This is a genomic window from Tenacibaculum gallaicum (assembly GCF_003387615.1).
In the GTDB taxonomy this organism is placed as follows: Bacteria; Bacteroidota; Bacteroidia; order Flavobacteriales; family Flavobacteriaceae; genus Polaribacter; species Polaribacter gallaicus.
The window spans coordinates 1-45820 of record NZ_QUNS01000014.1; the positions used below are offsets into that span (position 1 = coordinate 1).

Sequence of the window (45820 nt, forward strand, 5' to 3'; positions counted from 1 at the left end):
CATTAGCGCCGATGGTACTGCCAATGGTGGGAGAGTAGGTCGTTGCCTTTCTTTATAAAACCTCAATCTTTTAGTAGATTGAGGTTTTTTTTATGCACCTATTTTAGGTTGAATACTTTCTTAAGAGTAGAAATCTCTTAAAGAAAGACTTTCTTAGTTAGAATATCAAGAGCGAAAATTGATCAAGAACTATTTAGGAGGCTATGTTGACGTATAGGAGAGGAGTATAAAGAGATGTTTTCGAAGATGCGTAAAAGAAGTATAAACGTAAGAAAAAGTAATGTAAACATTACAGTATTTGGATTTGTGGATCTAAATACAATCAGGTACTAAAAAGCCTATGAGTTTTAAAATTCATAGGCTTTTTAGTTTATAATAAAGTATAATTTAATTTTTGTAACGTAATTTTCCTGTTTCAATACCAATGGCTGTTCTTGCTAAAATAGTGAATATAAGAGCTCCTAAGGCCCAAATACCTAAAGTAACACCTATTTCTATTCCAGTAGGAGTGTATTCAGCTATTTTTCCGTAAGGTCCAGGAATGAAACCTGGTACAATTAAACCAAACCCTTTTTCAATCCAAATAGCTATAAATAATATAAAACAAGCAAAATATAATACTTTCAAATTGTTTCTAAGTTTATGAAAAGTTAGGATAATTGTAGCTAAGACATTTAATGAAATGGCAGTCCAAATCCATGGTAATAATGCTGTTTTTCCATCTAAACCAAAGAATAAATAATAAGCACTTTCACTATGATGTGTTGGTGCATAAAACTCTTTGAATAACTCGGAAACAAGCATGATAATGTTTATTTGCGCAGCTACAGTGACTACCATAGCTATTTTTTTTATGGTTTTATCTTCTATTTTAAAGACCGTAAAGGTTCTAATAACTGCTAGGACTAAAATAATTAATGCTGGACCAGCAGCAAAAGCAGAGGCTAAAAAGCGAGGACCTAACAGCGCATTATTCCAAAAAGGACGAGCTTGCAATCCTTGATATAAAAAGGCAGTTACTAAATGAATACCTACTGCCCAAAAAACGGATAAGATAGCTCCTGGTACATAAACGCTAGCTTTTGCTTCTTTACCTTGATAGTGTCTAAATAAAATATATAATGGAATTGTGATGTTTAGAAACAAATATCCGTTTAATACAATTACATCCCAAGTAAGCATTGAATTAGGAAAGTTAAAAACCCCAAAACCAGGAATCATATGCCATAAAACAGAAGGTCCTCCCATGTCAGCAATAACAAATGCTAAACACATAATTAAAGCAGCAACAGCAAGTCCTTCTCCTATTAAAACAGCTTGTTTAAAATCAATATCTTTTAAAACATATGTCGGCATAACTAACATAACGGCGGCGGCGGCTACTCCTACTAAAAAGGTGAAGTTTGAAATATACAATCCCCAGCTAACTCTATCTGTCATTCCTGTAACACTCAATCCGTGTTCTAATTGAATGGAGTAACAATACATACCTATAAGCATTATTAAAGTTAAAAACCCCATCCATAAATGATATTTGATAGTTCCTTTAGTAATGATATCAAAACTATCTCTAACTAAATTTCCAAAAACTTTAAGTTGTTTCATTGTATATTTTTTAGTCCATGAAATACCAGAACTTTGGTTCGGTACCTAAATCTTCTTTTAATCTGAATACTTTTTTGTTTTCTAAAACCCATCTAATAGTACTATTAGGGTCTAATAAGTTACCAAAGATTCTAGCTCCTGTTGGACATGCTTCAACACAAGCTGGGTTTTTTCCTGCTCTGGAGCGTTGCACACAAAAAGTACACTTTTCCATCACTCCTTTTTTACGCATTCGATTTCCTAAATAATGTTGATTGTGATTGATTTCTTCTTCTGGTACTTCTGGTTTACTCCAGTTAAACCTACGGCCATCATACGGACATGCAGCCATACAGTATCGACAACCCACACACCAATCATAATCTACAACTACTAACCCGTCTTCTTCTCTCCATGTTGCTTGCACTGGACATACTTCTACACATGGTGGGTTATCACAATGAAAGCATTGAGTTCCCATATAAAAATGACCTTCCGCAGGAACTTCATGATAATAATTGTCATCAGCTTCATTGAAATTAAAGCCTTTACCATCCTTCATTTCATGGATTCGGATATATTGCATTTGTGAATTTCTGTCTTGGTTATTTTCTTCAACACAAGCACTCACACAGTCCATATATCCTTGACATTTAGAAATGTTAAAAGCGTATCCAAACAATACATCTTCTTCAGCATTTTTAGAAGACATATTTATTGTTTTTCCGGTACGTAATTGGTACGAACGCATTAAACGATTTACAGTTGCTTCTTTTTCTTCATCTGTCATTAGTTTATAGTTACCTTTAAACTGTTCCTCCCAATCTATCTGAGCTTTTTCTTTAGATTCATCGCTAGAAGTCACACTTGTACATGAAGAAACTGCTCCAGCTCCAATTAATAAACTTGCAGTTAATTTTTTAAAAGCAGAACGTCTATCCATCTTCACATCAAATACTTGATCAAAACCATCTTTGTGCTTCTCTTCTCCTATAGAAGCATTTACCGCTGCTTTATAAAACTCTTGTTCATTCAGTTCTTCTTTCTGGGTATGTGAATTGCAACCTCCAGATGTTTTTCCACAACCACAAGAACTATTTTTTTGTTTATGTTTACTATTTAGGTTTAGAGTAAACCATTTTTTTTTGTTATTGCTCATGCCTAAAAATTATTTACGTTCTTTTACTTTTTGAGTATTAAATCTTGCAGGCCACTTAGTGTCAAAGCTAGGTGAATGTGGGTTATGACAATTAACACAGGTCATAGAAGCTCTTGGTGAAGCCCAACTTTCAATTCGTTTTCCGTGAGCACCTCCTGTCCAATCTTTGTATTGTTTTTGATGGCATTGGCTACACAGTTTATAGCTTTTATTCAAATCAATAGAATGCCCCGTTATACTCTTTAGTTTATCCATATTATTACTATCATGACAGGTAATACAATTCATTGTATTTAATGCTGCATGATTTAATTTAATGTTCCAATGTGCCTTTTTAATATCTTTAGTTTGCATTTTTATCAAAGGTTGTGTATGACACTCAGTACATTTATAGGATTTAATTTTATCTTTTCTTGTTGGAATTAAAAAAGTGATATCATTTTCTGTAACCTCCATCATTTTCATTCCTTCTAAATATTTTTCGGAAGAAATAGAAACTCCGTTATAGTTTTTACTTTCGGCTTCTATTTTATCTGTAATACTATGGTATTCATGTTCTTTATGCTTGCATGAAATTGATAAATATGTGAATAGAAAAGCGAAATAAACGAACTTTATATATTTGTGTTTTTTCATTAATTTTCAATTTTTCTGATGAAATTACCAATGTTTTCGGTAACCTTGTTATTAGGTACATGACATTGTCTACAATTAACCCTTTCCGGATGTGTTACTCTGATTTCCTTAGGAGCACTTGGTCCTGCATGACACGCTAAACAGTTTTCTCTTAATTGTAATTGATGCGGAATTATAGGTGGGCTACCTGCTAGTGCATTATTGTTCCCTACAACAGGAATAGTTCCTCTTTTAAAGTTTGTTTCTTTAAATAATGATTGCGTTTTTTGTGGTACATGACATTGACGACAGTTAATTTTTTCTGGATGAGGAGTAACAGGCGTGTATGCTTTGAACTTCTCTACATACCCACCATTTTCATGACATTTTAAACAATTATTTTCACCCATACTGCGTTCACCGCTACTTACTTCATGAGGTATGCTTGGAGGTGCTCCATGAAAAGCTCTATTATCATAATAGCTTTTCATGGTTCGCTGATGCGTTTCGTCTACTGGCATTTTAGTATAATCTAACGCATACTTTGATCGTTCAAAAACACCTGCTTCTGAAGGGATTATAGGAGTTGGTTGGTTATTCTCAATAGGGATGTAAGCTTCTTCTTGTCCTTGATAGTAACTATAGTTCCATACAGTAATAAAGGCAATAAAGAGAATAATAAAAAGCGATATGATGCCTAAACGTTTTTTCATAATATTAAGCTTTTTCTACTTTAACCGCACATTTCTTATAATCTGGTTCTTTTGATATTGGACAAAAAGAGTCGAGTGTGATATCATTAATTAACATATTTTCATCAAAAAACGGAACAAACACTTGCATAGGCGCTGGTACTCCGCGTTCATTTATAGAGGCAGGTAATGTTATTGTTCCTCTACGAGTGGTAAGCTTTACCATATTTCCTGTTTTAATTTGCATACGTTTTGCATCATCAGGATTTAATTCTACATAACCATGAGGCATTGCTTTATGTAATACAGGAATACGTCTTGTCATAGATCCTGTATGCCAATGTTCAACGACACGTCCAGTATTTAACCAATATGGATATTCAGCATCTGGCTCTTCTGCAGCGGGTTCATATGGGCGTTGCCAAATGACAGCTTTTCCATCAGGTTTTCCATAGAAATGGAATTTTTCTCCATTGCTACAGGCAGGATCATATTTAGCATTGAAACGCCATTGAGTAGATTTTCCATCAACATAAGGCCATTGCATTCCAGGGTTTTCCTTTAAAACCTCTAAAGGTGCCATATTGTGCTTTTTATTATCGTGATGCTTACGATATTCAGCATAAATTTCTTCAATATGTGATTCTTCGTTATAATAGAATTGTTTTTCATAACCTAAACGCTTAGCAACTTCTACCAATTGCCAAGTATCGCTCATAGCTTCCCCTGGTGGTTGCACCATTTGTTCAAAATATTGAGTTCTTCTTTCAGAGTTACCATACATTCCTTCACGTTCTACCCACATTGCTGAAGGTAAAATAACATCTGCTATATCAGTTGTTGGTGTTGGGTAAATGTCAGAAACGACGATAAATCGCCCTTCTTTTTTAGCAGCATCTCTATAGCGTTTTAATTTAGGCATGGTTACCATAGGATTGGTCACTTGAATCCACATAAAACGAATATCGCCTCTATCTAAAGCTCGAAACATTTCAACAGTATGGTATGTAGGTTTTGGATCGATATTTTCAACTGGTACATCCCAAATTTTTGCAGCAAATTCACGGTGTTTTTTATTCATTACCACACCATGAGGAAGCTTATGAGTTAAAGTTCCAACTTCTCTTACAGTACCACAAGCAGAAGGTTGTCCTGTTAATGAGAAAGGACTATTACCTGGAGTAGATATTTTTCCTGTTAATAAATGGATGTTGTAAATTAAGTTGTTCATCCAAGTACCTCTACTGTGTTGGTTAGGTCCCATACACCAAAGTGACATTATTTTTTTATTTGGGTCACCATAGTAAGCAGCCATGTACTTAATATCTTTAGCAGAAACTCCAGATATCTTTTCTACCTTTTCTGGGGTATAATCTTCTAAAAAAGTTTTGAACTCTTCAAAATTGATACCTTCAGGTTTATCTTTAAATTTATATTTATCTTCTAAACCATAGCCCATATTGGTTAACCCTTTTTGGAAATTACAGTGCTTTTCTACAAAAGAATTGTTTACCCAACCGTTTTTGATAATTTCATAACAAATTGCATTGGCAACAGCCAAATCTGTTTGAGGTAAAAATAAAATAGACTTATCCGCAGCCATACTAGTACGAGTTGTACGTGTAGCAAAATCGATGATTTTTACACCTCTTTTTAAGCGTTGATCTAATAACCTAGAAAATAATACAGGATGCATTTCTGCCATATTATTTCCCCATAGCATAAAAACATCGGCATGATCAATGTCTTCATAGGAACCCATTGGTTCATCAATTCCGAAAGAAGTTAAAAAACCAGTAACAGCACTCGCCATACATAAACGTGCATTGGCCTCAACATTATTAGTTCCTATACATCCTTTGAAAAGTTTTGAAGCTACATATCCATCAGGAATGGTCCACTGACCTGAACCATAAATAGATACTGAATCTTTACCATAATCTTTAATGGTTTCTTTCATTTTTGAAGCAATTAAATCTAAAGCTTCTTTCATTGAGGTTTCTACATATCTACCATTCTTTTTAACTAGAGGTTTTGTCAAACGGTCTTTACCGTACATTGCCATTACTGAATGGTATCCCTTTACACAGCATAATCCTTTATTAACTGGAGATTTAGGATCTCCTTTTACTGCGACTGCTTTACCGTTTTCAACACCAACCATCACGCCACATCCTACACCACAAAATCGGCAAGGTGCTTTTTTCCAATCTAAATTCCCTCCTTTAGGTAATTGTTCTTCTTGTTCGCCAGCAAACATAATTCCTGGAAACATAGTAGCTGCTGCTGTCATGGCAGATAATACTGCCATCTTTTTTATAAAACTTCGTCTGTTTGTTGCTGAAGTGTACATGGGCTAATTCTTTAAGGGTGTATTAAATCCTGAAACCATAGATAATAGTTTTAAACTACTAATGGTTTCTAATTTTTGTTTTAAATTTTCTTCTTCTATTTTGGTTTCTGTTTCAGTAACTACTACCAAAACATCTTTATTCTCAGCAGGAATTACTTCACATTCATTTAAGGTTGATAAAGCTTTGATAAGCTCATCTTTTTTACCATCATGAGGATGTGCTAAATAACTTTTTATAGGCATAAAATAGTTGTTAATTTCTTTAACAAATTAATAAATATATGGTTACGAAAAAAATGATATTTGTCATAACTTATAGTTTATCAGTTCGTTATGTTTTTTTAGAAACAACGAATAGTTCTAAAAATAAGGTGATTAAAGACTTCCTATTTTCTTTTTTTAAATTTTAAACACGAGTAATTTATAATTAGTTTAAATAATTTGTTGTTTATGATTAGCCTCATAAATAAAAAAAAGGTGAGTTTTTAATTTTGAACTTTAGTTCAATTATAACTTATGACATATAAAATTAAAAGTAGAATATGGATAGAAGTAGATAATGTTACTTTTCTTGGTGAAGGAAGAGTTCGACTATTGAAGTCTATCAAAGCAACTAAATCACTATCAAAATCGGCAAAAGAACTGGGTATGTCGTATAAAAAAGCTTGGAATTTAATTGACTCTGTTAATAAGAAGGCAGAAAAACCAGTTGTAGTTAAAGTATCGGGTGGATTAGGAGGTGGTGGAACTACATTAACTGAACATGGTTTGGAACTTATAGAAATGTATGAGAGTATTAATACCAACTGTTGGAAGTATTTAGACAAACAACTCGAAAAATATTCACAGGACTGATTTTAAGACAGAATAAGAGACCTAGAGGTTGTAAAGTAGTCATGTTTTAAATTTTACTGTCCAACTACTTTCGCATTAAGAGTTCTTTAAAAGAACTACAAATTTTAATGAGAGATTATGTAGGAATTGTACGAAGTAATACGCGCTTAAAAATAGCAAAAAAAAGCTTGATATCATTTACAATAAGGTAGAGAAACTGTATAAAACATCTAAAATAACCACTGCTCTTTGTGAGTTAAGAAATATGGTTACTATAGCATATTTAATTATTAACCAATCATTAGAAAGAAAAGAAAATAAGGGAGGATATTTTAATATTGATAATAGTACAAAACAAGTTTATAAATTAAATTAGTTAGCATGACTTTTATCATTAATTAAATCGTACTTTCTTATGATATTTGTACCTATAAAATTTTGAATAAAATGTCAGAAAATTTAAAGATTGTTACTGCCGAAGAAGCCGTAGCTATTGTAAAATCAAATAATAAAATATTTTTTCAAGGAGCAGCAATGACTCCTAATTTACTCATAGATACTTTGTGTGAACGTTATCAAGAGGTAACCAATGTAGAAATTATTCAAATTCATACACATGGTAAAGCGAAGTATTTAGAAGAACCTTATAGTAAATCATTCAGATTGATAAGTTGCTTTGTGGGTGATAATGTAAGAAAAGGGGTGAATATGAATAATGGAGATTATATTCCTATTTTTTTAAGTGAAATACATTGGTTATTTCGTCGTAATATTTATCCATTAGATGTGGCATTTATCCAAGTTTCTCCACCTGATAAACACGGGTATTGTTCTTTAGGAACATCAGTAGATATTACACTACCAGCTATACAAACCGCTAAAACTGTAATAGCCCAAGTAAATCCTAATGTTCCAAGAACACATGGAGATGGTATAATTCATATAAGTAATATCGATTATGCAGTGAAAGTAAACTCACCAATTCATGAATCTATTACAGGAACACCTTCAGAAATAGAAACTAAGATAGGAAAAAATGTAGCAGGATTAATTGAGGATGGAGCTACTTTACAAATGGGAATTGGAAACATTCCCAATGCTGTATTACATAATTTAACGAATCATCAACGTTTAGGAATTCATACAGAGATGTTTTCTGATGGTGTATTACCTCTAATAGAAAAAGGAGTAATTACAGGGGAAGAAAAAGAAATAAAAACAGGAAAAATAGTTACTTGTTTTGCTGTAGGGTCTCAAAAATTGTATGATTTTATAGATGATAATCCGTTGGTGCATTTTAAAGAAGCAGGGTATACAAACGATACTTCTATTATTAAATTAAACCCAAAAGTAACTGCGATTAATAGTGCTATTGAAATTGATTTAACAGGACAAGTTTGTGCTGATACTATAGGGAAATATCAATACTCAGGAGTAGGAGGACAGATGGACTTTATTAGAGGAGCATCTTTATCAAAAGGAGGAAAAGCAATTATCGCGATGCCTTCAATAACAGCGAAAGGAGTTTCTAAAATTACTCCGTTTTTAAAAGAAGGAGCAGGAGTTACAACTACAAGAGCTCATGTACATTATGTAGCAACAGAATATGGAGTAGTGAATTTATTTGGAAAAAGTTTAAAAGAACGAGCAAAAGCATTAATTTCTATAGCTCATCCTAATTTTAGAGAAGAATTAGAACGAGAAGCTTTTAATAGATTCACTAAGTTATAAACGAAATAAAAAGGAGTAGTTAACTTAACTACTCCTTTTTATTGATTAAGATATTTTCTCTTCTAGAAGAATTGCTTTAGGGTGTAAAATATTGTTTTCAAGATGTATGTGCTTATGTAAATCTTGTTCAAACTCATCTAGTTTAGCATACAAAGCTCTAAATGTATTACAGGCTCCTTCAGGAGGTGTATAATTATTAGACAGTCTAGCTATTTCTTTAAAAACATTACCTGCACTCTCATGTTCATGCTCCATCATTTGTATAGGATTGTTTACAGTTCCGAAAGGAGGAGTTGTATTTTTTGTTCCTTCTTTTTCAGCTTGTATTAATTGTTTTATGAAGGGAAATAGTACTTGTTCTTCTTTTTGCATATGTGATAGTAGCTCATTTGCTACTTCATGAAATAATTGATTTATTTCTACTACTTCAATATAATGATGCCCGTGTACTTTAGCTACTTTGTTAGCATATTGAGAAATCATAGGCATACTTTCTCTAACGTATGTATGATGCACGTTTTCAATATAAATCATTAAAAAATCTAGTTCCCACTTATCATAATCTTCAATAACATCTTTCACCACATCTACTTCAGCCAGTTCTTTTTCAAGAGCTGCTTGATCTACGTTGTTTTTAGCACAAGCTTTTTCAATTGTTATACCACCTCCACAGCAAAAGTCAATTCCGTATTTTTTAAATATATGCGCTGTTTTTATGTTTTCAGTTACATAATCAGCTACTGTTTTGTTACTTGATACTACCATAATTTCTAGTTTTTAGATGTAAATAATGTTGGCTTAATAGTTACCATAACCCACGCCCAATTATTCATGTTATCGTCTGAGTTTCCTTTTAAAACTTCCATTCCTTCTGAAGGAAATAAATGAGAATATCCAGCCTTAAAATCGATGTCTTTCGTAAACTTATATCCGTATACAAGATCCACTTCAGTTCCTAGTTGATTAGAAACAGTATCATTAATATCTGCCGCAGCTGAAAAATTATGAACAAAAGCTGTTAAACCAGATTTAGAGTTCAATTTAAAATTAGCTTTTGCATATAAATCTAGTAAACCAACACTGTTTATATGGTTTCCTACGTAGAAATAATCCATAAAACCATTAAACTTATGATTCGTTCCATAAAAAGGAGTAAAAGCTTTATTCTTTCCATTTGCAGGTGCTCCGTTATTATTACCACTTTGTAATTCAACACCTAAACCAACTTTAAAATTATTAGAAACTTTATACATACCTTCCAAACCTAAAAGATATGCACTTAAATCTCTATTTACAGCATCAGTACCAAACTGATAGTATAGATTTGCAGTTAGATTAAGAGCATTTTTTTTAGCTTTTAAATGCGTACCAACCGTCTGGCTATATTCCAATCCATTTGGCGTTTGTATTCCATTATTTAAAAATAAAAAGCTTCCAGAAAAATTGTCCCAATCTTTATGTAACCAAGCATATTGTATTGCTTTATAGGTTTTAGGCGTGATTAAATTTGTGCCTGTTAAATTTTCACCTGATTGATTAAAAGCTAAACCTACATCTGCTCTAAAAGTGTTTTTTTTATATTTTAATAGTGCCATATCGTGGCTACGAGCTTGTTGAGCCCAACCAACGTTACCAAAAATTCTACTATCATCATAAATCACCTCTTGACGACCTAACTTTACAGAGAAATTAGTATCTAAAAATATTTCTCCCCAAGCTTGGTGTACACTTAAACCATTATTATCAGCACTATTAAGTTGCGGAACATCTCCCCAAACCCTTACATCTTGAAAACTAACATAAAAGTTTAATTTCTCTGTTTTATAAGTGGTGTTAAGGCGAGTTCTTTGCGAAACAAAAAGTGCAGGATTAGTATTATCAGGAAATAAAGTCTTAAATCCATGCCTATATTCAGTACGTGGGCGTAGTTCTGCATCAATTTTTAATTGAGCGAAAATTGTAGTTGTAGCAAAAAAGAGTAATGCTATTATAATTTTTGATGTTTTCATGATTTTTTTAATTAATAGTACCTCAAATTTCTAGATAATTGTTAGGATAAAACATGATAAAAATCAGTTAGATAATAAAAAGATAAAAATATCTTTTTTGTAAATAATAAAAATTAAAAAGACTATAGTTGATAATGAATCGTAGTTTTGTAAGTAAGATAAAAAAGGAACTACTAATAAGTTAAATATAAAGAATGAGTGAGATGAATGACAAAATTTTAACTTGGAAAGATGTAATTAATTTTGCGGTAAATGGTAATCCAACACCAAATAAAAGAGTAGAGAAAACAGCAGACGAATGGAAAGAGCTTTTAACATCAGAACAGTTTAGAGTTACCAGACAAAAAGGAACAGAAAGACCAAATTCAGGAGCACTGTGTAGTGTTTACGATGAAGGAAAATATAAATGTGTATGCTGTGGCACACCTTTGTTCGATTCAACGATTAAATTTAGTTCAGGTACTGGTTGGCCTAGTTTTACACAACCTATACAAGAAAACTCTATTCAGTATGAGAAAGATACTACCTTCGGTATGGTACGCGTAGAGGTAATGTGCAATACTTGCGATGCTCATTTAGGGCATGTTTTTCCTGATGGACCAGAACCTAGTGGGTTACGATATTGTATTAACTCAGCATCAATGATTTTAGATACTGAATAAAAAAAGGAATACAAATGACAAATGATAAATTAGAAGTATTAACCGTTGGTGGCGGTTGTTTTTGGTGTATAGAAGCTGTTTTAAATCAGATAAAAGGAGTAGAAGAGGTAGTATCTGGGTATATGGGGGGAGCAGTACCAGGAACGCCAACTTATAGAGAAATTTGTTCAGGTTTAACAGGACATGCAGAAGTAGTACAAGCAATCTTTAACCCTGAAATAATAAGTTATGAAGAGTTATTGGTGATGTTCATGACAAGTCATGACCCAACAACGCTAAACAGACAAGGAGCTGATGTAGGAACACAATACCGTTCTGTAATTTTTTATCATACAGAAGAACAACAAATAATCGCTGAAAAAGTAATAAAAAAGCTAGCTTCTTACTATGAAGATGAAATTGTAACAGAAATAAGTCCAGCATCCAAATTTCATATGGCTGATGCTAGTCATCAAGACTTTTATGAAAAGAATAAAGATCAAATGTATTGTGTAGTAGTTATTTCACCTAAATTGGCAAAATTGAAAAAGCTATACGCAGACAAATTAAAAGAACAATAGAACGTGTTGAAATTCAATATACAAAATACCTTTACAGAAGAGTTACCAGCAGATCCAATTCAAGAAAATACACGAAGACAGGTTACTGAAGCTTGTTTTTCGTACGTAACTCCTAAAAAAACGTCCAATCCTAAAATTATACATGTATCGGATGAAATGGTGAATGAATTAGGATTAGTAGAAGCAGAAATAACTTCCGAAGAGTTTAAAAATGTGTTCACAGGGAATAAAGTATATGCTAGTACACAACCCTATGCAATGTGTTATGGAGGCCATCAGTTTGGGCATTGGGCAGGTCAATTAGGAGACGGTAGAGCAATTAATTTGTTTGAAGCAATCCATAATAACAAAAAATGGGTTTTACAATTAAAAGGAGCTGGAGAAACACCATATTCACGTACTGCAGACGGATTAGCAGTGTTACGTTCTTCTGTTCGTGAATATTTGTGTAGCGAAGCTATGCATCATTTGGGCGTACCTACTACAAGAGCTTTATCGTTAGCACTGTCAGGAGATCAGGTACTAAGAGACGTGATGTATGATGGAAATGCTGCATATGAAAAAGGAGCGATTGTGTGCAGAACAGCAGCCTCTTTTTTACGTTTCGGTAGTTATCAAATATTTCCTGCAAGAGGAGATATAAAAACATTAAAAACACTGGTTGATTATACAATTAAAAATCATTTTTCTCATTTAGGTGAACCATCAAAAGAAACCTATGTATCGTTTTTTAAAGAAGTAGCTGAACGTAGTTTAGGTATGGTTATTCATTGGCAGCGTGTTGGATTTGTACATGGGGTAATGAATACAGATAATATGTCAATTCTAGGTTTAACGATTGATTATGGACCTTACGGATGGTTAGAAGGTTATGACCACGGATGGACGCCAAATACAACAGATAATACACACAAACGTTATCGATATGGTTCACAGCCAGAAGTGGTTTTATGGAATTTATACCAGTTAGCAAATGCTTTATATCCGCTAATAGAAGAAGCAGAACCTTTAGAAGCTGTTTTAGAAAATTATCAAGAAAAATTTCCTGAAAAGTACATGCAAATGATGCGAGAAAAATTAGGACTTTTTTCTTCAAAACAATCAGACGGAACGTTAGTTTCAAATCTTGAAGAAGTACTTCAAAAAACAGAAACAGACATGACCATTTTTTTCCGATTGTTGTCAAACATTTCAAAAAATGACACCAAAGAGGAGGCAATCAAAAAAATAGAAAAAGCATTTTATACACCTTCAGAAGTTGTAGACGAAATAAAAAAATATTGGGAAAACTGGTTTCAAAATTATATAGATAGATTACAAAATCAAACTGTTTCGGATGAGGACAGAAAAGTAAAAATGAATACCGTAAACCCAAAATACGTGCTCAGAAATTATATGGCGCAATTAGCCATTGATGATGCAAATAAAAATGATTTTGTATTGTTAAATGAGTTATATTTACTGCTCAAAAATCCTTACGATGAGCAGCCAGAATACGAAAAATGGTTCGAAAAACGTCCTGAATGGGCACGAAATAAAGTAGGTTGTTCTATGTTGTCTTGTAGTTCTTAAGATAAAAAACATGTTAAACCTTTTGTTTAAGTTAATTGTGCTTAGTTGCTGATAGTTAGGTTTCTGTTTTGTTTCATTGAAAATAATTCAAAACTCTTTTTTAAATAAAAATCAAAATAAATTTGGAAAATCCATTTTTATAATTGAATATTTGTACTCGTAAAAGTTCAAACACTTATTGACGATGTTATCAAGAAAGGTGGAGGGATTAGACCCTATGAAACCTTAGCAACCCTTTGTGCAAACAAAGAAGGTGCTAAATTCTACCAGAGCATAAAAACTCACGGATAGATAACCCAAAGAAATTTCTTCTTTCTACAAGAACTTTCTTATAATTTCTTAATAACATTTTTCTAGTAAGCAACATCTAACAAAGATGTGTTTTGGCTTTTGGTTTAATCTCAAAACGATTCACAATGCGCAGTATTGGGTTTCCTTTGAAAATGTCATTCTCGCGGAAACGAGAATCAAGTATTAACTCAAAAAACAAGAAAAATGAGTACACAAAAATTCGCAACAAATGCGTTGCACGCAGGTCACGATGTAACACAAAATGGAGGAACAAGAGCAGTTCCTATTTATCAAACAACATCGTATGTTTTTAACAATTCAGAACACGCAGCAAACCTATTTTCTTTAAAAGAACTAGGATTCATTTACACGCGACTAAACAACCCAACCAATCAAATTTTACAAGAACGCTTAGCCGCTTTAGAAGGCGGTATTGGTGCCGTAGTTTTTGCTTCAGGTACGGCAGCAATTTCAACAGGATTATTAACCTTACTAAAAGCAGGAGATCACATTGTAGCTTCAAGCAGCTTATATGGAGGAACATATAACTTGCTAAACGTTACCCTACCAAGATTAGGAATAACCACAACATTTGTAGACGCATCAAACCCAGATAACTTTGCAGAAGCTGTACAAGAAAACACCAAAGCATTTTTTGTAGAATCGTTAGGAAATCCAAAATTAGATGTGTTAGACTTACAAGCGATATCAGCACATGCAAAAAAAGCAGAAGTTCCGTTTATTGTAGATAATACCGTAGCAACACCTGCCTTATTAAACCCAATAGAATACGGAGCAAACATCGTAATTCACTCCCTAACAAAATACATTGGCGGACAAGGAAACTCGTTAGGAGGAGCAATTATTGATGCAGGAACATTCAATTGGGCAAATGGCAAGTTCCCAGAATTTACAGAACCATCAGCAGGATACCACGGACTAGTATATAACGAAGCATTAGGAGCCGCATCGTACACGTTTAAATTAATTTTAGAAGGATTGCGTGATTTTGGAGGAGCCTTGAGTCCTACAAACGCATTCAACATCATTCAAGGATTAGAAACCTTAGAAGTAAGAATTCAAAAACACAGTGAAAATGCGTTGTCTATTGCAAAATGGTTACAAGAACAAGAACAAGTAGCTTGGGTAAACTATCCAGGGTTGGAAGGCAACAAGTACAAAACTTTAGCAGATAAATACCTACCAAAAGGACAAAGCGGATTAGTAACTTTTGGTGTAAAAGGAGGCTATGAGGCAGCCAAAACCATTGCAGATAACACCAAACTATTTTCACTACTAGCCAATATTGGAGATACAAAATCATTAATAATACACCCAGCAAGCACAACACACCAACAATTAAGTGACGAAGCTCAAAACAATGCAGGAGTAACCAAAGACTTAATCCGTTTATCAGTTGGTTTAGAAAATAGTGAAGATTTAAAAAACGATTTACAAGAAGCATTTGCTAAAATCTCTAAAGAAGTAGTAGCTTAAAATTACATTAAAAAGTAAAGCAAGACCCTTTTGTTGTCAATTCGAGTTTGCCAAGCAAGAGTATCGAGAACCAACAAAATATTTAGCGTAAAGCCCAACATAAAGACATCAATAATGAAAAGTGATTTACAGCACATACACATTCTTAGTTATACCACAATAAGCGGTGTACAATTCAAAAAAATTCCGTTAAGCTACCAAACCTTCGGAAAAGAATTGGGCACTGCACCTGTGGTGCTCATCAACCATGCACTAACAGGAAACAGCAATGTAACAGGAATTGATGGATGGTGGCAAGACTTAGTTGGTAAAAACAAAACTATAAATACGAATAAATATACAGTTCTATGCTTTAATATCCCAGGAAATGGATACGACGACTTTTTAATAGATAATTATAAAAGCTTTATAGCACGCGATGTAGCAAACATTTTTTTACAAGGGCTAAAACAACTAAAAATTGAAAAACTATATGCATTAATAGGAGGCTCTTTAGGAGGAGGAATAGCTTGGGAAATGGCAGTATTAAACCCAAAAATAACAAAACATTTAATCCCTATAGCAACCGATTGGAAATCGACTGATTGGTTAATAGCAAACTGTCAAATACAAGAACAATTCCTAACAAACTCTAGCAACCCTGTACACGATGCACGTATGCACGCAATGCTATGTTACAGAACCCCAGAATCATTTAAAAAACGATTTCAACGCACCAAAAACGAAGAGCTACAAATATTTAATGTAGAAAGCTGGCTGTTACACCATGGAAAAAAACTGCAAGAACGCTATCAATTAGCCTCTTACAAATTAATGAATCAATTATTAAAAACCATTGATGTAACCAAAGGAAGAGAAGAACTAAATGTGTTAGAAACCATTGAAGCAGACATCCATATAGTTGGTGTAGATTCCGATTTATTTTTTACTGCCGAAGAAAACAGAGAAACACATAAACAACTAGCATCTGCCCATGCAAATGTAACCTATAATGAAATTAATTCAGACCATGGACACGACGCTTTCTTAATAGAATACAAACAACTAGAAAAAATTATTGAACCGATATTCAATCAAAAATCAACCAATAAAAGAATGAAAATTTTAAAATTTGGCGGCAAATCATTATCCAACGAAGGCATATCAAACGTAGTAACAATCATAGAACAAAAAATAAATGAAGGAGAAAATATAGCCGTAGTTGTTTCTGCAAGAGGAAAAGCAACCGATGAATTAGAAGAAATTTTAAAAAAAGCAGCCAAAAACGAAGCTTTTAAAGAACAATTAGAAACATTTAAATACGAGCAAACAAAGTTAACCCCGTTAGTAAATTTCACTACCGAATTTGATAGACTAGAAAAACTATTTGAAGGAGTTAGTTTATTAGGAGACTATAGCCAAAAGATAAAAAACGAAGTATTGGCACAAGGCGAGTTATTATCTATAAAAACAGTAACCGATCTACTACAACAAAAAGGCATTAACGCAAACGCTACAGACGCCAGAAACTTATTAAAAACAGACGAAAGCTTAGGTAACGGACAATCAATAATACCAATATCAAAAGAAAACGTATTAAATCACTTTAAACAACATAACGGAACAACAGTAAACGTAGTAGCAGGGTTTATTGCATCAAACTTAAAGAATGAGACTACGACTTTAGGAAGAAACGGAAGTAATTATACAGCTTCATTATTAGCCAATTATTTAGATGCAGAAGAGTTACAAAACTATACTCATGTAGATGGAATTTTCACTGCTAATCCTGATTTGGTAGCAGATGCTAAAAAGATAGAAGAGTTATCATTTTCAGAAGCTAATGAGTTGGCCAACTTCGGAGCAACTATTTTGCATGCAAAAACCATCATTCCGTTGTTAGAGAAGAATATCAACCTTAGAATATTAAATACGTTTAATCCAAATGATAAAGGAACGTTGATTACAGCAAAGTCAACTTCAAAAGGAATCAAATCCTTATCAGTATTAGACAAGGTTGCTTTAATCAATTTTGAAGGAAGAGGATTACTAGGAAAAGTAGGAGTGGATGCACGTATTTTTAAAGCATTGAGCAATCACGGAATTAGCGTGAGCATTATTTCGCAAGGTTCTTCAGAAAGAGGTATTGGTTTAGTGGTTGATAAAAGTAATGCTACAGCAGCTGTAAAAGCTTTGGAACAAGAGTTTGAAAATGATTTACAAACAAAAGATGTCAATCAGATTTCAATACAAGAAGAAGTATCAGTAATATCAATTATAGGTCAAGATTTAAGCGAGTTTCATCACCCATATAATGCCTTAATCAAAAATCAAATAGTTCCCTTACTATTCAACAATACAATTACAGGTAAAAATGTGAGTTTGGTGGTAAAAAAAGAACAACTACACAAAGCACTAAATGTAATTCATGGTCAAGTATTTGGAGTTGCTAAAAAGATAAACATTGCTGTTTTTGGTAAAGGTTTAGTAGGAGGAACATTGATAGAACAGATATTGGAAAGTTCGAAATCAATTTTAGAAAGACGTAAAATTCAATTGAACATTTTTGCGATTGCCAATTCTAAAAAAGTATTGTTAACTAAAAATGGAGTTGGAACTAATTGGTCGAATGAGCTTGAAAAAGCAGTAGAAGATAAGCATACAGTTGATACAGTAATTGATTATGCTAAAGAACACCACTTAGAAAACTTAATTGCGGTAGATAATACAGCAAGCGTAGACTTTATAGAAAATTACATTCCGTTAGTCGATGCTGGGTTTGACTTAGTCTCTTCTAACAAAATAGCGAATACAGTTTCGTACGACTTTTACAAAGAGTTACGTAAAAGGTTAGATAAAAATAATAAGAGTTACTTGTACGAAACAAATGTAGGAGCAGGCTTACCATTAATAGATACAATTAAACTATTACACGATTCAGGAGAAAACATTACAAGAATAAGAGGAGTATTCTCAGGCTCATTAAGTTACTTATTTAATAAATTTTCAGCAGAAGACGTACCATTTTCAAAGGTGTTACAAGAAGCCATTAACAGTGGATTTACCGAACCAGACCCACGAGAAGACCTATGCGGAAACGACGTAGCCAGAAAACTATTAATCTTAGCACGTGAATTAGATTTAGAAAACGAGTTTGAAGACATTCAAATAGAAAACCTAATACCAGAAGAATTTAGAGAAATACCTTCAAAAGAATTTCTAACAAACTTAGAAAAACTAAACCCAACATTTCAACAACAAAAAGAAGCACAAGAAGAAAAACACGTACTACGATATATAGGAGACTTACATGGAGACCTACAACAATCAAAAGGAAAACTAAACGTAAAACTAGTATCAGTACCAGAAAGCTCACCCTTAGGAAGCCTAAAAGGTTCCGACGCCATATTTGAAATATATACAGAATCGTACGGAGAACAACCCATCGTAATACAAGGAGCAGGAGCAGGATCAAAAGTTACAGCCAGAGGAGTATTCGGAGACATCTTACGATTAGTAAAAACAAACAATTAACAATAAGGAGTAAAACAAAACCCGTAAGGAATAGAAAAAGAACGCTAAGGAATAGATAAACAACCATAAGGAATAGAAAAATAACGTTAAGGAATAGACAAACAACTGTAAGGAATAGAAAAACAACAAAAAGGAAACAACAAACAAATAAGTTACACCCTTTAAAAAACAAACATGAGTAAACATTTTGAAACACAAGCCATACGAACACAAACAGAACGCACACAATTTTCAGAGCATTCTACACCCATATACCTAACCTCAAGTTTTGTATTTGACGATGCAGAAGATATGAGAGCCTCATTTGCAGAAGAAAAGCAACGAAACCTATACAGTCGATTTTCAAACCCTAATACCACAGAATTTGTCGATAAAATAGTGGCTATGGAAGGTGCCGAAGCAGGCTATGCATTCGCAACAGGTATGGCAGCCGTGTTTTCAACCTTTGGAGCCCTGTTAAATGCAGGAGATCATATCGTATCATGTCGTTCAGTATTTGGTTCAACACACAGTTTGTTTACAAAGTATTTACCAAAGTGGAATATAGAAACAAGCTACTTTAAAATAACAGAAGCAGAAAAAATAGAAAGTCTAATACAACCAAATACCAAAATATTATATGCAGAAACACCAACAAACCCAGCAGTAGATATTTTAGATTTAGAACTATTAGGAAGCATTGCAAAGAAACACAACATATTATTAGTAATAGATAACTGCTTCGCAACTCCATACCTACAAAACCCAATAAAATTTGGAGCAGACTTAGTAATTCACTCAGCAACAAAACTAATAGACGGACAAGGACGTGTCTTAGGAGGAGTTACAGTAGGAAAAGCAGAACTAGTAAAAGAAATCTATTTATTCTCAAGAAATACAGGTCCAGCAATGTCACCATTCAACGCTTGGGTATTATCAAAAAGTCTAGAAACACTATCAATAAGAGTAGAAAAACACTGTGAAAACGCCTTGAAAGTAGCACAATTTTTAGAAGAACATCCAAAAGTAAACCTAGTAAAATATCCATTTTTAAAATCGCATCCACAACATGAGATAGCAAAAAAACAAATGCGATTAGGAGGAAACATTGTAGCCTTTGAAGTAAAAGGAGGAATTGAAGCAGGACGTAAGTTTTTGAATAGTATTCAACTATGCTCCTTATCAGCAAACTTAGGAGACACAAGAACCATTGTAACACACCCAGCATCAACAACCCATAGTAAATTAAAAGAAGAAGACCGATTAGAAGTAGGAATTACAGACGGTTTAGTACGATGTTCGGTAGGATTAGAAAACGTAGAAGACGTAATTCACGATTTAAATCAAGCATTAAATAATTAAGAAGTAAAGCATATATTTGTAATATGCTTTCTAAGAAAACAAAATACGGAATTAAAGCGCTTACCTTTATTGCTAGGCAAGAAAAGGGCACTATGGTACAAATAGCAACCATTTCAGAAAAGGAAAATATTTCGCACAAGTTTTTAGAAAGCATATTACTTACCTTACGAAAATCAGGATTTTTAGGAGCAAAAAAAGGAAAAGGTGGAGGCTATTACCTGCTAAAACCATCGAGCGATATTAAAATGACTGATGTAATTAGAACACTAGAAGGTCCCATTGCTATGGTACCATGTGTTAGTTTGAATTATTATGAAAAATGTGATGACTGCCCAGATGAAGAAGCATGCTCAGTACACAAATTAATGATTCAAGTAAGAGATAATACGCTACAAGTACTTCGAAATAACACACTTGCAGATTTAGTGTAGTATTAACAAATAATTGTAAAATTCAAATATTTTTTTGATTTCTCCTTGGAGAATTAAAAAGCATCTGTATATTTGTCGACTTAAAACCTAGTATTCCGATAGGGTAATAGTATTTTAAAAATGATTGTAGAGCAAGTAATAGAAAATAGAGCAAATTATAAAGAAGATAAACGTTCTGAAAAACCAATAAGAAGCATTGTAAAATCAATAAGTTGGAGAGTTGTTGGAACCATAGATACAATACTAATATCATGGGTAATTACAGGACAAGTAAAAACAGCCTTTTCAATTGGAGCTGTAGAATTAGTAACAAAAATGTTATTGTACTTTTTTCACGAAAGAGTTTGGAACAGTATTAAATGGGGTAAAAAATGAGTATAGAAACAATGAATTTAGAAGCAGTAAACGCAGAGTTAAAAAACAAATCTCCAAAAGAGATTATTGTTTGGGCATTATTACAAGCAAACAAAGCAGTAGTAACCACAAACTTTCGTCCCTATGAAGGAGCCATCTTACACGCAGTAGCATCAGTAAAAAATAGCATAGATGTAATTTGGTGCGATACAGGTTATAATACTCCACAAACCTATAAACATGCTGAAGAGTTAATTGAAAAACTACAGTTAAACATTCAGTTGTATGTACCTAAACAAACGGTAGCACACAGAAATATCACTTTAGGATTACCAACAGTTGATGATCCAAAACATACTGTTTTTACAGAACAAGTAAAGTTAGAGCCTTTCAAAAGAGCAATGAATGAACACAAACCAGATGTTTGGTTTACAAACTTAAGAAAAGGACAAACTGCTTTTAGAGATAGTATTGACATTGTTTCAAAAAGTAAAGACGGAGTATTAAAAGTAAGTCCATTTTACCATTGGTCAGACGAGAAGTTAGATGCTTACTTAGAAGAACACCAAATACCAAACGAGTTTAAATACTTTGATCCCACAAAAGTAGAAAGTAACAGAGAATGTGGTTTACATATTTAAAGAACATGATTATGAATACACAAACTATACAAGTAGGAGCTTTAGAAAGTGAAGCCATTTATATATTAAGAGAAGTAGTCGCGCAATTTGAAAAACCGGTGTTATTGTTTTCGGGGGGCAAAGATAGCATAACACTGGTGCGACTTGCTGAAAAAGCATTTTATCCAGCAAAAATTCCTTTTTCATTATTGCACATAGATACTGGACATAATTTCCCTGAAACGATTGAATTTAGAGACCGTTTGGTATCAGAATTAGGAGTTGATTTAATTGTTCGTCAGGTACAAGACAATATTGATGCTGGTAAAGTAAAAGAAGAAACAGGAAAATACGCAAGCCGAAACATGTTACAAACCGAAACGTTATTAGATGCCATAGAAGAATTCGGTTTCGATGCATGTATCGGCGGAGCGCGTAGAGATGAAGAAAAGGCAAGAGCTAAAGAACGAATTTTTTCGGTACGAGATGATTTTGGACAATGGGATGAAAAGAATCAACGTCCAGAATTGTTCGATATGTTAAATGGAAGAATTGATTTAGGTCAGAATGTACGAGTTTTTCCAATTTCTAACTGGACAGAGTTAGACGTATGGTCGTATATACAACAAGAACAAATTGAAATTCCATCCATCTATTTCGCTCACCAAAGAGCCACTTTTATTAGAGACGGGTTAATCTGGTCTGCAAACGATGAAGTTGTGTTTAGAGAAGAAGAGGAAGAAGTACGTGAACGCATGGTACGCTTTAGAACTGTGGGAGATATGAGTTGTACAGCAGCAGTATTATCAGATGCGATAGATATTGACACTGTGGTAGATGAAATCAGAGAGTCAACCATATCAGAAAGAGGCGCACGAATCGATGACAAACGCTCAGAAGCAGCAATGGAAAAGCGTAAACAACAAGGATATTTTTAAAATATAGGTTTTAGCTATTGGCCTTTGGCTGTTAGCAAGATTAAGATCTAAATAATAATAATAAAAAGGCGAACAGCTAAAAGCGAATAGCCAACAGCATAAAGATGAACGTAGTAAAAATAGCAACAGCAGGAAGTGTAGATGACGGGAAAAGCACGCTAATAGGGCGAATTTTATACGATACAAAGTCATTAACTCAAGATAAATTAGAGGCAATAGAAGAAAAAAGTAAACAACGTGGGTTTGATTACTTAGACTTTTCTTTAGCAACTGATGGACTGGTAGCAGAACGTGAACAAGGAATCACAATTGACGTCGCTCACATATATTTTTCAACACCAAAAACGAGTTTTATCATAGCCGATACTCCTGGGCATATTGAGTATACCAGAAATATGGTAACAGGAGCATCTAACTCTCAAGCTTCTATCATTTTGGTAGATGCAAGAAACGGAGTGGTAGAACAAACCTATCGTCACTTTTTTATTAATAATTTATTGAGAGTAAAAGATGTGATAGTAGCTGTTAACAAAATGGATTTGGTAGATTTTTCAGAAGAAAAATTTAACCAGATAAAAGGAGAAATAAAATATTTGGCGGAGAAGAGTGATTATCAAAACCAAAACATCACATTTATTCCACTTTCTGCCTTAAAAGGAGACAATGTTGTGAATTCTTCAGAAAACACCCCTTGGTATAAAGGAGAAACTTTATTGAATCACCTTGAAAACTTGGGAACTGAAGATACAGAAGAAGTATCGAAAGCACGGTTTCCTGTACAAACAGTTATCCGTCCAAAAACAGACGAATATCACGATTTCAGAGGGTATGCAGGAAAGTTATATGGAGGAGATTTAGCAATAGGAGATCCTGTAAAGGTTTTACCATCAGCAACAACATCAACCATAAAGAGTATTCAATTTTTTGATAAAGAGTATGCTAGAGCAAAAAGAGGAAGTTCAGTTAATATCACTCTAGAAGATGATGTAAACGTAAGTAGAGGAGATATGTTGGTAAAAGTAGGAGAAGAACCTTCTGTGGTAAAACAGTTAGAAGCTACGATTTGCTGGATGGATAAAGCACCACTGCAAGCCTCTCAAAAATATTACATTAAACATGGAGCAAATGATGTGCAAGCAAAAATAACAGAACTAACAGCTTTAATTCGTACCGATTTTACAGGGAAAGAAGAAGCTCCATCTCAATTATTACTAAACGAAATAGGAGAGGTGAGTTTAAAGGTTAGTAAACCATTGTTTGTTGATTCGTATGCCAAAAATAAAGCAAACGGGGCATTTATAATCATCAATCCTAAAACCAATACTACGTCAGGAGTTGGTTTTATTAAGTAAAAAATAAAAAGTTATGGCAATTATAATTACAGATGAATGCATTAACTGCGGAGCTTGCGAACCAGAATGCCCAAATACAGCCATTTATGAAGGAGCTAGTGACTGGAAATATAACGAAGGAACTTCATTACAAGGAAATGTAACCTTATTGGATGGAACTTCTGTTAATGCAAACGAGGACAATGAACCAGTATCAGATGAATACTATTTTATAGTACCTGATAAATGTACTGAATGTAAAGGATTTCATGAAGAACCACAATGTGCAGCGGTTTGTCCGGTAGATTGTTGTGTGCCAGATGATGCACATGTAGAAACCGAAGAACAATTGTTAGCAAAACAAGAATTCTTACATAACTAATATCAACGCTTTTACAAGCAAATTAAGGAGTAAAACAGATGCAAAGTTTTAGATCAGAAATAGAAAACCCTTTAGTAGAAAAAGATATCCTAGAGTTAGAGCGCAAAATACGCTTGTTTAACGAAGGGAAAATAGATGAAGAACGTTTTAGAAGCTTACGTTTAGCCAGAGGAATATATGGGCAACGTCAGTTTGGGGTACAAATGATTCGTATCAAATTACCGTATGGTAAAGTTACGAGCGAACAGTTATATAGAATAGCAGATGTTTCTGATGAGTATTCACGTGGTCGTTTACACATTACTACACGTCAAGATATTCAAATTCACCACGTAAGTTTAGACAGAACGCCTGAGTTATGGGCACAGTTAGAAAAAGACGATATTACGTTGCGTGAAGCCTGTGGTAATGCGGTACGTAATGTTACGGCTTCAGAAACGGCAGGAATCGACCCAAAAGAACCGTTTGATGTATCGCCGTATGCACATGCAACCTTTCAATTTTTCTTGCGTAATCCAATCTGTCAAGAAATGGGAAGGAAATTCAAAATGTCTTTTTCTGCAACAGAAGAAGATACCGCATTGAGTTTTATCCACGATTTAGGATTTATCGCTAAAACAAAAACAGTAGAAGATAAAGAGGTAAAAGGATTTAAAGTATTATTAGCAGGTGGATTGGGTTCACAACCACGTCATGCAGATTTGATTTATGAATTTTTAGAAGCTGAATTATTAATTCCTACTATTGAAGGTGTTTTACGTGTATTTGATCGTTACGGAGAACGTGCAAAAAGAGCCAAAGCCCGCTTAAAATTCTTAGTAAAAGATTTAGGAGTAGATGCTTTCTTAGAGTTAGTAGCCACTGAAAGAAACGCATTGGCGTATAAAACCTATCCGATAGATACTACCGATTTTGAACAAGATATTGTTTTTGAAACCAACGAAGCTCCATCTGTAGTGATAGAAAATGAAGAAGCGTATAAAAACTGGAAAGTAACCAATGTTTTCAAGCAAAAGCAAGATAGACTATATGCGATAGGGATTAAAGTGCATTTAGGAGATTTTTATACCGATAAAGCACGTTTGTTAGCAGATTTAATCAAGAAATATGGATCGAATGAATTGCGTTTTACGCTACGTCAAAATATTTTGATTCGTCACGTAAGAGAAGAGTTTTTACCGTTTTTCTACAGTGAATTACAAAAGTTAGGCTTTGCAGAAGTAGGATATAACAGTTTAAATGACATCACAGCATGTCCAGGAACCGATACCTGTAATTTAGGGATATCAAGTAGTACAGGAATCGCAGCTGAACTAGAACGTGTGTTAAAAGCTGAATATCCGCAGTATGTAAATAATAAAGACATTGCGATTAAAATTAGTGGATGTATGAATGCTTGTGGACAACACAACATGGCACACATTGGTTTTCAAGGAATGTCAATAAAAGTAGGAAAGTTGCTAGCACCTGCCTTACAAGTATTAGTTGGCGGTGGAGTTTTAGGAGATGGAAGCGGACGTTTCTCTGATAAATTAGTGAAAATTCCAAGTAAAAGAGGACCAGAGTCTTTACGAATATTGTTAAACGATTTTGAACAACATAAACAAGAAGATGAAGACTTTTTAAGCTATTACGATAGACAGGGAAAAACGTATTTCTATGATCTTTTAAAAGAATTATCAGATACTACCAATTTAAAAGAAGATGATTTTATTGATTGGGGACACGATAAAAACTATGTAAAAGCCATAGGAGTGGGTGAATGTGCAGGAGTTGTAATTGATTTGGTAGCAACTTTACTATTTGAAAGTGAAGAAAAGTTAGAAAATGCAGCACAAGCTTTGAAGAGTCAACAATGGTCTGATAGTATTTACCATGCCTATGCTGCTATGGTAAACACAGCTAAAGCATTATTAACATCAGAAGGAGCAAAAACCAATACACAAGCGGGAATCATCACCAATTTTGATGAAGTTTTTGTAGCAACAAATAAAATAGAATTACCAAGTTCATTTGCCGAGTTGATTTATCAAATCAATGAAAATGAACCTACGGAAGCTTTTGCAAAAAAGTATTTAGAAGAAGCGACATCGTTTTACAAAAAGGTAGATGCTTACCGAAAAGTAGCCGTAGAAAGTTAAAAAAGGAGAGTCCAATGAAAAATCAACCAAAATTAACCGTAGTAGGTGCAGGACCAGGAGATGCTGATTTAATCACCTTAAAAGCAATCAAAGCATTAGAACAAGCCGATGTGGTATTGTACGATGCATTGGTAAATAATGACCTGTTAGGATATGTGAATCCGAATGCAGAAGTAATCTTTGTAGGAAAACGTAGAGGATGTTATCGATATCAACAAGAACAGATTAATGAGTTGATTGTCGCAAGAGGATTTTCTCACGGACACGTAGTACGTTTAAAAGGAGGTGATCCTTTTATTTTTGGTAGAGGATCAGAAGAAATGGAATACGCAGCTAAACACGGATTAGAAGTTGCTGTAGTACCAGGTATTTCATCTTCATTAGCAGTACCAGCATATCAGAACATTCCGTTGACAAAAAGAGGAAGCTCAGAAAGTTTTTGGGTAATTACAGGAACTACAAAACAGCACCAATTATCAAACGATGTTGCTTTAGCAGCAAAATCGAGTGCAACGGTTGTTATATTAATGGGCATGGGAAAACTCTCAGAAATTATTCATCTTTTTAAAGAAGCAGGAAAGAACGAATTACCCGTAGCGATTATTCAAAATGGAACAACTCCTGAAGAAAAAATAGGAATAGGTACTGTAGATACAATCGAAGAAGTAGTCGCTAAAAATAACTTGAGTAACCCTGCTATTATTGTGTTAGGAGACGTAGTAAATCACAGACAGCAATTGCTACAAGTACAACAAGAAGCTGTTTTAAAAGAGGTGGTATAAAGAAGTTTTAGTAATGGTAAAACAAAGAATTCAAAGAAGTATTCGTATAACAAAATATATTCTTTATAAAGAAACGTTACTTGATTTTAAAGAAAGCTTTTGGTCATTTATAGGTGCTTTTTTTGGTATAGGTATAATTGCTTTTATCCAATCATTCTATTTACCAGATATCGAAAATATTTTTTTAATAGGTTCTTTTGGAGCATCTTGTGTTTTAATATATGGAGCAATTCAAAGCCCTTTAGCACAACCAAGAAATTTAATAGGAGGTCATGTACTATCTGCTATAATAGGAGTAACTATATACAATTTAGTACCTAGTGTTGTATGGATATCAGCACCATTAGCTGTTTCATTTTCTATTATAGCAATGCAGTATACAAAAACACTTCATCCACCAGGAGGAGCTACAGCATTAATAGCAGTTATTGGGACTGAAAAAATTAAATCATTAGGATATATGTATGTCCTATCTCCTGTATTAACAGGAACTTTAATTCTTTTTGTAGTAGCTCTGTTATTTAATAATATGACAAAAAGTAGGTGTTATCCTACCAATAGAAAATATACAAGACTTTTTAAAAGGAAAACAGAAAACTATTAAAAGCAGGCAACAATATTAAATAAGTTTAAAAAGAATATTAATGAAGGAAGAAAGAAATAACCTGTACCCAATCTTCTTAAAAACAAAAGAGTTAGAGGTGTTAATTGTTGGAGGTGGATTTGTTGCAGAGGAAAAACTACGATTTTTACTAAAATCGAGTCCAGATGCTACCGTAACTATGGTCGCTCCATTTTTTAAAGAAGAAACTGTTAAAGTAGCTAAACAAGGTAAGGTGAATATGATAACAGATAGCTATAATGATACCTATTTACAAGGAAAACATTTAGTGATTGCAACAACAGATGTTCCAGAAGTAAATATACAAGTATATAAAGACTGTAGAAGTCAAAATAAGTTGGTGAATGTAGCAGATAATCCACCGTATTGTGATTTTTACATGGGAGGAATTGTAACCAAAGGAAATGTAAAAGTAGCTATTTCAACCAACGGTAAATCACCAACAACGGCTAAGAGGTTACGTCAGTTTTTTGAGGAAGTTATTCCTGAAGACATTAATCAATTAGTACAAAACTTAAATAGTTACAGAAAAACCATCAAAGGAAACTTTGAACAAAAAGTAGAAACATTAAATAAGCTAACTGAGAGTTTAGTGAAATAGAGTACAAATGATACAAACAGATATATTAATTATAGGAGCAGGTCCTACAGGACTATTTACCGTTTTTGAAGCAGGATTATTAAAACTACGTTGTCATTTAATTGATGCCTTACCACAACCAGGAGGGCAGTGTTCAGAAATTTATCCGAAGAAACCAATTTATGATATCCCGGCATACCCAGAGATTTTAGCAGGAGACTTAACTAAGAACTTACTAGAACAAATAAAGCAATTTGAACCAGGATTTACGTTGGGTGAACGTGCTGATACTATTGAAAAACAAGATGACGGAACATATATCGTAACCACTAATAAAGGAACAAAACATCAAGCACCTGTAGTAGCTATAGCAGGAGGCTTAGGAAGTTTTGAACCTCGTAAACCACCGATTCCAAATATCGCTGACTTTGAAGATAAAGGAGTAGAGTATATGATTAAAGAGCCAGAACTCTATCGCGATAAAGATGTGGTAATTGCTGGAGGAGGAGATTCTGCCCTAGATTGGTCTATTTTCTTAAGTAATGTAGCAAAATCGGTAACCTTAATTCATAGAAGAAATGAGTTTAGAGGAGCATTAGATTCTGTAGAAAAAGTTCAAGAGTTAAAGAATTTAGGGAAGATTAATTTAATAACACCTGCTGAGGTAAAAGCAGTATTAGGTGAAAACCATGTAACAGGTGTTGTGGTAGAAGAAAAAGGGAAAGAACCTTATATGATAGATACCGACCATTTTATCCCATTATTTGGATTAGCGCCTAAATTAGGACCAATTGCAAATTGGGGATTAGAAATTGAGAAGAATGCTATTAAAGTAAACAATGCATTGGATTATCAAACGAATGTAGAAGGTATCTATGCTATTGGAGATGTAAATACCTATCCAGGAAAATTGAAATTAATTTTATGTGGATTCCATGAAGCAACACTCATGTGTCAAAGTGCATACAAACGCATCCATCCAGATAAAAAGTACGTGATGAAGTATACGACTGTTGGCGGTGTAGACGGTTTTGACGGTACAAGAAAAGAAGCACCAAAAGCAGTAGTAAAAGCAATTCAATAATGGGGATTAGGATGAAAGTAGTTAGGAGTTAAGCGTATAAGTTTGTTGTAATTACAAGTTTTAAGTAAAAACTCCTTCACCAACTAAACTGAAAAGCCTTCCTAACTACTGATTCCTATAAGAAATTGTTATAAATGGATAATCAAGACATCAATATAAAAATAACAGACCGTGAAGGTGTAATGCATGAGGTAGTTGCTCCGACAGATATGGCAATGAACTTAATGGAAGTTGTTCGATCATACGAATTAGCTCCGGAAGGAACTATTGGAATCTGTGGAGGAATGGCAATGTGTGCATCTTGTCAATGTTATGTAAAGTCAAATCATGAATTGCCTGAAATAAATGACGATGAAGATGCAATGCTAGCAGAAGCCTTTCATGTAGAAGAAAATAGCCGATTAGGATGTCAAATTCAAATGACTTCTAAATTAGAAGGGTTGGAGGTTGAGTTAGCTCCCGAAAGTTAGTTATTTTTATAAAAAATTAGTAAATGCAATTCAAACAATACGATTTATCATTAAAAGATGATGTAGAAAACTTTACAAAACAATTATTTTACGCATTGTTTAATGATGTATGCCAAGAAAAAGCAAACCATTTAAAAGAAAAATTTGTAAAAATACTAAATGGGTTGGCTATTAATAATGCTTTGGAAGCATGGGCTGTATACCAACAAACCTTTTGCGAAATACGAGAAAAGTTAGATTTAGATGCCAAGGCATTTGAACAAACCGATCCAGCCTGTAAAAGCTTAGGAGAAGTATATTTAGCCTATCCAGGGTTTCATGCCATTGCTGTATATCGATTGAGTCATGAATTGTATAAAATGGAAATTCCGATTTTACCAAGAATGATGAGCGAATATGCACACGGGGTAACAGGAACAGATATTCACCCAGGAGCAGTCATTGGCGATTCGTTTTTTATAGATCATGCAACAGGAATTGTTATTGGAGAGACGACTGTTATAGAAAATAACGTAAAAATATATCAGGGAGTTACCTTAGGAGGAATTCAAGTTAAAAAAGAATTAGCCTCCATAAAAAGGCATCCAACTATTGAAAAGAATGTAACCATTTATGCCAACGCAACTATTTTAGGAGGAGATGTAGTGATAGGTAGCGATAGTGTAATTGGTGCTAATGTTTGCGTAACCACCTCTGTACCCGAAGGATCTATTGTAACCTATGAGTCAGAAAATAAAATAACCACTAGAAAATCCTATGTTAAATGATGTAGGTACCAAATTAACCATGAAAACTAAAACAATTATAGATAGTATAGGAAATACGCCACTAATAGAAGTATCTAACATACTTCAAAAAGAAGGCGTAAAACTATTATTAAAGCTAGAGGGAAATAACCCAGGCGGAAGTGTAAAAGATAGAGCAGCATTTAACATGATTGCTGAAGCTATTAAAAGAAAAAATATCCGTCAAGGAGATTATTTAGTAGAAGCAACTAGTGGAAACACAGGAATTGCATTAGCACTCATGGCAAAAATTTTAGGGGTAAATATGGTATTGGTGATGCCTGAAAACTCTACTGAAGAACGTGTAAAAACCATGCGTGCTTACGGAGCTGAGGTTATTTTAACAGATGCAGAAAAAGGAATTGAAGGTTCTAGAGATGTAGCGATGGAATTACGCTATAAAAAAGGCTATTTTATGCTCAACCAGTTTGAAAATACTGATAATTGGAAAGCACACTATAAAACTACAGGTCCAGAAATTTGGAACGATACCGAAGGAACAATAACTCATTTTGTTTCAGCGATGGGAACTACAGGAACCATTATGGGAGTTTCTACTTATTTAAAAGAACAAAACCCTGAAGTACAAATTGTAGGAGCACAACCTAAAGATGGCGCTAGAATCCCAGGAATTCGTAAGTGGTCGCCAGAATACCAACCAAAATTTTTTAACAAAAGTAAGGTGGATCAAGTGATAGAGCTAGACGAAAACGATGCTAAAAACATGACGAGAAAGCTAGCGCAAGAAGAAGGAGTTTTTGCAGGAATGAGTAGTGGAGGAGCGGTGCATGCAGCCTTAGAAATAGCAAAAACGATTGAAAAAGGGGTAATTGTAGCGGTGATTTGTGACAGAGGCGATCGCTATTTATCTTCGGATTTGTTTCAATAGATTGTCTTTATTTATTTAATAATACAGAAATTCCCGCTTAGGCGGGAATATGGACAAATTATTTTTATTTTTTGATTTGTTTGTTAAGGGGCTTGAGTATGAGTAGTAGCGAATTTTTACTCACTAACCTTTATTTTGTATTTATAAGTTTTATCAATTAGACCTCTACTATTTGTACATATTGTTATATCTAGTTTTTATAAAACTTTTCTTCTTTTACCTTAATATTAGTTAATGAATTACATTCATTTTTAAGAGTTAAACTAAATATATTCTTTATTTGGTCTTTGATATTTTCAGAATCTTCTATGTCAATTTCGTATAGAGCTCCATCATGTAAAGGTATCAGTAATCTAGCATCTTTTACTTTTTTAAAAACTCCAATAATGGCTTTTTTAAAAATATAAGAAGCTTTTGATTGTATAAAATGGCTTAAAATCCATACATTATCATTATTGATATCAAGTTTTCTAATATTACCATTTTCAGTTTTTACATAACCATTTTCTATTGACTCTTTTATTAAGTTTTCTTTGAATTTAGATAATTCAGAAAATTTCATGAAATAATTTTTGACTTGCTCTTTAAATTTTAGGTTATTTTCAAATGTGTCTCCATATAAAAAGCGATAAAAAAGTATCTTAGCTTCCTTTCTACTACTTTTAGTCACTTCTATATTGTATATTTTAGCGACAATATCCGAATATATATCATCTACACTTATTAACTTTAAGAGTTTATTGTCCGAAGATAAATGTGCTAATATGCTGGCTTCGAATTGACTATAGTCAACATAAAATAGTTCTTTACCTTCATTTGGTATAATTATATTTCGATTTTCCTTTTTTAAATTTTGAAGAGATGGTTCTTTTATAATTATTCTTGATGTTACTGTCCCAAATCCAACAAAATAAGGATTAACGTAATTGTTGCCTCCTAATCTTGATTTAAGAATCATCAATGTTTTCAAGTCTCTATTGAGTTTGTTCAACCTATTGAACTGTTTACAAATACCATCAGATTTACGAAGTAAACTAACTGTCTTTTCAACTGATTCTAAAATCCTATAATTCTTATTTTTTAAATAGCTAGCTTGAGTATCAAAATTCTCAGGTTGAAATATGTTATGAGAAAACTGTAATTCATTTTTAATATTGTATATGTTTCTATGTAAATTAACACATTTTTCATCTAAAATATCTCTATCAATTTTTATTCCATCAAATGAGGTTTTATGAATAATTTTATTAATATCAAGCTCAATATCATTGAACCTATCCCACTCGTTGCAAGGTGCTTCCTTTAGTTTGTCAATGAATTCTTTTATTTTTAAAAGAAACTCATTTAAATCAGTTATTTTATAATTTGATTTAATTATGTTCTCTCTTCTCAATGATTTTAAAATATGCCATTTTTTAAAATCTAATAAATCTTTACCTTTTTGAGAAAATTGTTTATCAAGAGATTCTATATTAATAATCTCAGGAATTTTTTTGTTTCTTTTTGTTTTAATTTCTCTAATCAAATCAGAGACTTGAAATGTATAATACTTATTTCTATTTGATATATTATAATCTTCAACAAAATCGTTATTTGATATATCTAGTGAATACCATCTATTTTCTGTAAAGCAAATAATTAATTCTTTCATATTGAGAATAGTTCTTCTATTAAATCTTGGTCTTCAGGATTTAGTTCTATTTCATGATAAAAAACTAAGTCTTTATAACCAAATTTTGATGTGAAGGCAAATGAGTTTGATAAAGCGAGATGAATTACTTCTTTTTTAGGTTCTATAAGATTAAACGACCTTAAAGCTATTAAGGCTGCTCTATTTTGAAAATAACCAGTAGTAAAATTTTCCTCTAATTTTCTTAAAAGAATTCTTTTGAAATGTTTATCTACTGTACTTAAATATAAAATTTGCGCAGCTGTTGTGGCTTTTTGAGTAGAGTCATTAATTTCTATTTTTTGACTTGCATCCATTATTAAGTCATTGCATTTAAATTTTTGTTTGGTAAATAACAACCATATCTGGAACTGTTGATAAGGATACAGATTAAAATCTTCATCAAGAACTAGCTTTTTTAACTCCAACCCAAAAAAGGTTGAGAACTGGTCAAATTCGATTAATGATAGTATTTTGCATATTTGCGGGGTAATCCAAGGTTTATCTTTCAGAACTTTAACCGCTTTTGATAATGATTTAAATAATTCATTCTGATATGTTTGAAAATGAATTTTTGATTTACCTAAATGCTCAATTATTCTTAACGCAAAAATCAAGTTTCGAGCTTGATTATCATTTTCATTACCATCAATATTTATGTTTTTACTTAAAAGATCAATTGCCGAGTGAAAAGCTTCATTTCTATACTGATAGTTCGATGATTTTGATAAGACTTTTATTAATTCAATTTGTGGATTGAAAATAGATGAAATTTCTTTTCTAGTTATAATAAGTTCACTTTTTTCTTTATATGAATCTACTATTTCAACAATTTTAGTTTTCTGTGAGTTTACAGATAATTGACATCTTTTCAGTTCCTTTTCTAATAACACTAAAAATTTACGAGCTTCATATTTGTCTTTGCATAGTATTTTAATATCATCTGCAAATCTATAATATGATTGTGTATGATTATTTACAAAAACATCAACTTGGTTCAAGTAGAAAGAAGAAAGTAAAGCTGAAGCATCATTATTCTGTGGTAGCCCGGTACTTTTTTTAGAATAGCTAAATAAGAACTTCTCAAGTAGATGAATTGTATTTAAATGATTGTTGTTTGAAGCAATTCTTTTTAACTTTTCAATAAGTAATTTTTTATCAATATTATCATAGTAATTTAAGATGTCAACTTGGAGGATGCAATTAAATTTGAATTGATTATTATCAATTTCATTTACTTCTTGAGAAATTTTATATTTCAGCTTCAGCCATTGCTCTACACCATTAATAATTAAACTATTTTGTGCTACTCTATTGTATCGTGCTGAAAAAACATTAGGAATCAAAGAATCATCAATTAATTCTCCTAGCTCACCAACAATGGCCATATATATAATTCGATCTATTAAGGGTATAATATAGGCTTCTCTTAATGTAAAATTATTTTTTGGAATGTAAAATTTTTCGGCTTTAGATGCTTCATAAGAATTTTGATAAAAATATTCTCTTAATTCTGCGTATAGGTAATCTGAATTTAAAAGATCAATATATTGCAAAGAATCATAAAACCAATCATCATTCATATCTGTTCTTGTCCTATGAATTGCAGTATTTAAATCCAAGTATGAATTGTTGATTTGTGCTTGATATAACTCAACTATTTTACCTCCTATTTCTCGCTTTAAACGACTTTCTTTTGTATCAAGTTGAATAAGTCCTAATTCATGTAATTTAGAATTGATACTGGCAAAAGATATTCTAGAACATTCTATAGTTGAGTTTTCAAAATTCTCATTTGGGTATTTGGATATTACTCCTAAAAGTATATTTTTATTATGAATAAAAACACCACTTCCTGATAAACCATTAAGATACTCTTTTGTTATATTGTTTTCTAGATTAATTTTTTTCTCAGAAGGATCATTTCTATTAAATTTAAAAAGACTTAAAGCATCTTCATTTGCCTTAAAAACAGACCAACAAGAAAATGTGATTTCATCATTTTCTAACTCATCTGATACCAGTATAGAAGGAAAATTAAAACCTTCTATTTTTTGAATTTTTAAGATTGCTAAATCTTCTTTTTCAAAAATTATAATATTATTTTCATTTAAGCTATTGTTTTTTAAAAAGCTTAATCTTTCAAATTTATCTGAATAATAACTGATTTCTATGCTTTGCAGTTTATTAAACTCAAATCCCGTATGAGAATCCTCAGATAAAAGATGTTTTGCAGTTAAAATATAGTTGTAATGACATTTATTTGGTGTTTGATATATTACTCCTGATCCAATAGAAGGAACACCTGCCACTATTGATTTTATTTTAACAGAACAAGACTTTAGTGTTTCAGATATCAAAGGCATAACCATAATTTTTATTGTTAGAAACTAAACTAAAGTTGTACTTTTTCTCATCTGCTTTTGATATTTTTAAATTTCCAACAACTTCCCCATAATTGAATAAAAAATTGATTGTTTCATTCGATTTCCTGTTATTAATTATTTTTAAAATAGCTCTTTTGTTAGGTAAATAATGTTTCCTGCTATTTGTAGAAATGACAAAATTTGTGCAATCTAGTTTTTGCAAAATCTTTGAATTAAGACTTCTGTAGCTTGCATGATGTGGTAATTTTATTAGTGCAAATCGAACGCTTTCATTTTGACCTCTTAAATCATCTATAATTTCATTAAAACGAATTGGTGTAATATCTCCAGTAAAAAGATATTTATTGTCTTTATAATTAAGTGATAAAACGATGCTGGTTGTATTACTTGATGATGTGTCTTGACTTTTGTCATCAATAGATTTGATTAAAGTAGATAATGAAGAATCCCAATCACATCTATAATCGCTGCTTAGATAAACTCCTTTATTTGAGGCATACTTTTCTAATGTATTTTTACTAGGTGAAAATATATTAAAAGATAAATTTTGTACATTAAATACTTCATTAATTTTATTTTCTAAATCTTTTGTATTTAAAGAAGTTTCCCAATTTATATTGGGGTGATGTATTAAATACTGTTCAAGTTCATGAGCTTGTTTATAGGAAAGTGAGTTTGATTTTACTATTCTTTCAATTCTGTTTAATATTTTTCTAGGAGAGTTAAAAACTACATTGTCAATGTATGGTTCTTCATTTCTAGTTTCAATTTCCTTGAATAAATCTATAACCCCCTTGATGTGATCGTCATCATGATGTGTAACAATTAGAAAATCAATTCTCTCATTTCTTGATTTTATTTCATAGTATTCAGAGATTAAATAGGTACTTTCATTACCTCCATCAATAAGAATATTTTTAGAGTTATGATTAATAATTATACAGTCTCCAGTCCCTGCTTTTAAGAATTTTATTTTCATATGTTATTTTCAATATAATTGGGAATTACTAGTTTATATGCAGAATAAAATTACTGTTACTTTTCTTTTATAGTAGGATAAGCAGAAGTTTTTAGCAATTTTATTCTTTTTTTAGTAATCACTAGCCAATATAAAACAAAATAAAAAACCGTACAAAAAATGTACGGTTATATTATGATATTTCATGTATGGTAATTACTTATACTCTATAAAAAGATTCTCTATAGGTTTTCTTACTTTGTTTGCATTTTGAGAATGATCTTCGTCAGAGCGATAACCAACAGGAGCAACCACAGTAGCATTTAACCCTAATTTATCCAAGTCTAATATTTTGTTATAAGCTTCGGCATCAAAACCCTCCATAGGACAAGCATCTATTTTAAGTTCAGAGCAAGCATTTAGTAAATTCCCCAAAGCAAGGTAAGCTTGGTTAGAAGTCCACTTGTTCTTTTCAATCAAAGTTCTATTCGTAACGTCAGACTTAATAAAATCAGCATATCCTTTAAAGTTTGAAACGTCTACTTGTTCTATTTCAGATTTTAAAGAAAAATAAGCATCTATATGGTCATTGGTAACCTTTGAATAATTACAAAACACAAATAAATGAGAAGCATCAGTAATTTGGCTTTGTCCGTAAGAAACAGTTTTTAATTGTTCTTTTATCGCACTGTCTTCTATAATCAAAACGGTATACAATTGAAGACCATAGGAAGAAGGAGCTAATTGAATCGCTCTTTTTAAGAGCTCTATATGCTGCGTTGAAACTTTTTTAGAAGCATCAAATTTTTTAGTAGCGTATCGCCACTCAAGGTTGTCTATTAAAGTCATACTATAATTGTTTAAGAATATGACAAAAGTAGAAGTGGAGTAGCTACAACGCCTTTACATATGTTGATTCCACAATTTTTAACGTATTTTTTCTTTCCCAAAGGAGTTAGGGGTGAAAATCTAAGTAAACGGAACCATCAGCGAACTTCGCTGGTCTTTCCTCAACGCAACGGAACCGTCAGCGAACTTCGCTGGCCTTTTCTCAACGCAACGGAACCATCAGCGAGCTTCGCTGGTCTTTCCTCAACGCAACGAAACCGTCATCGAGCTTCGCTGGTCTTTCCTCAATGCAACGGAACCATCAGCGAGCTTCGCTGAACTTTCCTCAAGGCAACGAAACCATCAGCGCGCTACGCTGAGCTTTCCTCAACACAACGAAACCGTCAGCGCGCTACGCTAAGCTTTCCCAAAAACAAATAAATTAGGTTTTGAATACAAACAAACAATTTTCTATTAAAAAAGTAAAAACCAACGTGTAAGTAAACAATTAATAGTTTAACTACTTTTTTAATTACAAATCTTTTACTACATAAAAAAAGCGGCTTGAATTAAAATTCAAACCGCTGTTATCTATACGTCTAGTTTTGTTTAGTATTTACTAGATCTTTTTATTTTTTTAAAATGTTTGACCATTTTTCCAAAATCTTTCTCTTTTTTCCTTTTTTCAGCAGCAGTAGCTTCAAAATGCTCTTTTTCTTTTTCCATCTTTAAATAGTTTTTATAAGAAGATTTATCGATTTCTTCAACTTCAACAGCTTCAATAACCGCACATCCAATCTCTATAGTATGTGAACAATCTTTGAATTTACAATGCTTAGAATATTCAAAAATTATTTCGAATGTTTTTTCTAAACCATGCGATGTATCAGTTATTCCAACTTCTCTTATTCCTGGATTGTCAATTAAAATGCCGCCGTTATCAAGAAGTATGAGTTCTCGATGTGTAGTAGAATGTTGACCTCTTTTAGAAAAACTACTAACATTTTTAGTATCCATCAATTCTTTGTTTGCAAGTGTGTTAACAAGGGTTGATTTACCAACACCAGAGGAACCTAAAAGACAATATGTTTTTTCTCTTACTATAACCTCTTTCAACTTTTCATAACCTTGTTTAGAGGTATTGCTAATTGCAATTATAGGTACCTTGTTAACCCTCTTTTTTAAGGTAGCTATCAATTCATTCAACAATACTTCATTTATTAAATCAATTTTAGTAAGAATAATAAATGGTTGAATGTTTGAAGTATTACAAATTGTAAGATACCTTTCAATTCGATTGGTGCTAAAATCTCTATCAACCGCCAGCATAATAAAGGCGTAATCTATATTTGTAGCAATTATTTGTAAATCTCCAAACTGGCCAACTGCCTTTCTTGAAATAATTGAATTTCGAGGGAGTACCTTGTGAATTATTGAACTATATGAATCATATACTACTAATGCAACCCAATCTCCCACAGCAGGAAAATCTTCACGAGTATTAGCAGTATATCTTAAGTTTCCTGTAATTTCTGCATCAAATTCCCCTTTTTCTGTTGTAACAGTATATCGTTCCTTATGCTCTGAAATAATTCTTCCAATTTCAAAGCCTTCTAGGTTATGTTCAATCTTTAGTTTTTCTATATTATCGTTATATCCGAAATCTTGTAGTTTCATTTGTTAAGTATTTTAAAATAGAGCAAACACTTATGCTATTCATAAATGAAATGAATATAAGCGCTCACAATTAATGTGTTTATATGTAAAATGGTAATAAAAAGGAATGCTTCAGATGAGTATCTGAAGTAAATAGTGGTGATAGTCTTAAGAAAATGGACTATCTATTTTACAATATCCGAATACGATATAGATGTAATAGACATAAAATTATATTTAGAGGGCTAAGTTATAAAAAATATCTTTTTGAAGTTTGCAAAAAAAATGCTTTATACTATTGTTTTAAGAACTTTTAAATATTTAGTAGTTTTAGTATAAGTTGTTAAAAACGATTGTATTATAGTGCTTTATGCCTTAGTTGGAATAACATATGTTTTAATTACGAATACAGAAATATTCGTTAGGTTAACTTTTGGCATACATATTGAAAAGGTCTAGAAAAATTATTTTATAATGAGAACAATTTCAAATCAATTCACTAAACTATTTTTAATCGCATTCCTAACTATTACTGCTATGGCTGTAGGACAGACGTCTTTAATAAAAACGGATGTATCAATATATCCTAAACCAGAGAAAGGGTATAAACAAATGATTATTGAAGTTCCGCATTCAGCTAATGATAGTAACAAAAAAATAGAATTTGTTATTGGAAAATGGATGGAAGTAGATACTTGTAATAAACACGGTCTTGTAGGAAGTATAGAAAAAAAGGATCTTAAAGGATGGGGGTATTCGTATTATAATTTTACGACCGATGGTGGAGTTATATCTACTAGAAAGGCTTGTTTTGAAAGTAGTACAGTCAGAAAGTTTGTTACCAGTCAACCAACAACAGTAAGATACAACGGGAAATTACCAATTGTAATTTATGTACCAGAAGGTTATGATGTTCAATTTAAGATATTCAAGGCAGAAGATGATGTATATCGTGCTAGTGAGGTAAAACAGAAATAAAAGTAAACTTAAAAGCGCTGTGATTTAATTCCAGCGCTTTTTTAATTGTGTTAAAAAAAAGAAGGTATAAATCTAGCTTAGACCTTAAAAATAACAAAAGAGCTTATTTGTTTAACCTTCTTACTTAAAAACAAAATTATTTTGTTGCTTAGTAGCAAAAGCATTCATTTTCTTTTAGCGATTTAATTTTGGTAACTAAAAATAAAGATATAACTTTGCCTCGTTCATTAACGTATTGATGTTATCAAGAAAGGTGGAGGGAATAGACCCTTTGAAACCTTAGCAACCCTTTGTGCAAACAAAGAAGGTGCTACATTCTACTGCATTCGCAGGGAGATAACGAAAAGAATTTTACTTCCTCTTTTCCTGATAACATTACACTAAATATCAGGAATGTCAAACATTTATCAAGAAATACAAAAACGAATTCTCGTACTCGATGGTGCTATGGGAACCATGCTTCAGGAATATAAGTTTACTGAAGAAGATTTTCGTGGAGATCGCTTTAAAGATTATCCAACTCCGTTACAAGGAAACAACGACTTGTTATCCATTACGCAACCCGAAGCTGTAAAAGAAGTACACAGAAAATATTTTGCTGCAGGGGCAGACATTGTAGAAACCAATACTTTTTCAGGAACTACCATTGCCATGGCAGACTATCAAATGGAAGATTTGGTATACGAGTTAAATTATGAATCAGCGAGAATAGCTAAAGAAGCAGCTGACGAATTTACAGCTAAAGAACCCCACAAACCACGATTTGTAGCAGGCTCAATAGGGCCAACAAATAGAACAGCAAGTATGTCGCCTGATGTAAATGATCCAGGATACAGAGCTGTAACCTTTGACGAGTTACGTATTGCGTATAAACAACAAGTAGAAGCATTGATAGATGGAGGGTCTGATATTTTGTTAGTAGAAACCGTATTTGATACCTTAAATGCAAAAGCAGCTTTGTTTGCGATAGAAGAAGTAAAAGCGGAACGAAATATAGAAATTCCTATCATGATTTCTGGAACCATTACTGATGCTTCAGGAAGAACGTTGTCAGGGCAAACAGCAGAAGCTTTTTTAATCTCAATATCACACATTCCGTTACTATCCGTAGGATTTAATTGTGCTTTAGGAGCTAACTTATTACAACCTCACCTAGAGGCAATCGCTTCTAAAACAGAATTTGCTATTTCGGCACATCCTAATGCAGGATTGCCCAATGCCTTTGGAGAATACGATGAAACTCCAGAAGAAACCGCAGAACAAATAGAAGAATACCTAAAGAAGAATCTAATCAATATTATAGGAGGGTGTTGTGGTACCACACCAAAACATATTTCAGCAATAGCAGCAATAGCAGCGAAGTACAAACCGCGTCACGCTGAGTTTATTTCAGTAACACAAAATAGTTAGTAGATGAGTGAAGAAAGACGACATATGAAGTTATCTGGTTTAGAACCGTTAATTGTTACACCCGAAAGTAATTTTATCAATGTAGGTGAGCGAACCAATGTAGCAGGATCACGTAAATTTCTCCGATTGATAAAAGAAGAAAAGTTTGATGAAGCCTTGGCAATTGCCCGTCATCAAGTAGATGGTGGGGCGCAAATTATTGATATTAATTTCGATGATGGTTTAATTGAAGGAAAAGAAGCCATGGTGCGCTTTTTAAATCTAATTGCATCCGAACCAGATATTGCGAGAGTTCCTATTATGATTGACAGTTCTAAATGGGAAATTATTGAAGCTGGATTACAGGTAGTACAAGGAAAATCGGTCGTAAACTCTATTTCTTTAAAAGAAGGAGAAGAAAAGTTTATTTGGGAAGCTACGCAAATTAAACGATACGGAGCCGCAGTAATTATCATGGCTTTTGATGAAGTTGGGCAAGCAGATACTTACAAACGAAGAATTGAAATAGCAGAGCGTTCCTACAATATATTAGTGGACATCGTCCACTTTCCGCCAGAAGATATTATTTTCGATTTAAACATCTTTCCTGTAGCTACAGGAATGGAAGAACATCGAAAAAATGCGTTAGATTTTATTGAAGCTACCCGATGGGTACGTGAAAATTTACCCCATGTAAGTGTAAGTGGTGGCGTAAGTAATGTATCGTTTTCTTTTAGAGGTAATAATGTGGTTCGTGAAGCCATGCACTCGGTGTTTTTATACTATGCTATCAAAGCAGGTATGAATATAGGAATTGTAAATCCCGCAATGTTGGAGGTGTACGACGATATTCCGAAGGATTTATTAGAACATATTGAAGATGTTGTTTTGGATAGGAGAGACGATGCAACTGAACGCTTATTAGAATTTGCTGAAACAGTAAAAGGAACTAAAAAAGAAAGCAACGAGCAGGTTTTAGAATGGAGGAGTTTACCGTTACAAGAACGTATTACACATTCGTTAGTAAAAGGAATAGATACTTTTATTGAAGAAGATGCAGAAGAAGCTCGTTTAAGCGTTACAAAACCATTACACGTTATTGAAGGACATTTAATGACAGGAATGAACGTAGTTGGAGATTTGTTTGGAGAAGGAAAAATGTTTTTACCACAGGTAGTAAAATCTGCTAGAGTGATGAAGAAAGCAGTAGCCTATTTAAACCCGTATATAGAAGCCGACAAAAGCGAAGAACAGCAAGCTATAGGAAAAATACTCATGGCAACCGTAAAAGGAGATGTACACGATATTGGTAAAAATATAGTATCTGTTGTTTTAGGGTGTAATAACTACGAAATAGTAGATTTAGGAGTAATGGTTCCGCCAGAGAAAATCATTGAAACTGCTAAAAACGAAAAAGTAGACGCTATTGGTTTAAGCGGATTGATAACACCTTCGTTAGATGAAATGGTGTATTTAGCAAAAGAAATGGAGCGTCAAAACTTGGAAATTCCATTATTAATTGGTGGAGCAACAACTTCAAAAGCACATACAGCTGTAAAGATTGATACGCAGTATAAAAATGCAGTAGTACACGTAAACGATGCGTCAAGAGCGGTAACTGTAGTTGGAGATTTATTAAACAAAGAAACCTCCAATGAATATGTTGCCAAGTTGAAGAAAGATTATGAAGAATTTCGTGATAAGTTTTTAAAACGAGGAAAACAAAAGCATTACATACCTATTGCAGAAGCAAGAGAGCGAAAATTCAAAATAGATTGGGAAACAACTAATATTACCAAGCCTAAAGAATTAGGTGTACAAAAGTTAGAACAGGTAAGTTTAAAAGATTTAGTACCGTATTTTGATTGGAGTCCGTTTTTTCGTTCATGGGATTTACACGGAAAATATCCAGATATTTTAGAAGATGAAATAGTAGGAGTAGAGGCAACTAGTTTATATAAAGATGCACAAGAAATGTTGCAACAAATTATAGAAAAACAAGCCTTAAAACCCAAAGCTATTTTTGGTTTGTTTGAAGCGAATACAATTAACGATGATGATATTTCTGTACAAAAGAAAGGAAAGGAAGTAGTTGTGTTTAGAACTTTACGCCAGCAGTTAAAAAAGCGTGAAGGAAAACCAAGTTTTGCATTGGCAGATTTTATTGCGCCTAAAGAAACAGAGAAAAAGGATTATGTGGGAGCTTTTTGTACCGCCATTTTTGGAGCTGATGAATTGGCATTACGATACAAAGAAAATCACGATGATTACAATGCTATTATGGCACAAGCCATTGCCGACCGTTTTGCTGAAGCTTTAGCTGAATATTTACACCACAGAGTTAGAACCAAACATTGGGGCTACGCTTCCGAAGAAAATTTAACTAATAATGAATTAATAAAAGAAGATTACAAAGGAATTCGTCCAGCACCTGGTTACCCTGCATGTCCAGACCATTTGGAGAAAGAGACCATTTGGGAGCTTTTACAGGTAGAAAAGAATATAGGAGTAACCTTAACCGAAAGTTTAGCTATGTGGCCAGCAGCAGCAGTTTCGGGATATTACTTTGCTAACGAAGAAGCTAAGTATTTTGGTTTAGGAAAAATAACAGACGACCAAGTAAGAGATTACGCAGAAAGAAAAAACATAGCCTTAGAGAAAGCCAGAAAATGGTTGCATTCTAATATTTCAGACAATTAAGAATAATTTAAAATAAACAAACAGAAGAGCGTATTTAATTAACAATAAGTTTTAAGTTAGGTAAACTAAAAGCTACAAAACAATAGTAATATTGCCCTATAAAAAATCAATAAAATTAAACAAATGAAAAAGTATAATTTAGAGATTCGGTTTGCAATACAATTACTGGTAATGGCAGCGGTATCGTTATTTGTAGCCTCATTGGTGTAATTAAATACGCCTTTATAAGCCATACTTATGAAGGTAACAGAACACTTAGAAAAAGCGAACGGAACATCACTATTTTCGTTTGAAATACTTCCACCATTAAAGGGAGATACAATAGAGTCAATATTTAAAAATATTGATCCGTTAATGGAGTTTAACCCACCATTTATAGACGTAACCTACCATCGTGAAGAATACGTGTATAAAGAGTTAGGGGACGGACTCTTAAAAAAACAAGTGGTAAAAAAACGTCCAGGTACGGTAGGTATTTGTGCGGCGATTCAAAATAAATATCAAGTAGATGCCATTCCGCATATTTTATGTGGAGGATTCACCAAAGAAGACACCGAAAACTTTTTAATTGACCTCGACTTTTTAGGAATTGATAACGTAGTTGCATTGCGAGGTGATGCTGTAAAAAGCGAAACCTATTTTAAACCAGAAAAAGAAGGACACGGGTATGCTAGTGAGCTAGTTACGCAGATAGAAAACCTAAATAAAGGAAGGTATTTAGATGATGATTTGCAAAACTCATCAAAAACCGATTTTTGTATTGGGGTAGCAGGATATCCTGAAAAGCACATGGAAGCACCAAGTTTAGATTCTGACATTCATTTCTTAAAGAAGAAAATCAAAAACGGAGCAAACTATGTAGTAACTCAAATGTTTTTCGATAACGAAAAATACTTTGAGTTTGTAGAAAAATGCAGAGAAGAAGGTATTACGGTTCCTATTATTCCTGGGTTAAAGCCTATTTCGACCAAAAAACAATTGAATTTAATCCCATACCGATTTAAGGTGGATTTACCAGATGTTTTGGTAAAAGAGGTTGTGAATTGTAAAAGTAATGCAGAAGTACGACAAGTAGGAGTGGAGTGGTGCATAGCTCAAAGTAAGGAATTACAACAAAAAGGAGTGCCTATTTTACATTATTACTCAATGGGAAGATCAACCAATATTCAACAAATAGCTAAGGCAGTTTTTTAGTAGTAGGGCGATATCCAATGGTTTAACTCCTCGAGGTAGTTGGTTACTAACCGTCATTTCGAACCGAGTGAAACGGAGTGTGAGAAATCTCATTAAACGAGTAACTTACCTCAAAGAGATTCCTCCTCGTACCTCGTTCGGAATTGTAAAGGTTAACTAATTCGTTGACAAAATCTTATATTTTGTTATGCGTATAAATACAGATGATTTAACTCTAGTTCGAAGCTATTTACAGAAAT

General features: G+C 32.9%; 40 protein-coding genes and 2 riboswitches. Of the genes, 27 read left to right on the plus strand and 13 right to left on the minus strand.

All coding sequences use genetic code 11. The features are described 5' to 3' along the window. Positions 1 to 387: 387 nt before the first annotated feature. The 6 genes from dsrP to C7448_RS15370 are packed head-to-tail and all read right to left on the minus strand — an operon-like array spanning position 388 to position 6646. Positions 388 to 1605 (minus strand): sulfate reduction electron transfer complex DsrMKJOP subunit DsrP, encoded by a 1218-nt coding sequence (gene dsrP / locus C7448_RS15345; RefSeq protein WP_115902294.1) that lies wholly within the window; start codon positions 1603 to 1605, stop codon positions 388 to 390. A gap of 10 nt (positions 1606 to 1615) precedes the next feature. Beyond that, a complete protein-coding gene (locus tag C7448_RS15350; RefSeq protein WP_115902295.1) occupies positions 1616 to 2743 on the minus strand; it encodes a 4Fe-4S dicluster domain-containing protein in 1128 nt (375 codons plus the stop codon). A gap of 9 nt (positions 2744 to 2752) precedes the next feature. Next, positions 2753 to 3379 (minus strand): multiheme c-type cytochrome, encoded by a 627-nt coding sequence (locus tag C7448_RS15355; protein ID WP_115902296.1) that lies wholly within the window; start codon positions 3377 to 3379, stop codon positions 2753 to 2755. Then, complete coding sequence (locus C7448_RS15360; protein WP_115902297.1) at positions 3379 to 4071, minus strand: nitrate reductase cytochrome c-type subunit; 693 nt, start codon at positions 4069 to 4071, stop codon at positions 3379 to 3381. Before C7448_RS15360 ends, C7448_RS15355 begins: the two co-directional genes overlap by 1 nt. A gap of 4 nt (positions 4072 to 4075) precedes the next feature. Next, positions 4076 to 6361, minus strand: a complete 2286-nt coding sequence (locus tag C7448_RS15365) for a molybdopterin-dependent oxidoreductase (protein WP_245939497.1) — start codon at positions 6359 to 6361, stop codon at positions 4076 to 4078. Positions 6362 to 6406: 45 nt separating this feature from the next. After that, complete coding sequence (locus tag C7448_RS15370; RefSeq protein WP_115902299.1) at positions 6407 to 6646, minus strand: hypothetical protein; 240 nt, start codon at positions 6644 to 6646, stop codon at positions 6407 to 6409. Positions 6647 to 6919: 273 nt separating this feature from the next. Between C7448_RS15370 and C7448_RS15375 the strand changes: the two genes are divergently transcribed. The 3 genes from C7448_RS15375 (at position 6920) to C7448_RS15385 (ending at position 8968) form a co-directional block, all read left to right on the plus strand. Continuing rightward, the gene (locus C7448_RS15375) at positions 6920 to 7258 is read left to right on the plus strand and encodes a winged helix-turn-helix domain-containing protein (protein ID WP_115902300.1); all 339 of its coding nucleotides are present in this window, start codon (positions 6920 to 6922) and stop codon (positions 7256 to 7258) included. Positions 7259 to 7502: 244 nt separating this feature from the next. After that, entirely contained in the window at positions 7503 to 7613 is a 111-nt protein-coding gene (locus tag C7448_RS16055) for a hypothetical protein (RefSeq protein ID WP_245939498.1), read from the plus strand. Positions 7614 to 7684: 71 nt separating this feature from the next. Then, the gene (locus C7448_RS15385) at positions 7685 to 8968 is read left to right on the plus strand and encodes an acetyl-CoA hydrolase/transferase family protein (RefSeq protein WP_115902301.1); all 1284 of its coding nucleotides are present in this window, start codon (positions 7685 to 7687) and stop codon (positions 8966 to 8968) included. Positions 8969 to 9013: 45 nt separating this feature from the next. Here the strand turns inward: C7448_RS15385 and ric are convergent, their stop codons facing one another. Beyond that, positions 9014 to 9733, minus strand: coding sequence for an iron-sulfur cluster repair di-iron protein (ric, locus tag C7448_RS15390; RefSeq protein ID WP_115902302.1), 720 nt, complete (start codon positions 9731 to 9733; stop codon positions 9014 to 9016). Positions 9734 to 9738: 5 nt separating this feature from the next. Next, the gene (locus C7448_RS15395; protein WP_115902303.1) at positions 9739 to 10977 is read right to left on the minus strand and encodes an alginate export family protein; all 1239 of its coding nucleotides are present in this window, start codon (positions 10975 to 10977) and stop codon (positions 9739 to 9741) included. Between the two features lie 215 nt (positions 10978 to 11192). On the opposite strand from C7448_RS15395, the gene msrB reads away from it, so the two are divergent. The 20 genes from msrB to cysM all read left to right on the plus strand — a co-directional run bounded on the left by msrB (position 11193) and on the right by cysM (position 31822). Further along, positions 11193 to 11639, plus strand: coding sequence for a peptide-methionine (R)-S-oxide reductase MsrB (gene msrB / locus C7448_RS15400; RefSeq protein ID WP_115902330.1), 447 nt, complete (start codon positions 11193 to 11195; stop codon positions 11637 to 11639). 14 nt (positions 11640 to 11653) lie between these two features. Then, entirely contained in the window at positions 11654 to 12199 is a 546-nt protein-coding gene (gene msrA / locus C7448_RS15405) for a peptide-methionine (S)-S-oxide reductase MsrA (protein WP_115902304.1), read from the plus strand. Positions 12200 to 12205: 6 nt separating this feature from the next. Continuing rightward, positions 12206 to 13771: a protein adenylyltransferase SelO gene (locus C7448_RS15410; RefSeq protein WP_115902305.1), complete on the plus strand. Its 1566-nt coding sequence runs from the start codon at positions 12206 to 12208 to the stop codon at positions 13769 to 13771. A 184-nt stretch (positions 13772 to 13955) separates the two neighbouring features. Continuing rightward, positions 13956 to 14069, plus strand: a riboswitch (SAM riboswitch). A 197-nt stretch (positions 14070 to 14266) separates the two neighbouring features. Continuing rightward, positions 14267 to 15559: an O-acetylhomoserine aminocarboxypropyltransferase/cysteine synthase family protein gene (locus C7448_RS15415; RefSeq protein ID WP_115902306.1), complete on the plus strand. Its 1293-nt coding sequence runs from the start codon at positions 14267 to 14269 to the stop codon at positions 15557 to 15559. Between the two features lie 114 nt (positions 15560 to 15673). Then, positions 15674 to 19072 (plus strand): bifunctional aspartate kinase/homoserine dehydrogenase I, encoded by a 3399-nt coding sequence (thrA, locus tag C7448_RS15420; protein WP_115902307.1) that lies wholly within the window; start codon positions 15674 to 15676, stop codon positions 19070 to 19072. 174 nt (positions 19073 to 19246) lie between these two features. After that, the gene (locus C7448_RS15430) at positions 19247 to 20413 is read left to right on the plus strand and encodes an O-succinylhomoserine sulfhydrylase (protein WP_115902309.1); all 1167 of its coding nucleotides are present in this window, start codon (positions 19247 to 19249) and stop codon (positions 20411 to 20413) included. Positions 20414 to 20436: 23 nt separating this feature from the next. Continuing rightward, positions 20437 to 20844, plus strand: coding sequence for an RrF2 family transcriptional regulator (locus C7448_RS15435; RefSeq protein WP_115902310.1), 408 nt, complete (start codon positions 20437 to 20439; stop codon positions 20842 to 20844). Positions 20845 to 20964: 120 nt separating this feature from the next. Next, positions 20965 to 21219, plus strand: coding sequence for a DUF2061 domain-containing protein (locus tag C7448_RS15440; RefSeq protein ID WP_115902311.1), 255 nt, complete (start codon positions 20965 to 20967; stop codon positions 21217 to 21219). Positions 21220 to 21230: 11 nt separating this feature from the next. Continuing rightward, complete coding sequence (locus C7448_RS15445; RefSeq protein WP_115902332.1) at positions 21231 to 21839, plus strand: phosphoadenosine phosphosulfate reductase domain-containing protein; 609 nt, start codon at positions 21231 to 21233, stop codon at positions 21837 to 21839. 11 nt (positions 21840 to 21850) lie between these two features. After that, positions 21851 to 22756 (plus strand): sulfate adenylyltransferase subunit CysD, encoded by a 906-nt coding sequence (gene cysD, locus C7448_RS15450; RefSeq protein WP_115902331.1) that lies wholly within the window; start codon positions 21851 to 21853, stop codon positions 22754 to 22756. 104 nt (positions 22757 to 22860) lie between these two features. Continuing rightward, on the plus strand, positions 22861 to 24108 hold the full coding sequence (locus C7448_RS15455; protein ID WP_115902312.1) for a sulfate adenylyltransferase subunit 1: 1248 nt from the start codon (positions 22861 to 22863) through the stop codon (positions 24106 to 24108). A gap of 13 nt (positions 24109 to 24121) precedes the next feature. Next, on the plus strand, positions 24122 to 24469 hold the full coding sequence (locus C7448_RS15460) for a 4Fe-4S dicluster domain-containing protein (protein WP_115902313.1): 348 nt from the start codon (positions 24122 to 24124) through the stop codon (positions 24467 to 24469). A 38-nt stretch (positions 24470 to 24507) separates the two neighbouring features. Further along, on the plus strand, positions 24508 to 26610 hold the full coding sequence (locus tag C7448_RS15465; RefSeq protein ID WP_115902314.1) for a HEPN domain-containing protein: 2103 nt from the start codon (positions 24508 to 24510) through the stop codon (positions 26608 to 26610). Between the two features lie 14 nt (positions 26611 to 26624). After that, on the plus strand, positions 26625 to 27392 hold the full coding sequence (cobA, locus tag C7448_RS15470; protein ID WP_115902315.1) for a uroporphyrinogen-III C-methyltransferase: 768 nt from the start codon (positions 26625 to 26627) through the stop codon (positions 27390 to 27392). A gap of 13 nt (positions 27393 to 27405) precedes the next feature. After that, entirely contained in the window at positions 27406 to 27996 is a 591-nt protein-coding gene (locus C7448_RS15475) for an HPP family protein (protein WP_115902316.1), read from the plus strand. Between the two features lie 40 nt (positions 27997 to 28036). Continuing rightward, a complete protein-coding gene (locus C7448_RS15480) occupies positions 28037 to 28615 on the plus strand; it encodes a precorrin-2 dehydrogenase/sirohydrochlorin ferrochelatase family protein (protein ID WP_115902317.1) in 579 nt (192 codons plus the stop codon). 7 nt (positions 28616 to 28622) lie between these two features. Beyond that, on the plus strand, positions 28623 to 29678 hold the full coding sequence (locus tag C7448_RS15485; RefSeq protein ID WP_115902318.1) for an NAD(P)/FAD-dependent oxidoreductase: 1056 nt from the start codon (positions 28623 to 28625) through the stop codon (positions 29676 to 29678). 134 nt (positions 29679 to 29812) lie between these two features. Beyond that, positions 29813 to 30148, plus strand: coding sequence for a 2Fe-2S iron-sulfur cluster-binding protein (locus tag C7448_RS15490; RefSeq protein WP_115902319.1), 336 nt, complete (start codon positions 29813 to 29815; stop codon positions 30146 to 30148). Between the two features lie 23 nt (positions 30149 to 30171). Continuing rightward, positions 30172 to 30915: a serine O-acetyltransferase EpsC gene (epsC, locus tag C7448_RS15495; protein ID WP_115902320.1), complete on the plus strand. Its 744-nt coding sequence runs from the start codon at positions 30172 to 30174 to the stop codon at positions 30913 to 30915. Between the two features lie 19 nt (positions 30916 to 30934). Further along, on the plus strand, positions 30935 to 31822 hold the full coding sequence (cysM, locus tag C7448_RS15500; protein WP_115902333.1) for a cysteine synthase CysM: 888 nt from the start codon (positions 30935 to 30937) through the stop codon (positions 31820 to 31822). A gap of 190 nt (positions 31823 to 32012) precedes the next feature. Here the strand turns inward: cysM and C7448_RS15505 are convergent, their stop codons facing one another. From C7448_RS15505 to rsgA, 5 genes are all read right to left on the minus strand, one after another. After that, positions 32013 to 33473 carry a DNA polymerase gene (locus C7448_RS15505; RefSeq protein ID WP_115902321.1) on the minus strand — a complete coding sequence of 487 codons (1461 nt, stop codon included), beginning with the start codon at positions 33471 to 33473 and terminating at the stop codon, positions 32013 to 32015. Beyond that, positions 33470 to 35857: an RNA-directed DNA polymerase gene (locus C7448_RS15510; RefSeq protein ID WP_170137063.1), complete on the minus strand. Its 2388-nt coding sequence runs from the start codon at positions 35855 to 35857 to the stop codon at positions 33470 to 33472. The genes C7448_RS15505 and C7448_RS15510 overlap by 4 nt, the downstream gene beginning before the upstream one ends. Next, positions 35841 to 36857 (minus strand): ComEC/Rec2 family competence protein, encoded by a 1017-nt coding sequence (locus C7448_RS15515; RefSeq protein WP_115902323.1) that lies wholly within the window; start codon positions 36855 to 36857, stop codon positions 35841 to 35843. Before C7448_RS15515 ends, C7448_RS15510 begins: the two co-directional genes overlap by 17 nt. A gap of 195 nt (positions 36858 to 37052) precedes the next feature. Next, complete coding sequence (locus C7448_RS15520) at positions 37053 to 37685, minus strand: NAD(P)H-dependent oxidoreductase (protein ID WP_115902324.1); 633 nt, start codon at positions 37683 to 37685, stop codon at positions 37053 to 37055. 588 nt (positions 37686 to 38273) lie between these two features. Continuing rightward, positions 38274 to 39341: a ribosome small subunit-dependent GTPase A gene (rsgA, locus tag C7448_RS15525; RefSeq protein ID WP_115902325.1), complete on the minus strand. Its 1068-nt coding sequence runs from the start codon at positions 39339 to 39341 to the stop codon at positions 38274 to 38276. A 453-nt stretch (positions 39342 to 39794) separates the two neighbouring features. Between rsgA and C7448_RS15530 the strand changes: the two genes are divergently transcribed. The 4 genes from C7448_RS15530 to metF all read left to right on the plus strand — a co-directional run bounded on the left by C7448_RS15530 (position 39795) and on the right by metF (position 45581). Continuing rightward, positions 39795 to 40298 (plus strand): ecotin, encoded by a 504-nt coding sequence (locus C7448_RS15530; protein ID WP_115902326.1) that lies wholly within the window; start codon positions 39795 to 39797, stop codon positions 40296 to 40298. A 238-nt stretch (positions 40299 to 40536) separates the two neighbouring features. After that, positions 40537 to 40641: riboswitch (SAM riboswitch) on the plus strand. Between the two features lie 50 nt (positions 40642 to 40691). After that, on the plus strand, positions 40692 to 41708 hold the full coding sequence (locus C7448_RS15535; protein ID WP_115902327.1) for a homocysteine S-methyltransferase family protein: 1017 nt from the start codon (positions 40692 to 40694) through the stop codon (positions 41706 to 41708). A 3-nt stretch (positions 41709 to 41711) separates the two neighbouring features. Beyond that, the gene (gene metH, locus C7448_RS15540; protein WP_115902328.1) at positions 41712 to 44387 is read left to right on the plus strand and encodes a methionine synthase; all 2676 of its coding nucleotides are present in this window, start codon (positions 41712 to 41714) and stop codon (positions 44385 to 44387) included. 237 nt (positions 44388 to 44624) lie between these two features. Continuing rightward, positions 44625 to 45581 (plus strand): methylenetetrahydrofolate reductase [NAD(P)H], encoded by a 957-nt coding sequence (metF, locus tag C7448_RS15545; protein ID WP_115902329.1) that lies wholly within the window; start codon positions 44625 to 44627, stop codon positions 45579 to 45581. The last annotated feature ends 239 nt before the right edge of the window (positions 45582 to 45820 follow it).

Coding starts and splice junctions, on each gene's coding strand:
- dsrP (WP_115902294.1), bottom strand. CDS start 1,605: ATGAAACAACTTAAAGTTTTTGGAAATTTAGTTAGAGATAGTTTTGAT.
- C7448_RS15350 (WP_115902295.1), bottom strand. CDS start 2,743: ATGAGCAATAACAAAAAAAAATGGTTTACTCTAAACCTAAATAGTAAA.
- C7448_RS15355 (WP_115902296.1), bottom strand. CDS start 3,379: ATGAAAAAACACAAATATATAAAGTTCGTTTATTTCGCTTTTCTATTC.
- C7448_RS15360 (WP_115902297.1), bottom strand. CDS start 4,071: ATGAAAAAACGTTTAGGCATCATATCGCTTTTTATTATTCTCTTTATT.
- C7448_RS15365 (WP_245939497.1), bottom strand. CDS start 6,361: ATGGCAGTATTATCTGCCATGACAGCAGCAGCTACTATGTTTCCAGGA.
- C7448_RS15370 (WP_115902299.1), bottom strand. CDS start 6,646: ATGCCTATAAAAAGTTATTTAGCACATCCTCATGATGGTAAAAAAGAT.
- C7448_RS15375 (WP_115902300.1), top strand. CDS start 6,920: ATGACATATAAAATTAAAAGTAGAATATGGATAGAAGTAGATAATGTT.
- C7448_RS16055 (WP_245939498.1), top strand. CDS start 7,503: ATGGTTACTATAGCATATTTAATTATTAACCAATCATTAGAAAGAAAA.
- C7448_RS15385 (WP_115902301.1), top strand. CDS start 7,685: ATGTCAGAAAATTTAAAGATTGTTACTGCCGAAGAAGCCGTAGCTATT.
- ric (WP_115902302.1), bottom strand. CDS start 9,733: ATGGTAGTATCAAGTAACAAAACAGTAGCTGATTATGTAACTGAAAAC.
- C7448_RS15395 (WP_115902303.1), bottom strand. CDS start 10,977: ATGAAAACATCAAAAATTATAATAGCATTACTCTTTTTTGCTACAACT.
- msrA (WP_115902304.1), top strand. CDS start 11,654: ATGACAAATGATAAATTAGAAGTATTAACCGTTGGTGGCGGTTGTTTT.
- C7448_RS15415 (WP_115902306.1), top strand. CDS start 14,267: ATGAGTACACAAAAATTCGCAACAAATGCGTTGCACGCAGGTCACGAT.
- thrA (WP_115902307.1), top strand. CDS start 15,674: ATGAAAAGTGATTTACAGCACATACACATTCTTAGTTATACCACAATA.
- C7448_RS15430 (WP_115902309.1), top strand. CDS start 19,247: ATGAGTAAACATTTTGAAACACAAGCCATACGAACACAAACAGAACGC.
- C7448_RS15435 (WP_115902310.1), top strand. CDS start 20,437: ATGCTTTCTAAGAAAACAAAATACGGAATTAAAGCGCTTACCTTTATT.
- C7448_RS15440 (WP_115902311.1), top strand. CDS start 20,965: ATGATTGTAGAGCAAGTAATAGAAAATAGAGCAAATTATAAAGAAGAT.
- C7448_RS15445 (WP_115902332.1), top strand. CDS start 21,231: ATGAATTTAGAAGCAGTAAACGCAGAGTTAAAAAACAAATCTCCAAAA.
- cysD (WP_115902331.1), top strand. CDS start 21,851: ATGAATACACAAACTATACAAGTAGGAGCTTTAGAAAGTGAAGCCATT.
- C7448_RS15455 (WP_115902312.1), top strand. CDS start 22,861: ATGAACGTAGTAAAAATAGCAACAGCAGGAAGTGTAGATGACGGGAAA.
- C7448_RS15460 (WP_115902313.1), top strand. CDS start 24,122: ATGGCAATTATAATTACAGATGAATGCATTAACTGCGGAGCTTGCGAA.
- C7448_RS15465 (WP_115902314.1), top strand. CDS start 24,508: ATGCAAAGTTTTAGATCAGAAATAGAAAACCCTTTAGTAGAAAAAGAT.
- cobA (WP_115902315.1), top strand. CDS start 26,625: ATGAAAAATCAACCAAAATTAACCGTAGTAGGTGCAGGACCAGGAGAT.
- C7448_RS15475 (WP_115902316.1), top strand. CDS start 27,406: ATGGTAAAACAAAGAATTCAAAGAAGTATTCGTATAACAAAATATATT.
- C7448_RS15480 (WP_115902317.1), top strand. CDS start 28,037: ATGAAGGAAGAAAGAAATAACCTGTACCCAATCTTCTTAAAAACAAAA.
- C7448_RS15485 (WP_115902318.1), top strand. CDS start 28,623: ATGATACAAACAGATATATTAATTATAGGAGCAGGTCCTACAGGACTA.
- C7448_RS15490 (WP_115902319.1), top strand. CDS start 29,813: ATGGATAATCAAGACATCAATATAAAAATAACAGACCGTGAAGGTGTA.
- epsC (WP_115902320.1), top strand. CDS start 30,172: ATGCAATTCAAACAATACGATTTATCATTAAAAGATGATGTAGAAAAC.
- cysM (WP_115902333.1), top strand. CDS start 30,935: ATGAAAACTAAAACAATTATAGATAGTATAGGAAATACGCCACTAATA.
- C7448_RS15505 (WP_115902321.1), bottom strand. CDS start 33,473: ATGAAAGAATTAATTATTTGCTTTACAGAAAATAGATGGTATTCACTA.
- C7448_RS15510 (WP_170137063.1), bottom strand. CDS start 35,857: ATGCCTTTGATATCTGAAACACTAAAGTCTTGTTCTGTTAAAATAAAA.
- C7448_RS15515 (WP_115902323.1), bottom strand. CDS start 36,857: ATGAAAATAAAATTCTTAAAAGCAGGGACTGGAGACTGTATAATTATT.
- C7448_RS15520 (WP_115902324.1), bottom strand. CDS start 37,685: ATGACTTTAATAGACAACCTTGAGTGGCGATACGCTACTAAAAAATTT.
- rsgA (WP_115902325.1), bottom strand. CDS start 39,341: ATGAAACTACAAGATTTCGGATATAACGATAATATAGAAAAACTAAAG.
- C7448_RS15530 (WP_115902326.1), top strand. CDS start 39,795: ATGAGAACAATTTCAAATCAATTCACTAAACTATTTTTAATCGCATTC.
- C7448_RS15535 (WP_115902327.1), top strand. CDS start 40,692: ATGTCAAACATTTATCAAGAAATACAAAAACGAATTCTCGTACTCGAT.
- metH (WP_115902328.1), top strand. CDS start 41,712: ATGAGTGAAGAAAGACGACATATGAAGTTATCTGGTTTAGAACCGTTA.
- metF (WP_115902329.1), top strand. CDS start 44,625: ATGAAGGTAACAGAACACTTAGAAAAAGCGAACGGAACATCACTATTT.